This is a genomic window from Shewanella sp. SR44-3 (genome assembly GCF_014163735.1).
In the GTDB taxonomy this organism is placed as follows: Bacteria; Pseudomonadota; Gammaproteobacteria; order Enterobacterales; family Shewanellaceae; genus Shewanella.
Genome location: NZ_JACJDV010000004.1, coordinates 1 through 57471 on the forward strand (window position 1 = coordinate 1; position 57471 = coordinate 57471).

A 57471-nucleotide genomic window follows, 5' to 3' on the forward strand; every position below is an offset into this window, starting at 1 on the left:
AACAATTTAAGGCACTTCCCACATCCATGTGGGTCGTAGGGTGAAGTCCTTGCTATTATCAAACACAGTTTGATGCATGGGGTGAACGCGGAGGACTTGTCCGCAGCTGGCCATGACAGGCGCCATTCCTATGTGTACGTAGGTTTCAACCTTTACTCTTTTCGCTATTCATTTTATTCAATATGCAGCTCTATTTGTGGTACGCGTATGCATATTTGGCAAGGATCTCTAGCTTTGGCTATGCTGGGTTGTCGTTTTCTTTTCGTCTCATCAAACCGACTTAAGTTTAGTGCTTTACTTAAGCTTAAGTTTCCCGCTAGCATAGGCTCATCATTGAGACATTATTGGGTATTTCTTGTTTAAAGTTCCGCGCTTATCTCTTATCGTTACCTTGCCAGTATCGCTAGTCATCCTTTTTGCCAGCCTTATTTTGGGAGAATACTGGTATGAAAGGAAAATGCTTGGTGAGCAGCTCACCAATACGATTTCTGCTCAGTTACAACAAGACTTATTCCGGATGCGTATTGTGGTTGATTCAGCTATCGCAACTCACGATATGCAGCGAATCGAGCAAGAAGTCAGCTTGGTGGCGACTGAACAAGATATGATGGTATATGTGCTGCTAGATGCCAGTAGTCAAATCCGATACGCTAACCATGTTATTTGGCGAAATAGTAATGCCGCTAATGTACTCGAAGCATATTCTGCGAAAACACACCATGAAGCGGTAACTCAAGATAAACCTATCACCCAAGTAGATTTTGAAAGCTTGTCTATACAAGTTTACTACCCTATTTACACTAGTAGTCGCTCCAGGTACTCCAACGCCATTGATGTAATTTACCTCGAATACAGTATTGCGACTCTGCTGTTTGAAGCGATAGACCAACTCCAGCAACGTTTAGAAACCGTTTGGGGCTTTGGTGTATTATTTATATTGCTGTTTTATTATGTGTTTTATCGCTTACATATTTCCCCTTTAAGACGCTTAAGCCGAGCCGCAAAGAAAGTCGGTGCAGCTGATTTTCAATCTGAATCTGCGTTTTGGTCTGCTGAATTAAGTGTTCTGCATCACTTTCTAACTGATGTTGATGCTCGTCTAAAACGTGCAACTCAGCGACTTAATGATGCGGAGCGTCGTTGGTTATTTAGTGTGGAAGGCTCGCGCAATGGTATCTGGGACTGGAATATTGCCACTGGCGCCATTTTTGTATCGGACAGATGGAAAGAGATTTTAGGCTTTGATGCTAATGATACCACCAATGATTATTCAGCTTGGGAAACTAGGTTACATCCCGATGAAAAATCACAGGTATTAAATACGCTGCAAAACTACATTAACCACCAGAAAGAAGATTATGAAAGTGTTCACCGGCTTAAACATAAGCAGGGTCATTATATTTGGGTGCTAGATAAGGGCAAGATTGTTGAATGGGATGAATTGGCTAGACCGATACGGATTATAGGTACCATTACTGATGTTTCCGGTGATGTTCAACATCATAGGATAGCCATTGATAAGCAAAGTCATAATGGCTTAACAGATCTTATTAATCGAGACGCGTTGGCTAATGCATTGTTCGATCAACAAGTCGAGTGTCGTCAAAATGAGACTTCGGCGGCGTTATTATTGATTAGATTAGATAATTTTAGTGTGATCAATGATGCTTTGGGTCGCCAGCTAGGTGACAGATTATTGATGCAAATTGCTGCTCGGTTAACCAGTACCTTTAATGCTGCGGGCTTGATTGCTCGTCTAGGTGCTGAGGAGTTCGTTATCTTAGCCAATGCTTTGGGGAAGGATTCTGAGCAGGCTAATCGTCGAGCTTTGGCGCTTGCAAGTGAAGTGAGGCATCTGATTGGCAAAGGCTTTACGGTATCAGATCAGCATTTATCTATTTCTGCCAAAGTCGGCTTAGTGGTGTTCGATGGTCTGGGTTCTGTAGAGCCGCATAGGTTGCTCACTCGTGCTGATACTGCGTTAAGCCATGCGGCTGACGCTGGAGGTTGCGTCCTGTATCAAGCATCAATGGATAAAAACCAAACACAACCTGCTAAATTGCAGCAAGCATTAAGCTCGGCCATTGAAAATGAACATTTATCGTTAGCATTTCAGCCTGTTGTTGATGGTGAGGGTAATGTTGGCAGTATTGAAGTGTTAATTCGTTGGTACCATATCGACTATGGTTTTATCAATCCTAGTAAAATTATAGCCATAGCTGAATTGAGTGATGACATTGTTAAGCTTGAGCTTTGGGTATTTGAGCAGGTGCGTGCTTTGATGCTAACTCTTGAACATCAGCAGATAGCCTTGCCGGTATTTTCTATTAATATCAGTGCCCGCTCTTTCCATCATGATGATTTTATTCCTCAGCTTAAACAAAAGATGCATCAATATCCGCTCAATGCTGGCTTGATCCAACTTGAATTGGAGGAAGAGGTTTTTAATGTTAACCCTCAAGATGCTAGAAACGCTGTACTCGAACTACAAGAATTAGGATTTTTAATTGCCTTAGATAATTTCGGCCTGAGTATGGGGACTTTGCAGTACTTGCAGGGCGTGACTTTTTCGCAAGTTAAGCTTGCTCAGCGTTACTTGGATGGGATCAGTGAAAGTGAGGAGAATATCAGACTATTAGATGCTTTAGTGCACATGGCTAGGTGTTTAGATTATCCAGTAGTGGCAAAATATTTAGAAAATAAGGAGCTATTAAAGATAGTGACCGATATGCAATGTGCTTGGTTTCAGGGCTATATTATAAGCCGTCCCTTAGTGGAGAAAGACATAGTACAGCTAATTAAGTCGAAATTATCTTTGAGTGTTGGTTAATAAAGCTAAACATCGACGTTAGCGCTTGATCTCTTAGCTTATCGATTTCGATAAAGACTTCATGGTATGCACCTTTAATAACAATCCGCTGACATAAGCCTGAAATTGCTTGGTTTTGGGCACGGTTGCAGACAATTTTATCTTTACTCGCTTGCAAGATAAGTATAGGGATCTGACTTTCTCTGGCCATCGAGATACTTGCCTTAGCGGCATCTATTGCCTCAGACAACCATTGATTTGTGGGAGAACCCAGCTGACATTGAGACTGCTGTTGATACAAGTCCCGATACTGCTGATAACGCACTGAACTATGTGTAAGTTGATTTAGTTTAAAGCTAATGGCTTGATAGTCTTTACCACTGATGACGTAATTTGCAGTGACTAAATTACTGTCTATTATAGGTGTCGTTTTGTTTAGTTTGTTGGCTAATCGCTTAATTATAGCAGTAGGAAGGGGGAGCATAATGCCATACATAGGCGCTGAAAAAACCGCTGCGGTAAAGATCCCTGGATGTTGATGTATATAGTGGGTGGCTATAGCTGCGCCCATGGAGTGAGCGATGATAAAGAGTTCATTATGAAGTTCTGGCTGTACCACACGATTAATGAACAGATCCAAATCATCGACATAATCAGAAAATTTTTCTACATGGCCTTGATGAGGATTTGACGTTAAGCGACTCGATAAGCCTTGGCCTCTATGATCAATGGCATACACACTGAAGCCCTGTTGGTAGCAATCATAAATTAACTCCTGATACTTAAGATATGACTCAACTCGGCCATTGCTGATGACAATGGCGCGACGGTTATCTTCATGCTTAATAAATCCATAGGCTAGATTAATACCTGATATAAGGCTTAGGCTTTCATGTTGCACCTGCGCCCAAAATTGCGTTAAGTGTGCCGCGTTAGTATTCAACTCCGATGAATAACCTTGTGTGCTCTTTATCATGCTTATGGGTCACCTTAAGGCTTAGCCTAGTTGTCCTGCAATCATTAATTCTTTAGTTTCAGGAACTTCATTGTAGGACAATACATGTAATCCACGGGCAAAAGCTAGTGCATATCGAGCTAAAAGTGGCCTGAGCTGAGGAGAGACTAATAAAATTGGGCTATGACCTTTTTCTTTAGTATCGGCCAATAGCTGTGGCATTCGCTGCTGAAGTTGTGCCAATAAATTGGGTTCAACAGGGAAACTATCTAAGGAGACTTTACCTTGCTGCTGAGACTGATTTAATGCCGTCATTAGGGTTTGTTCTAGTTCTGCTGTTAGCGTGAGTACCTGTAACTTAGAGACGTTCCCCACTATCTGTTGAAGAATGTTGTTACGCAGGGCGCAGCGAACATCTGCCGCTAAAAGCACTGGATCTTTAGTTTGCTCGCTGCATTCAAGCAAGGTCGTCGCTATAGTGCGTATATCTTTGAGTGGTACTTGTTCTTTCAGTAGTAAACGAAACACCTTAAGCAATTGGATTGGTGTTAATGCGCTTGTAAGTGACTCAGCCAATTTAGGTGCTTGCTTACTGAGTCTGTCTGTGAGCAACATTATGTCATCATGTTGCAGCAATTCAGATAAAGACTCTCGCAGTATTTTACTGACGTGCGTGGCAATAACGGTAGCATTATCCACCACTGAATAACCTAGATTAAGGGCCTTAGCTTTTACCTCTTGCTCAATCCAAATGGCATCCATTTGGTAAGCTGGCTCCTTAGTGATAATCCCATCAATTTCACCATACAGCGGGCCGCTCTTAATCGCCAGTAAATGATCGGGCTCCAACACCGCATGGGCAACTTGATTACCCATGAAGTTTATTTGATAAGCATTGGGTGCTAAGGCTAAATTATCTCTGACTCTGACCTCTGATAACAAGAATCCAGCCTGTTCAGACAGGGTGCGCCTGATCCCCGTTAGGCGTTTTTGCAGCTCAGCCCCCTTGGTTCTCTCGACTAAATGAACTAAACGATAACCAAGCCTGACTTCAATCACGTCGGTAAAGGGCAGTGCTTCCCAAGATGGCGCAGCAGGCTCACTTAGGCTTCTTTCAACGGGTGCTGGCAATTCATCACTAGCCAGCAATGGCAGATTTTTATGTTGCTTCCAGGAAGAAAAACCCAGCAAGAGTGCAAAAGATAAAAATACCGTCGCAGGCATCCCTGGAGTCAAACCTAAAATGGCCATCACCAACGCAGCCGTTGCTAAGGTTTTTGGGTTCGCAAGTAATTGCCGACTAAGTTGGACTGGCATTTCTTCTGCATCAGAAACACGAGTAACTATGATAGCTGCCGCAGTGGCTAATAATAACGATGGAATTTGAGCGACTAAACCATCACCTATGGTCAATAAGGCATACGTCTTAAAGGCTTCACTGGCCGATAAGTCATGCATAAAGATACCGATACTAATACCACCAATGATATTAATACCTAAGATCAGCAGACCAGCGATGGCATCACCACGGACAAACTTAGAAGCACCATCCATAGAGCCATAGAAGTCAGCCTCACGGGCCACATCTTGACGCCGAATACTGGCTTGTTCATGGGTTAAGGTGCCGGCATTTAAGTCGGCATCAATCGCCATTTGTTTCCCGGGTAAAGCATCTAAGGTAAAGCGCGCTGATACTTCTGAGATCCGCTCACCACCTTTAGTGATAACCACAAAGTTAATGATCATCAAAATAAGGAAAATTACCGCACCGACGACATAATTACCGCCGATAACCACTTCACCAAAGGCCTGAATTACTCGCCCAGCGGCATCGCCTCCTTGATGACCTTCAATTAATACCACACGGGTTGATGCAACGTTCAATGTGAGACGCATCAAGGTGGCTAATAATAGCAATGTGGGAAATACCGAAAACTCTAATGGTCTTTTAATCGAGACGCTAACTAATAGCACCATTACAGCGAGCACTATGTTAAAGGTAAATAAGATGTCCAGTAGCCAAGGTGGCAAAGGTAAAATCACCATAGCCAAAATGGCTAATAGCATGATGGGAATGCCAATATAGCTAGCGTTGCCAGCAAAAATACGTGAAAGCTTATTCATTATATTAGCAATCCTTTAATCGTGTCTTAAATGGGGGGGGATAAAAAACTGAGGTAAAGGCTCAGGTTTTTGCTGCTTACCTTGGCGAGAAGCCTTGATTTGCATCACGTAGCTTAAAACATGGGCAATAGCCATAAATAGAGCGCCTGGGATCTGCTGATCGACCTGAGTCGAGTAGTAAATGGCCCTCGCTAAGGCAGGTATTTCAATGATTTCTACATCGTGCTTTTTAGCAATTTGACGCATATACAGGGCTAACTCTTCTTTGCCCTTGGTGAGCACATAAGGGGCATCGGCAAGCTCGGGATCATATTTGAGGGCTATTGCATAATGAGTTGGGTTAACCAGTAATACATCCGCTTTTGGAATGCTAGTCTCGGCGCGAGAACGGCCCATTCTGTGCTGAAGTTGACGAATTTTAGCTTTAACTTCAGGCTTACCTTCTTGCTGCTTATGCTCATCTTTTATTTCTTGCTTAGACATCTTAAGTTCTTGCAAATGATGCCAATATTGATATGGAACATCGATAAAAGCGATCACGATTAGCCCAAAGCCTAAATACATCATGCCCTTAGATAGCATGTCTATACCACGGGTGACGGCTTCGTCTATGGGCAGCTGACTGTAGCTTAAAAAATCAATCAGATGAGTATCTAAAAAGCTCAACATGATACCGATTAACAAGGTGATTTTGAGTACAGATTTAAGGAGTTCAATCAGTGAGCGACTGGAAAAAATGCGTCCGATACCCGCAATCGGATCAATACGGCTGTATTTGAAGTTCGCATTTTCCATACTGAAAATAGGGCCGCCAGGTAAAGCCCCCGCAATTGCCGCCAATAGGGCAACGATCAGAAACAATGGTCCCAGTAATTCAAGCATTTTCAACAGGCTAGTGCCCGTATGAATGAGCATAACATCGTCTTGGAGTAAATCTTGATGGCTAACCAGCATATTATAACGAGTCAATTGACTCATTTTAGTCGCGAACCAATCTGCACTGTTGGTGAGCATGAGTGAGCAGCCTAAGATCAGTGCTGCAGAGGCTAAATCTTTTGAGCGAGGTACTTGGCCTTGATCGCGGGCTTTACGAATTCGCTGGGGAGTCGCATCTTCTGTTTTATCATGCTTTGGAGTTTCGCTCATACAACGCCGCCAATAAACTGATACATAAATGCTAGCGCTTCTAAGCACAAATCGCTGTAACGCTCAGGTACACCACTAAGAGATAACAGTACACATAACAGGCCCATTAGCATTGTCATAGGAAAACCAAGGGAGAAAATATTCAGAGATGGCGCGGAGCGACTTAGTACTCCAAATGTGAAGTTCACCATAAGCATGGCTAGCACTGCAGGCAGTGCCAACATCAAAGCCGCAGCAAATAACCAGCCGACTCTATGAATAAAGCCCATTAAAGGTAGTGAGAATAGATCACTGCCAATCGGCCACAGTCTGAAACTATCGACTATCACGCCAATGGCAACTAAGTGACCATCTAAAGATAAGAAAATTAACGTGCCGAACAGTAAAAACCATTGGCTTAAAATTGGGTTGGCATCACCGGTAGCGGGATCATTCATAATTGCCATGGCAAGACCCATTTGCATCGACATTATGGTGCCAAGTAAGGTCATAACATGGAGTAATAGATATAAGATAAAGCCCAGCATCACCCCAATCAGCAACTGCTCAATGGCAAGATAAACCGCAGAAAATGACAATGCATCCACTGGGGGGACGCTAGGAATCATGTGCGCAATTAGCACGGAAATACTCAGGGATAATAAGATCCTCACTGTCACGGGCACATAAGCATTACCCAGTAAGGGCATGATCATGAAGGCGCCCATAATACGGCAAAACGGCCACCAAAGGCTGCCGATTAACATGCTGATTTGAGTTGAAGTGAGTGAGAGCATATCAGCCGATGATGTGTGGGATATTGAGAAATAACTGCTGGAATAAATCGGACAACTTTTGGATAAGCCAAGATCCGCTGAAAAGCACCATCAACAAGGTAAGAATCAATTTTGGTAAAAAGCTCAAGGTTTGTTCATTGACTTGGGTCGCCGCTTGAAACACCGCAATAATTACACCTAGCAATAATCCTGGGGTGATCAGCACCCCCACCATAATGATAACTAAATACATGGCATCGGCGAATATGACTGTCAGTTCATTGGTATCCATAATGGCTATCCAAAACTGGCTGTAAGTGTACTTACTGTCATGGCCCAACCATCCACTAAGACAAAAATCATCAACTTAAATGGCAAGGAAATAATCAAGGGTGACAGCATCATCATACCCATAGACATCAAAACGCTAGCAACCACCAAGTCTATGACTAAAAATGGTAAAAATAATAAGAAACCGATTTGGAATGCGGTTTTTAGTTCGCTTAATACAAACGCAGGCATCAAGACTAAAAATGGGATGTCTGCAGGCTTTAGGTCGATAGGTTCATTGGCAATTTTTAACATCTGCTCTAAATCCGTCTCTCGAGTTTGGGCCAGCATAAACTCGCTCAAAGGGACTTTAGCTATATCTATCGCAGCCATAAGTTCTATCTGGCCTTGATCGTAAGGTAGGTAGGCTTCTTTATAGATGTTGTCACCCACAGGGCGCATGATAAACAGTGTCAACACTAAGGCGATACCAATCAAGACTTTATTGGGCGGGCTCTGCTGTAATCCTAATGCTTGACGCAAAATAGCTAATACCACCACGATACGAGTGAAGCTGGTTAGCATCATTAGCATAGCAGGGAGAAAACTCAATGCTGTCATCAAGGCTAGGATTTCTAGCTTAATATTTACCGCTTGGCTCTCTTGTCCAGAATCCAATGTCAGTAGTGTTAAACCGTCAGCCCCTAGTACTTGAGGTGACAACAGTAACAGAGCAAGAATAAGGGCTCTTAACATCATTAGTTGCTAGCTTCGCCTAAATTAATGTCTTCTACTTCAAGTAAGCGAACCCCGTAGCGGCCACCGACTTCAACGACTTCGCCGCGGCCCAGTAAAGCACCGTTTACTCGAATGTCTAAGGCTTCGCCCACCATTCTGTCTAAAGCAATAACATCACCTTCCCCCATACGGGTTAAATCACCCAGTGGCATCTCAACACTGGCGAGTTCAAGACTCACTTTGACAGGAAGTTGTTGGAAAAAAGACAAGTGTTTCAATGGCTTTTTACTGGCGACCGTGTCAGCGAAACTGTCATCTTTAAATATGTCATCATCGAGCAGGAAATCATCCGCTAAGGTGTGTTGTTCTGCCAACTTTGTTGTCCTCATAGTGGTTAGTATCTTGGGTCAATTTAGCCAACATCTGGCCATCATGACTGTGAACCGTGGCACTGAATAATGCCTTGGTTCCGACAGTAAATATGCTCTTGGGGTAAAGATTAATAGGTAATATGTCACCGGCTTTCATCTGATCAAGAGAGTCTACAGGTATATTTTGATGCCCTAAGGTCAGTTGCAGCTTGACGGGCACCTGGGTGAGCCAATTAGCTAACTTAGCTGGTAAATCAGTGCTTACTGGCTTTTGGCTGGGAGTATCCTTAATGAGGCTGAGTAATGATGATGCCATGTAAATTTGCATGGCTGGAGCCGCGGCACCAGTGGCGAAATCCAAGGACCACATGGCATCAGCTTCAATGGGGGAGTGACTTTTAACTAACTCAACCTCTAGCTCGTCCACGTCTAAGCCTTCAAGGGGTAAGGCCTCAAATACATTGCTAAATAAGCGCTTTATTAGGCGAAACTCAGATTGCGTTGGTTGCCTTAAAGGAGAGCTTAATGGGGTTTTCTGACTACCGTAATAGCTGCTGGCTAGTTGCTCTAAAGTACATCTGTCTATACGCCACCAAGCTAAGGTTTTTTGCTGATAACGGCAGGAAAACCAGCCAAAATGAGCTTCTGCAATAGTGGGGCTCAAACTATCGTTGAGCGATACAGACCATAGGCTGGGATAACCTTGACGAGTAATCGGCATAAATATTCGGTTGATAGCATCTAAGACAGGGCGTTTAAATTTTGTTAATTGTTTTAGAATACGAGATCGCGCCAGCGTTTCCTGCACTAAACGCACGGATTTTATTTTATGATGGGTATCTGATTTTAATAAAAACGCTCTTGCTGTGACTTTCATCCCATCCCCGAATAAAAAGTAATAAATCTATTGTGTATAAATAAGCAGCAATTTTTTCCTGCGCTTTGTTATATTGAATTCTAACCGCAGGTTTTTAATTGTAAATAACTATAGGTTGATAAAGTTAACAATAATCGCCTGTCAATTTAATGTCACGCCAATAAGTCGTCACCATGACTATAGTTTTATTCAGCGCCATTTAAACGTCACTGTCAAAATAAAGTCTCGGATAGCGCTGTAAACAAAGGGTTTTTATTTATTGTGCCAAACATACCAGTCTGATGCCTGCGTGACAACAAAATAAACATGAAGAATAATTATATTTTTCGATTATCTATTTTAAAAAAAAGTTATCTAGCATATTATCTTCGACTTCTTGTTAAAGTTACATCTTGATCTACTAAGTTTTGAGCGAGTTAAAATGCTAACAGTTATTAAGGTTGTTTTTTCAGCAGTGTTATTTTTAGTTGGATTTTCTTCATTAGCTGCCGATAACTTAAAAATGTTTGAAACTCCCCTTGAGCAAGTCAGTTGGAAATATAGCGGTAATGTATTTTCTTGTGAAATTAGTCACAAAGTAAAAAACTTTGGCAAAGTTGCGCTGTTGGCATTGCCAGGACAAAATTTAACATTGAATGTTTATGCAGATAATGTGCAATTTAATGATCTTATTGTTGAGGCTAGCGTTGTGGTGCCCTCCTGGGCCGCTGCGCAAACAGGGCGGGTAAGCAGATTTGCTGGTAACAGTCATCATGCTGAAACATCAAACAATAGCGATATGTTCTTAAGAGCCTTAAGCCAGGGACACAAGTGGCTGATAAAAGTGTTTGATGCCGATGAAACACCTTTATACCAAGTAAGAGCCGCTGCAGTGTTGACTCAGGCTCTAGCGGGGAAATTTAAACAATGTCAGCAGCAGTTGTTACCTCAGCCTTTCGAGTATGTCAGGAAGCTTGATTTTTTCTTTCCTGTAGGCAGTGATTATCTTGACCCATTGCAGCTGGAAGATATTAGAGCGGTTGCCGCTTACGTCGCCGCTGATCGTCGCATTGCGCAAGTGCTGGTAGATGGACACAGTGATGCTCAGGGTGAGCACTTAAATAATTTACGCCTAAGCAGAGATAGAGCTGATGAAGTCGTAGCACGTTTGCTCGAGTTCGGTGTTGAGCGTCGCAAGATTGAAGTTCGTCATCATGGTGAAAGGTACCCTCAAGCAACTAATAATTCGCCGCTTGGAAAAGAAGCAAATAGAAGGGTGCAACTTCGCTTAGTGATGGCGATATAAACTAGATAGTTCAATTGGTTAAAGTAGGGATTATGGATAACCTAAAGATACGTCTGGTTGATTTTACGGTTTCAGAATCAACCATAGAACGGCTAAAAGCTCAAGGTTTCATGCTATGGCAGCAGGGGCAAACTGTGCCTTGGCTGACCATAATAAATCTGTCACAGCTAAAGCCGTCTCAGTTGGCGGAGCATTTAAGCGGTTTCTCCAGTAAGAATTTTTTGGCTTTACTTGCACCAGAGCAAGGTGAGCTGGCTGCTGCTGCCATGCAGTCAGGAGTTCAAGATTATTTATTGCTCCCAGTTGAAGACGAGCAACTCATCGCTTCCATTTCACGCTTACACCGTTTGGAGCAGCCAGATCCTAAACTTATTGTTGCAGCGCCCGTGAGTCGTCAATTACTCATGCTTGCTCATAGAGCTGCTACCACAGAAGCAACAGTATTGCTAACAGGTGAAAGTGGCACAGGTAAAGAGCCGCTAGCCAGTTATATTCATCGTCATTCCAGTCGAGCCCATAAACCTTTCGTCGCGATAAATTGTGCCGCCATCCCCGAAACCATGCTCGAATCCATTCTTTTTGGCCATACCAAGGGCGCGTTTACCGGTGCCAGTTGTGATAAGGCTGGTAAATTTGAACAGGCCAATGGCGGGACATTACTGCTCGATGAAATTGCCGAAATGCCCCTTGCTTTACAAGCTAAATTACTCAGAGTGCTGCAAGAGAGAGAAGTCGAGCGTTTAGGTGGTAGTCATACAATTCCATTGGATATCAGAGTTATAGCTGCAACCAATAAAGATTTACGTCAGGCGGTTGAAAATGGCAGCTTTAGAGAAGACTTGTTCTATCGTTTGGATGTATTGCCGCTGAAAATTTTTCCCTTAAGAGACCGAAAGGCCGACATTCTTCCCTTAGCTGAGCATTTTTTACAGAGCTTTAATACCCAAGGTGTGGAATGTTATTTCAGCCGTCAGGCTCGGGAAGCGTTACTGGGTCACGATTGGCCGGGAAATGTCCGAGAACTGGAAAATTGCATTCAAAGAGCCTTAGTTATGCGCCGTGGCCAAGCTATTCAGGCTGCTGAACTCGGCTTATCTGTGAGTTGTGATATTCAAGTTCCCGAAACCCCAAATCCAGCCTCTGGATTAAAAGAATCTAAGCGTCAGGCAGAGTTTCAATTTATTGTCGATATTTTAAGGCGTGTGCAAGGTAGTCGTAGCCAAACCGCAGCTGAGCTCGGCATGACCACAAGAGCATTGAGGTACAAGCTAGCTCAAATGCGGGATGCCGGAATAGACGTAGATCAACTACTACAGCGCGCAGGAAATGCGGCTTAACTTAATAGTTTGCTTAATAAGCAGCATAACCAGTAGAAAGGATTAACTATGGTAAATGGCACAGCGATAAGCTCAACGTCATTGATGGAAACTTTAAACCTACACCGTGAAATGGCAAAGGGGGCGATTAGCATCAAGCCTAATTTTTCCGATAACGAGATGGCGGTAGGTTCATTTGCAGACTTGATGAAGCAGAAAGTGGCATCGGTAAACGAAGCTCAGAATCATTCATCAAATTTAATGAAAGCAGTGGATTCAGGTAAAAGCGATGATCTTGTCGGCGCTATGGTGGCGTCACAAAAGGCCAGTTTGTCGTTTTCTGCCATGATCCAAATCCGCAATCGCTTAGTGCAAGCGTTTGATGATGTTATAAAAATGCCGGTGTAAGGAAACGTTTTAATGTCGACTAATGTGATCCAGTCTGAGCAAGAAATCCAAGGTGAAATACAATCACCTAACCTGCTTGCCAGTGCAGTTCAAAGCTGGCGTAGATTCACCCAAGGTGACAAGCAAGTCATGGTGTTGGCGCTATTAGCCACTGTGGTTGCCAGCGTCATTGTGCTTATGTTGTGGACAGCAAGCCAAGGGTATCGTCCACTTTATGGTAGCCAAGAAAATGTCGAGACCTCACAGGTTATCGAAGTGCTTGAAGCTGAAGGCATTTATTATCGAATTGAGTCTAATACTGGCCTAGTCTTGGTGGCTGACGATCAACTGGGTAAGGCGCGTATGTTACTTGCTGCTCGCGGTGTAAAGGCTAAGGTTCCCTCGGGAATGGATGAGCTTGATAGCTCAAGCCTAGGCACTAGCCAGTTTATGGAGCAGGCCAAGTATCGCCACGGTTTAGAGGGCGAGCTTGCTAGAAGCATAATGTCGCTTAAGCATGTACGCTCAGCTCGGGTGCATTTGGCGATACCTAAACGCAGTTTGTTTATTCGTCAAAAGCCAGAGTTACCCACGGCTTCGGTGATGCTACAGCTAAGCCCAGGGACTGAGTTAACCCAATCTCAAGTAGAAGCCGTGGTTAACTTGGTTGCTGGTAGTGTCACTGGGATGGAGACGACAGGGGTTAAAATAGTCGATCAAGACGGGCGCTTCCTCAGTGCAAGCATTAATGAAAACCAAGACATCACTCAAGCAAGGGATAAGCAAATAAGCTACACCCGTGAGCTTGAGCAAAACTTGATGCACAACGCTAGCTCAATGCTTGAAGCCATCTTGGGGCCAAATAACTTCCAAGTGAAAATTGCCGCTAAGGTTAATTTTAATCAAATAGAAGAAACCAAAGAAGCGTTAGATCCACAAGCTGTGATGGTGCAAGAACGCACTAGCTCTGATGATAAAAATGCCGCTCTAGCTCAAGGCATCCCAGGTGCTTTGAGCAACCAAGCACCACAAGCCGCGGGTGACAAAAAAGATAACAATCGCAATCTACGCCAAGAAGCTAATCGTCAGTTTGACGTCGGCCGCAGTGTACGTCACATTCGCTATCAACAGATGCAATTAGAAAATTTATCTGTATCAGTGTTGGTTAACAATACGGTATCCACAGGATTAACCACAGATGACGCCGAGCTTACCAAGTTAGGTTCAATGGTGAAGGATGCTATAGGATTTTCTAGCGAACGTGGTGACAGCTTCAGCATTAATGCTTTTGCCTTTAGCGTGCCAACGATTGCAGAGTTTGAGCCATTACCTTGGTGGCAAGTTGAAGATTATCAAGCGTATTTACGTTATTTCATCGGCGGGCTGCTAGGACTTGGGTTGATTTTGTTTGTGCTACGCCCACTGGTATCACACCTTACGTTCACCGCTAAACATGTCGACAATGAAACCCGCGAGCCTGAAGTTATTAATTTAGCCAAAAGTGCTGAATCAACGGCTGTTACTGAGGCTAATGCCGTGACTCGCACGGCAGTTAACCAAAAGCATGGTGACGAAAAAGACACCGCCGAATGGCTCGGTGGTTTGAATTTACCAGAACCTGGTTCGCCGCTGACCGTGAAGATGGAGCATCTAGGAATGCTTGCAAATCAAGAACCCGCACGAGTTGCCGAAGTACTTGCTCATTGGATTGGTGATAAAGATGCAGACTAAAAACGAATTGGATATCAAGATGGATAACTACTCCCAAGCAGCTATGTTATTGCTGAGCATGGGAGAAGAAGGCGCGGCGCGAGTCATGTCTTATCTAGATAAGAGTGATGTGCAGTTACTTAGCCATAAAATGGCGCGCTTATCTAGCATCACCCAGCAAGAAGCTGAAGCTGTGTTGAGTCGCTTTTTTGAGCGCTACAAAGAGCAGTCCGGTATTGCAAGAGCATCGCGCTCTTACTTGCAAAAAACCTTAGATATCGCCTTGGGCGACAGGGTCGCTAAGAGCTTAATTGATAGCATCTATGGCGATGAAATCAAAATTTTAGTTAAGCGATTAGAGTGGGTGGAGCCGCAATTACTGGCCAGAGAAATAGCGTTTGAGCATTGTCAGTTGCAGGCGGTACTGCTTGGCTTGCTGCCTGCAGATAGCGCGGCACAAATCCTTAAAATGCTGCCTCAAGCCAGCCAAGATGATGTGCTGGTACGTATTGCGCAGTTGGGTGATCTTGATCGTCATGTGGTTGAGGAGCTCAGACTGTTAGTTGAGCGCTGTATGTTGATGGCAATGGAGAAAAGCCATACCCAAGTCGCAGGTGTCAAACAAGTGGCCGACATACTGAATCGCTTCGAAGGGGATCGTGAGCAGTTAATGGAAATGATTAAACTCTACGACAACAAGCTGGCAGAAGACGTGACAGACAATATGTTCGATTTCATTATTTTGGGTCGTCAGAAGCAAGAAACCCTGCAAACACTGATGGGTATGGTACCTGCAGAGACTTTAGCCATAGCGCTAAAGGGTATCGATTCAGAGCTTAAGGCAAGCTTACTTAAGGCGCTGCCTAAGCGGATGTCATCAGCAATTGAAACCCAGATAGAAGCCTTAGGCGGGGTACCATTAAGCCGTGCTCAAGGAGCACGTAAAGACATAATGACGCTGGCTAAGCAGATGATGCAGGACGGGGATATTGAGCTGCAATTATTTGAAGAGCAGGTTGTAGTCTAATGAATAAACACAATCCATGGCGTTTAGAGCCAAAGCTTGCTCGTCGTTACCGCTTTCCTGCATTGATAGGGGAACCTGCGAGCACTAATGACAGTGGCGACTGGCAAAATTACCAACAAGCTTTTGAGCAAGGTTACGAAGAAGGATGCCGTCAAGGGCAAGAACAAGGCTTGGCAGCAGGGACAGAAGAAGGGCTGAAACTCGGTCATGCCGAAGGCGTTAAGCAGGGCTTACTTGAAGGTCAGCTGCAAGGCAAACAAAGTATTGATGAGCAATTCAATCAGCTTATTGTGCCATTGGCGGCGCTTAAATCTTTGCTTGAAGATGGTCACGCTGAACAAGTGCGCAATCAACAAGACTTGATCTTAGATTTAGTGCGCCGGGTCTCCCAGCAAGTGATCCGCTGTGAGCTCACCTTACAACCGCAGCAAATCCTTAAATTAGTCGAAGAAACCTTAAGTGCTTTACCTAACGATAAAGGTGAGATCAAAATCCATCTTGAGCCAAGCGCGGTCACTAAACTAAAAGAGCTGGGTGAAGATAAGCTACGTGGTTGGCAACTGGTGTCTGATGCCAGTATTTCTTCTGGGAGCTGCCGTATTGTCAGTGATAAGTCTGATGCTGATGCCTCTATCGAGACACGTCTCGATGCTTGTATGGAGCAAGTTGAAGCTAAATTGAATGAGGTAGAACTTGAGGGCTGAGCTGTTACAGGCTGATTGGCCTACAGTGCCGGTTGCTCGGGTTTATGGGCGATTGACTCGGGTTAATGGCTTAGTGCTTGAGGCGGTAGGTTGCCAGTTAGGCATGGGTGACCGTTGCCAAATTGAAGGCCGAGAAGGGCGACTCATAGAGGCCGAAGTGGTGGGCTTTAATAAAGACGTATTGTGCTTAATGCCCATAGAGTCAACCCATGGGGTGATGCCTGGCGCTAGAGTTATTCCCATAACAGAACCTCACAAGCTGCAGGTGGGTGATGGCTTGCTAGGCCGTGTGCTTGATGGCTTAGGACAGCCTTTGGATTTACTCGGTAAGCTGACAGGAGTTCACCAACAAACACCCAGTAACAGCAGTTATAACCCTCTATTGAGACAACCCATCACTCAGCCTTTAGACGTGGGCATTCGTGCCATCAATAGCTTATTACCCATAGGTCGAGGCCAAAGACTCGGTTTGTTTGCAGGCTCTGGCGTGGGCAAGAGTATGTTGCTTGGGATGATGACCCGCTTTACCGAAGCCGATGTGGTGGTCGTGGGTTTGATTGGTGAGCGTGGCCGTGAAGTGCGCGAGTTTATCGAGCAAACCTTAGGTGAAGAAGGTCGAAAACGTGCGGTAGTCATTGCAGCGCCAGCGGATACCACTCCTTTAATGCGACTGCGGGCCATGGTATTGAGCCATGAAATAGCCTGCGCCTTTCGCGATCAAGGTAAGCAAGTATTGCTGCTGGTGGACTCATTAACGCGTTATGCTCAAGCACAGCGAGAAATCGCCCTCAGTTTAGGTGAACCGCCAGCAACCAAAGGTTATCCACCTTCAGCGTTTGCCAAGTTACCGTATCTGGTTGAAATGGCGGGTAACGGCCAGCATCCACAAGGGACACTAACCGCATTTTATACCGTGTTAACTGAAGGCGATGATCAGCAAGATCCGGTCGCCGACGCTGCCAGAGCCATCTTAGATGGTCATGTGGTGCTCAGTCGTAAACTCGCCGAGCAAGGGCACTTTCCCGCCATAGACATTAATGCATCAGTCAGTCGTCTAGCTACCCATATCGCCAGTCAAGACAGTTTAAGTCAAAGTCATGTGGTGCGACATTTATTAAGCCGCTACAACGAAGTACGTGAGCTTCTGCCCCTAGGTGGCTATCAAGCGGGACATGATCAAGAGATGGATCTAGCGGTGCGCCACTATGGTGATATAGCTGCATTTTTACGTCAGCACATGAATGAGAATATTAGCCGTGAGGCTAGCTTAGCTCAGCTAACACAATTGATGGAGGTGATGGGCTATGAGCCACAAGCGTCTAATTAACCTGTGTAATATGGAACAAAAAAAACTGGCTAAACTCGGTGAGCAAAAACAAGCGGCTTATCAAAGAGTCACTACCAACCAAATTCAGAACCAACAACTAACCCAGATGATAACCCAGTATCGCAGTTGTGATGCCCATGGTCACAATCCACTATTGTGGCAAAATGCCAATAATATGGCTCAAGTCTTAGTGCCAATGACGGCTAAATTACAACAAACACATGCCTTGCTGCAGCAAGAACAACTGCGTTTAGAGCAGCTTTGGCGGCGCCAACTTGGACGGCAACAAGGTATGAAGTGGTATAAAGAACAGCTGCAAAATCAAGCTATGATAGTGGCGGATAAATTGGAACAGAAAACTGCCGATGATTTGGCTGGATTTTATAGTGTTAGCAAATAATGACAGAGAGCTTTATTAAATAAGTATTTAAAATAATAAGATAGCTTGTCTATACAAGAGTTTTAATTTGATTTTCAACATTTAATGAGGGGGATAGTTCATTAGTTTAATAGAATATGAAGCTCGATTTACATAGGTTAATACTTATGATGAGCTTAATTAACTCCATAGTGGTTGGCGGTATTTGCACCATAATCGATAGCTTCCTGGCTATCTTGTCCGAGTATTCGTTTGATGCTAGTTTGCTGCATCACCAACAATTTTCCATTCGCTTCGTTTTGCTGTTGGCTATCTTGCACTATAGCTTGCAGATTTTGCCACAGCAGCTTAATTTGTGGCCTGATATGTTCAGGTAGCTTGGAAATCAGCTTGGTCATTCCCCCTGGATTATTATCAAACCCCAACTGGCTTAAATGCTGACTGCGAACGCTGGCGCGCTTGGCAAGTTTGTCGCAAAGTAAAGTTTGCTGAGTATTGTGAGTCAGCAAAGATTCATTATCTCGGCGCTGCATCAATTGTCGTTGCTGCTCAAGCATGTTTTTTAGTTGCGCGTAATCTTCAAGATCGTTACGTACGTCTCGGATCAATTGCTGCACCAGCTCACGCTTAATGGTCAAAGACTTATCCATGTTGGTTTAGCATTTTCTCGGCAATCTGCTCAAGATCAAGCTTGAAGGCGCCACTCTTTAATGATTCGCGTAGTGCGTTAACTTTGTCTGTGTCGACATCGTCTAGGGCTTGTAATGCATCATGTGACTTTTCAAGTAATTGCCAATCTTTACTGATTGTCGCTTGTTTAGGCGCAGCAGTAACAACAGACGATTGGGCTTGAGCTGGTGCTTGCTTACCTTTATTACTACCAATTTCAGCGCTAAGTGCACTGTGTATTTTTTGAATTTCCATAATAACCTACAAGAACAATTGGGCTGATTAATATGCTAAGGCGGCAATATTCACTAAAACTTAAACGGGTTTTGAAGTTTTAGTGCAGTTTTTACCAAAATATTTCCGCTAGTGCTAAAACTGGGTCTGTACTCTGCCTTTAGATATCGGGTAGGCCGTGATGACCTTGCCTGAGCTGCTATTTTTTACCCTAATCGGCTCACCCTGCTTACCTGAATCCATAGCGACACCTGTCATTTTTGCATGAAACCCCTGGCTATTGGCCTCGATAATTACCGGCTCACCGAGTTTTACCAGTAAAGGAGCATCAAGGTAACTGGCTTTTATTATACTGTTTTTTCTGAGTTTTCTAACTACTTGTTGACCAATGATGTCGACCTCTCGAGTGAGAATATCCTTATCTGCCGGCTTCAATGTTAACCTGCGCCAGTTTAAATCGGTAGCATTCACTGTCTCGCTGCGCATTAAGGTGCGATTCACAACAGGCAAGCGCGCGGTCACTGTCACTATGGCTCGGACATACAAACTCCAACTTGGGCTGCTACAGGTTAATTTTCGCTGCACTCGGCCGTAAGGCAGGCCTTTACTGGGCTCAATGCCAAAACCTTGCACGCAAGGAGGCAATGATTTAGCTGATGACGGAATTCTTAATTCAATCTTGTGGTTAAGCTCATTGATATCTTGTTGTTTTTGCCAGGCTTTAAGATCTGCTGCAATTTCAGCCGTTAGCTTATGGCTGATTTGTTGCTGAGTACTGGCAGTGGTTAATGACAGCGCCATCATACTGAGTTGTCCTGAAGGACTCGCCTGTAAGGTAAGCGGAAGTAAAATAAAGGTAAGGAGAATAATATGGGAAATTCGTGTTCCGACTGACAATGGGCTTACCTTCTAAGGTGTTGTTTATATTTGAGTTACTCTATTGGCATGACTATTGAATAGTCAGGTTCCATTAAGGCGCCCGCTGGGGCATACATTACTAGGAGTTTGCATGGCTATCAACCTCGATACCGCATTAGGTGTACATCCACTGGCTTTAGATTTTAGGGTGGAACGCAGTAAGATTTTAGCGGGAAACTTGGTGAATGCTGAAACTCCGGGTTATCAGGCTAAAGATCTCGATTTTGGTGTCTTAATGGCGCAGCTCGATGCCGGCATTAAACCAAGCAATGGTTATGAGCAGTCTTACCGTATTCCTTATCAAAATACCGCCGATGGCAATACGGTTGAGATGGGTAAAGAGCAGGCAAGGTATTCTGAGAATGCCATGGACTATCAAACCAGCTTAACTTTTTTAAACATGAAAATAGCCGGGCTTAAGTCTGCTATTGAAGGTCGCTAGGAGCGCTTATGTCATTCGGTGAAATCTATCAAATTGCGGGTGCAGGCATGAATGCGCAAACCATTCGCCTCAATACTGTTGCCAGTAACATAGCTAACGCAGGCACAGCGGCAGAAACCCCTGAAGAGGCTTATCGCGCCTTAAAGCCTGTGTTTGCCACTGTCTATGAGCAGTTTCAACAGAATTCGAATTCAGGCGCCTCAGTTGAGGTGATGGATATAGTGCAGACCAGCGCACCGCTGGATTTACGTTATGAGCCTAACCATCCCTACGCTGATGAGCAAGGTTATGTGGCTTACTCAAACGTCAACACAGTGGATGAGATGGCCGACATGATGGCCGCCAGCCGCTCCTTTGAAACCAGTGTAGAAATTATGAACCGTGCCCGCTCTATGCAGCAAGGTTTGTTGCAACTAGGTGGTAATTAATCATGCAAGTGACTAATTCCAGAGAAACCCAAGGAAGCAATGCTGCCAATGTATTGCAGTCTCCAGGTAATGATGCGGCGTCGTTAAAAAATGAATTTATGACCTTGATGATTGCCCAAATTAAGAATCAAGATCCGACCAAGCCGATTGAAAGTGCTGAGTATGTGTCGCAACTTGCTCAATTCTCTCAGGTTGAAAGTTTGGAATACATGCGTAAGAACCAATCATCGCAAATGGTGATGATGGAAAACTTAGGCATAGTGCAGTCGGCCTCATTGATTGGTAAAAGCGCCACTGTGCCAGCGTCCAATCTACAGCTTGGCACTGAGCCTATAGAGGGCAAGGTATTTTTAGACAATGCCGTTGAAGACTTAACCATTGAAGTGGTTAATCAGCAGGGGCAAGTGGTGCATAGTCTCAAGATGGGCGCTCAAGGCAAAGGGGATATCCAATTCGCCTTCGATCCTACTGCAGTGGGCTTGGCAGAAGGTAAATACGAGCTTAAAGCCAAAGCAACCTTGGGGGAGTCAGTATTAGTGGCTCCCACGTATGTGAAAGCTGAGATAGAGAAAATCCATTTTTCTAGTGCTTCAGGAATGATGATGGCCGAGATGAGTAACGGCTTAGGCATAGTTCCTGTACTCAACATTTCTGAAGTTTCTTAACCATTTTAATAGGATATAAAAATGTCATTCAATATTGCTTTAAGTGGCCTGCAATCTACCACCCAAGATTTAAATACCATAAGTAACAACATAGCCAACTCATCAACCGTAGGTTTTCGCGGCGGTCGTAGTGAATTCGCCGCCATCTATAATGGCGGCCAAGCGGGTGGTGTGAGCGTGATGTCTACCACGCAAAACTTCACCAAGGGCGGCAGCTTAACCTACACAGGTCGTCAATTAGACATGGGTATTCAAGGGGATGGCTTCTTTGTGCTAAAAGGCACAGATGGCGCCAACATGTATGCCCGCGCAGGTATGTTTCATCAAGACTCTCAAGGTTTTGTGGTTGACCCTGTGGGTAACCGCTTACAAGGTTATGGCGCTAGCGCCACCGGTCGCATTCAAACCGGTAATGCTATCGACTTGCAAATTCAAACCGCGTCATTAGCGGCTAAAGCCACTACCGATGTGGCGCTAGTGTCTAACCTAGATGCTCGTGTTGCAGCTATACCAGTTGCTACTCCTTCAACGTTCGATCCAGCAAAATCAGACACTTTCCACTCATCAAATACCGTTAGCGTGTATGACTCCTTAGGCACTGAACACGCCTTAACCCAATATTATGTCAAGACTGGATCAAACACCTGGGATGTACATTTTATGATGGATGGCAAGAATGTGAACCCAATTGTCGGAACTCCTCCAGCTAAAGGTCCACATAAAATGACTTTCGACCCTAATGGTGTGCTAACAGCTGGACAGTCAGTGAGTTTAACGATTGATGCAAGCATGTTAAATGGCGCGTCAGCATTGAGTTTTGATATCGGTTACGACAAGAGCACTCAGTACGCGGCTAACTATAACAACTCTAGCCTGCGTCAGGATGGTTTCACCTCAGGAGAGCTAAAAGGTGTGCGTTTAGATGACAATGGCTTGGTTTATGGTACTTACACCAACGGCCAAGAGCTACTGCAAGGCCAAGTGGCGCTTGCTAACTTTAGCAACCCCAATGGGCTTAAGCCTGTGAGCAACAATGCGTGGATTGCTTCAAATGAAGCGGGTCAGGCGATTATGGGCGCACCATCAACGGGTACCATGGGGACAGTGACTGGCGGTTATTTGGAAGGTTCAAACGTAGATACCACAGCTGAAATGGTGAACTTGATGTCGGCGCAACGCAATTATCAATCCAATGCCAAGGTATTAGATGTTAATTCGACCATGCAGCAAGCGCTACTGAACTCCATCTAAGGGATTAACTCATGGATAAGATGCTGTACACGGCGGCCAGCGGTGCGAGTCGCATTATGGAAGCGCAAAGCATACGGGCTAACAACTTAGCCAATGCAGAAACCACAGGTTTTAAGGCTGACTTAGAGCGGGTCAAATCCATGGCTCTGCCCAGTGTTGAAGCTTCGCTTAGCACCCGAGTCCTAGTGCAAAACCAGAGCAATGGCTTTAGCCAGCAAAGCGGTGAGAGAAATCACACTGGCCGTAATTTAGATATGGCCATCCGCGATCGCGGTTTATTCACTGTGATGGTGGATGGCGGTGAGGCTTACACCCGAGCAGGCGCCATGGTGGCTGATGCCGAAGGGCAGCTTACCGTTAATGGTCGTCCGGTTCTGGGTATCGATGGCCCTATGGTGTTGCCTGAGCACAAAGATTTGTTCGTCGGTGAAGATGGCACTATCAGTGTGCTGCCAGCTGAGGGCGGGGTTATTCAAGAAGTGGGCCGCCTGAAAATGGTCAACCCTGAACTTAATGAGTTAACTAAAGGCGCCGATGGCCTGCTTTATCCTATTGTTGCAGGCGCGTTAGCTGCCGCTGATGGCGTACAGGTCGATAGTGGTTATTTAGAAGCCAGTAATGTGCAGGCGGTATCAGAGCTTATTGCATCCATGGATTTGAGCCGTCAATTTGAAATCCAAGTGAAACTGATGAAAAGCGCCGAGAAACTCGCTGAAGCGGGTAATCGCTTAATAAGAAATGCTTAAGGAATAGACTCATGCAATCAGCTTTATGGGTAAGTAAAACCGGCCTAGCCGCGCAAGATACCAAGATGACCACCATTGCCAACAACTTGGCAAACGTGAACACCACAGGCTTTAAGCGTGACCGCGTGGCCTTTAACGATTTGTTTTATCAAGTCCAGCGCCAGCCTGGCGGCCAAGTCGATGAGTTAAACCAGTTACCTTCAGGGTTACAGCTGGGTACCGGAACACGAGTGGCAGGGACGCAAAAAGTCTTTACCACAGGGGATGTGCACAACACTAGCCAACAACTGGATCTTGCCATTGAAGGTAATGGTTTTTTCCAAGTGGAAGAGCCAAATGGTGATTTAGCTTACACTCGCGATGGCCAATTTTATCGTAGTAGTGAAGGCATGATGGTGACCTCACAAGGCCTGCCGTTAGTGCCCAATATCGTTATCCCAGAAGATGCTACCAATATCACCATCGCCACAGACGGCGTAGTGATGGCCACCATTGCAGGCGACGCAGAGCCACAAGAGTTAGGCCAAATTACCTTGATTAACTTTACTAACCCAGCAGGCCTAGAAGCGCGTGGTAATAACTTATACCGTGAAACCGCAGCCTCTGGCGTGGCGGTGGAAGGTGTGGCTGGCGATCAAGCGCTTGGCGGCTTGCGTCAAGGGGCGCTGGAAGGGGCCAATGTTAATGTGGTGGAAGAAATGGTCGAGATGATTTCCACTCAGCGCGCTTACGAAATGAACGCTAAGGTCGTTTCTGCTTCCGATGACATGCTTAAGTTTCTTAATCAGTCGGTATAAGGGGTTATTTAATGCGTTGGTTATTGCTGTTAGTTTTCTTATTGTCTGGTTGTGCGGCACATCTTCCCGAGGCTGAAACTAAGCCAGGTAGTAAAGATTGGGCGCCACCAGAAGTGGATTACAGCCTACCGGACGCTAAAGATGGCAGTTTATATCGCCCAGGCTATATGTTGACCCTGTTTAAAGATAAGCGTGCTTACCGTGAGGGCGACATACTCACGGTGGCCTTGGATGAAAAAACCTATTCCAGTAAAAAAGCCGATACCAAGACCAATAAACAGCAAGGCATGTCTTTGGGATTAAGTGGCTCAGCGGGCAGTGAAGATGTCAAAACCAATGGCAATGCATCCTTAAATCGCGGCTTTACAGGTACGGGGTCAAGTACTCAGCAAAACCAGTTGTCGGGTTCAATAACTGTGACTGTCTCTAAAGTGTTGCCTAACGGCACCTTGCTTATTCGCGGAGAAAAATGGTTACGGCTCAATCAAGGGGATGAATACCTGCGCTTGTTAGGACTTATTCGCGCCGACGACATTGATAATACCAATACCATTTCTTCCCAGCGTATTGCCGATGCACGGATTATTTATGGTGGCCAAGGCGCCATCGCCGACAGCAATGCTATGGGCTGGGCCTCTCGTTATTTTAATAGCCCTTGGTTCCCGCTTTAATGAAGGATTTTACTATGTTGCGCCTGCTTCTTATTCTGCCTTTGCTGGTGGCTCTGCCCTTAAAAGCGGCCGAACAAACTCGGGTGTTGATGGATATTGTCGATATTCAGGGTTTACGTGAAAACCAGTTAGTTGGCTACGGCTTAGTGGTGGGCTTAAGTGGCTCAGGGGATCGCTCTCAAGTGCGCTTTACCAGCCAATCTGTGGTCAACATGTTGAAACAGTTTGGGGTGCAGGTGGATGATAAAACCGACCCTAAACTGAAAAACGTCGCCGCGGTTGCCGTTCATGCCATAGTGCCTTCAATGGCAAGTCCGGGGCAGAGTATCGACGTTACCGTGTCATCCATAGGCGATGCGAAAAGCTTACAGGGCGGCACGCTATTAATGACGCCAATGCGCGCCATTGATGGCGAAGTTTATGCTATAGCCCAAGGTAACTTGGTGGTGGGCGGCGTATCAGCTTCCGGCCGCAATGGCTCTTCAATTACAGTAAACGTGCCAACCGTTGGCACTATTCCTAATGGCGCTTTACTGGAAGCCTCTATCAGCAGTAATTTTAATGACAACCCTGACATCATTTTAAATTTACGCAGCCCAAGTTTTAAAACCGCACGCAATATTGAGCGCAGCATTAATGAGGTGTTTGGCCCAGGTGTGGCTCGTGCCGATAGTCACGCTAAAGTATTGGTTCATGCACCAAAAACCCCCAGTGAGCGAGTGACATTCGTGTCCATGCTTGAGGAGCTTGAAGTTATTCAAGGTCGCAAGGTACCGCGTATTGTATTTAATAGCCGCACTGGCACTGTGGTGATGGGGGGCAATGTGGTGGTACGTAAAGCAGCAGTAAGCCATGGCAACCTGACGGTAACCATAGTTGAAAGCGAAAATGTCAGTCAGCCCAATGGCGCTTATTTAGGCAATGCGGCGGGTGAAACAGTGGTGACTAACGACAGCCAAGTTACGGTCGAACAAGGCAACAAGCGCATGTTTGTCTGGGAAGAAGGCATTGCATTGGAAGAAATTGTAAAAGCGGTGAATAGCCTTGGCGCAGCGCCCATGGATCTGATGGCGATACTCGAAGCCTTAAGTGAAGCAGGCGCTTTAGAAGCTGAATTGGTGGTGATCTAATGAAACTTGAAAATACCGGCGGCTATTTAGCAGGCCTTAATGCTGGCGACTTGATTAAAACCAATGGTGAGCAAGGCGCATTAAGGGTGGTAAGCCAACAGTTTGAAGCCCAGTTTTTGCAAACCGTGCTTAAGCAGATGCGTTCAGCGTCAGATGCTATGGCAGATGAAGACAGCCCGTTCTCGTCTAAAAATGATGGGCTATATCGTGATCTTCATGATGCGGAGTTGGCGATGCAGTTGAGCAAATTACAGACCATGGGTTTATCTGAGGTGATGACTAAACAATTATCTGGTGCACTTAAGTCAAACCATGAAGCGGTCGCCTTGGATCTAGATAAGCAACACAATCAACCAGCCATGACGACAACCGCAATGCAGCCTGCGTTAATCATGCCTAAGTTCAGCAAGGACACCCCATAATGAACATGCTAAATATTGGTAAATCTGGACTGCTCGCCAGTGCAGCATCACTGAATGCCACTTCGAACAACGTCGCCAATGCTATGGTGGCGGGTTATTCTCGTCAGCAAGTGATGACAAGCTCAGTAGGCGGTGGGGCTTATGGCGGCGGAGCTGGCGTCTATGTGGATGGTGTGCGCCGAATATCCGATCAATACGAAGTGGCGCAGCTGTGGAAAACCAATAGTGATGTGGGCTTCTCTAAGATTCAAACCAGTTATTTAGGTCAAGCTGAACAAGTGTTTGGCGCTGATGGTAATGATATCTCTAAAGGCTTAGGTCTGGTTTTCGCGGCGATGAATTCCGCCATGGAGCAACCAAACCTGATTGCTCACCGTCAAGGTATCATTAATGAAACCAAAGCCTTGGTGCAAAGAGTTCATTCTATTAATGAAAGCCTAAGCTCGCAACGTGAACAAATTAATGGTCAGTTAGGCTCATCGGTTAAGCTGGTGAACACTCAGCTGGACATTATCAGCAAGTTCAATAAAGACATACGGGCGGCAAGTGCCGTTGGCACAGTACCAGCAGCACTACAAGATGGCCGTGATGCTGCTATTAATGAACTGGCATCATTAATTGATATTCGAGTGGTTGAAGATGCTCAAGGGTTAGTAAATATTTCCTTGGAAAAAGGCGAACCCCTGATTGCGGGTAACACCAAAGCCACATTAAGCACTGTGCCGGATCCATTAAACCCAGCCAACAGTAATATCAGTATTCAATTTGGTCAGAGTCAGTTTGTGTTTGAAAATTCAGTGGGCGGTAGCATGGGGTCGTTAATGACCTACAGAGACACTCAGTTGGCCAATTCTCAGTCCTATATTGATGAGTTAGCCCAGCATGTGGCTAATGAATTTAATAATACCTTAGCATTGGGCACAGACTTATCTGGCGCAGCGCCGAGTAAAACTTTTTTAAGCTTTAATAGTGTCAATCCTGCAGGCAGTTTAGCTATCACAAGTGGTTTTTCTCCAGAAGATCTCGCCCTCGGCTTAGACGGTACTCAAGGTGATAACAGTAACTTAAAGGCCTTGGCGGCACTCTCGAGTAAAACATTGAATTTTACTAGCCTTGGCGGCTCAGTGAGCTTAGGCGAATCCTTCTCCAGCATAGTCGGTGCCCTAGGCTCAGCCTCAAGGCAGGCAAAAGCCGATGCAAAAACCAATACTAATTTGCACGTAGAAGCTAAATCTCAGTGGGCCAGCACCAGTGGCGTCAATCCTGATGAAGAAGGGATTAATCTTATTGTTTACCAGCAGGCTTACCAAGCTAATGCCAAGGTGATCACCACCGCAGAGCGTCTATTTCAGACGGTACTCACCAGCTTTTAAGGCTAAATTGCAGCGAAGGAATCACTCATGCGCGTAACCATGCAAAATTTGTATACTAACAATCTAAACAGCCTGCAAAATACCACCGCAGATGTGGCCCGTCTTAACCAAATGACATCTCAAGGTTTGTCTATTCTTGCGCCTTCTGACGATCCCATTGGCGCAGTGCGTGTGATGGCAAGTGAGCGTGATTTAGCCGCAGTCGGGCAATACATTAAGAATATCGATGCCGTAAGCACCAGCTTAGGCCGCGCTGAAACACATTTAAGTAGCATGGTTGAAGTGCAACTGCGGATGCGTGAAATTGGCGTATTAGCAAGTAACGGCACGCTTTCGGTGAGTGACCGCAGTGCTTATGCGGCGGAATTAGATGAGTTACTCAAGTCTCTTGTGAGTAGTATTAATGCCAAAGATGATGGTGGAAATTCGATTTTTGCCGGTAATCTGGTCGATAAGGCGACGGTAGTGTTAGATGCAAGCGGCAAATATGTTTATCAAGGCGATAATAATACACGCCAAGTACAGACTTCGCCTTCGTCTTGGATTGAATCTAATGCCACAGCACAGGAAGTATTATTCGGCAATGGCAGCCAAGACATACTTAATGCCACTGTTGATTTTGTCAAAGCCTTAAAAGACCCCAGTTTAAGCCCTGGTTTACCCGGCTTTACCGCGGCAACAGCAAGTTTTCAAAGCTCATTAGATGATACCTTGAACAGTATCAATGCGGTGATCACAGACTTTGGTGGTAAGCAAAATAGCTTATCTTTGATGAAAGCATCCCACGAGGAAATGACCTTGTTTAATAAGCAGGTCATTGGTGAAACTCAAGAGTTAGATTATGCCGCCGCTACCGCTGAATTTAATGTTAAATTAACTGCACTTAAGGTCACTCAGCAAACATTTGTACAGGTAAGTAGTTTGAGCTTGTTTGATCACATGCGATGATGAATAGAATTAGCAGTGTTAATCAGTATTAAGGGTAGGGTGAGATGATCAAAGGTGTTGGGGAATCGCTGAATGTGATGCGGCAAAGCCAAAGCTTGGCTCCCGCTGCAGCAGCGACAGGGGTGGTGAGCTCACAATTTGATACTCCAGCGCAGCATGCTATTCCTAAGCACAGGCTCGACAGTTATCAACGCTGGGCTAAAGCTACCGCAGAGCAGCACAGTATTAGCGCATCACAGGTGACCTTGCAGGCGTTAACCCAAGCAAAACAGCTGCTGCAACAGCTGGCTAAATTATTGCAAAGTGCGGTGCAAGATGAGCTGCAAGCCCGCCAAAATGAAAAGCTTTGGGATACCGCTGAAACCTTACGGCAGCAATTGCTAGGGCTAAAGCCGCAGTATCAAGGCATTCAATTATTAGATCATCACTTTAATCTACTCTCAACTCCTGCCAATGCTGCCATGCATGCCTTCGTGTTTAAGTCGGTAGACTTGTGTGCGCCTAAGGATCGTGATGAGAAAATCACCATACAACTGGGCAAAAAGACAGTGGTGCTGACCTTAGCCGCCGGCTTAAGCCGCCAGCAATTATTGCAACAGATGGCCCCCATATTCGAGCGTCTTGGGATAAGCCTAGAATTAGTGGCTGACGAGCTAGTGTGTAAGACCCATTCAGCGGTATGGCAGTTGGTGTGTGAGGGCGTGTTGATGATGGGCGAAGGCCAAAGATTACCTGCAGGTGAGCTCAGGCAAATCCGCATAGAAGCCAGATATCACTGGCAAGACCCAAGAGAGTGGGGCTTAAGCGCTGTGGAACAAGCCAGAGCAAGCTTAGCTAAAATTGCTAAAACACAGCAAAAAATTGCTGGCCAAGCCAATGAAATCAGCGCCATTCATCAAGTGCTATTGGCAAGAATAAAAGCCAGTAGCCAAGGTAAGGACACTCAAGTTGCGCTTAACTACCTTGATAAATACATGCGCCCACAACCTTTCAGCTATCAAATGACTTCTCTAATGGCCCAAAGCAATACCAACAGAGATCAAGTTGGCGCACTGTTGGGTTTACATTTTAATTGTGAATAAGCAATATTTATGAATCCCATAAATTCAGATATAAAAACCGCCTTTTGGCGGTTTTTTTGTATCTGCATTATTCAGGGAATTGATGTTATTGGTATCAGGGGAAGTGTGGTTTTTATCCATGAATGAATTTTTTTATAAATTTTTTCAGTTTCTCTTATCTGTGTCGTTTTATTAGTTTGGATAACAACAACAGCTTATTTTCTTGGAGTAACAATTATGCTTTCAGTTCACACTAACTATGCGTCGCTAGTTTCACAGGGTGCAGTTTCTAAAAGTAACAGCTTATTAACTAACGCTATGGAGCGTTTATCTACCGGTCTTCGTATCAACAGTTCAGCTGATGATGCCGCAGGTTTACAGATTGCTAACCGCATGAATGCCAACATCAAGGGCATGCAAGCCGCTAGCCGTAATATCTCTGATGCGACTTCTATGCTACAAACTGGTGATGGCGCACTAGAAGAATTAACTACGATAGCTAACCGTCAAAAAGAATTGGCCACACAAGCGGCTAACGGTGTGAATTCACAAGACGATTTAGATGCGTTGGATGCAGAGTTCCAAGCACTTATTCTTGAGTCTGCACGTATTACAGACAAAACCACTTATGCGGGTAATAACTTATTCACTAAATTAACCGGTAGTGTGACCTTTCAAATTGGTGCTGATAAAACTGAAACTTTGGATGTTGCCATTACCGCACCGACAGCTGTAGCTGGAGATTTGAAAAGCGCAGCTAATGCTCGTACTGCTATGGATGCGGTTGATACCAATATCAAAGAAGTGGGCACCGCTCGTTCAGTATTGGGTGCTAGCCTTAACCGTCTTGGCCACACAGCCTCAAACCTTGCCAGCGTACTTGAAAACACTCAAACTGCAGCTGGTCGCATCATGGATGCCGATTTCGCAGTGGAATCAGCCAATATGACCAGAAACCAGATGCTAGTTCAAGCGGGTACGACAGTATTGTCTTCTGCTAACCAGAACACTGGCTTAGTCATGGGCCTACTACGTTAATAGTAAAGTCGTGTTAATCAATACGCTTAATTAGCGTGTTAGATAACAAAAAAAGGACCTTAGGGTCCTTTTTTGTTGGCGATTATTTTAGTGCTTTTAAGCCAGTTTTTGGCCGCTGTCATCCATGACGCAGATTTATTTCAGTTATTGGCCCCATGGGTCGACTTTAGTTTTTACTCTTTGCTAGAACCTAGAACCTAGAACCTAGAACCTAGAACCTAGGGCGGAAGCAAGTTTTCCCACAGTATTGCTAAAGCGGAAGGGAATGTTGCGCTTTATCCTGAAAAATATGATTAAGTTTATAAAAAACAATTAGATAAATCTTGGTACAACACTTGCTCTAGCATTATGAATGCGGCTTAGGGCGCTTGAGTGACTAAGCCAAATTAAAGGAGTTTCTATGATAGGTAATATGAGTGCGGCGCAATTCTCCCAGCAGTTAATTTCTGCCGACCGTGCAGGTAAAGATAACCTCTATAAAGGCAAGTTATCGGCGCAGAAGACCCAGCTTGATGCTTATAAGCTACTGGAAACCAGCATGAAACAGCTGTCTACCAAGCTTAAGAGTATTGATACCGAAGCATTCAGTAATAAGAAAGCTAACATCAATAATGATTTTGCTAAGGTCACGGTAAAAGCGGGTGCGCCTAAGGGTAATTATGACTTAAATGTCACTCAGTTAGCTCAGTCCCATCAATTAACCAAGACCTATGCCAGCGAAGATACCTTATTGCCCGCCACGGGACTGTTTACTGTGCAATTGGGCAGTGACCCAACTAATAAACTCAGCATAGATTTAGCCACAGTCAATGGCGGCGCTGGCATTACTGTCACTCAGCTTAGAGATTTAATTAATAAAGATGCGGCTAACCCAGGCATGCAGGCATCCTTAGTGCGCACAGGCGGCCAGGTCGAGTTGATGTTGTCAGCTAATAATGGCGGCGCTAGTAATAACCTCAATGTAACCCTAGATGGTGGTGATTGGGGCATGACTGAAAGGCGCGCTGCCCAGGACGCGCAGTTAACCTTGAACGGCATTAGCATCAGCAGCAGTAATAATTACTTAGAAAACGTGATTGATGGCGTCAATTTAGATTTAATCAAGGTTCATGGTGCTGGCGAGTCTAGCCAAATCAAGGTCGAGGATGACAGCGAAGCCACCACCACGGCGGTTAAAGATTTTGTCAGTAACTTTAATACCTTACTCAGCCAGATTAATCAGTTAAGCCGCTCTATGGGGAGCACTGTGGTCGATGCTGCAAATACTGATGATAAAGATAAAGAGGCTGTAAAGGTATCTAGCACGCAAATTGGTGTGCTTAAAGGGGATTCTTCGGTGAGGTTAGTGCAGTCACGCCTGCGTGATGCGGTATTTGCCAGCGCCCCTAATGGCATGCGTTTATCGGACATAGGCATCGAGATTGGCAGAGACGGCTTATTGAAGATGGACGATAAAGAATTTGAGGCTGCGCTAAAAGCTGATGGCAGTAAAGTGCAAGCTATGTTCAGCGATAATGGCAGTTATATCGACAAGATTGAGGCTGTGCTTAAGCCTTACACTGAGTTTAATGGGCTATTGTCGATGAAGAAAAAAACCATCGACAGCCAAATCGATCGTATCGAAGACAGTGTGGAGCGCCATAACTACCAGATGACGCAAAAATACAATATTTACTTGGCTCAATTTACCGCCATGGAAGCCACAATCAATCAATTAAGCGCCGCTAGCAGCTTGTTTTCACCTAGAGGCTAGTCGCGAGTATACCAAGGATACTTTTCAATATGTTAAACGAGTATGACCCTTTTAGTGCCTATCAGCAGACGTCACTGGATGCCAAGTTAGCATCTGCCACCTCCCATGACATGGTGCGTATGTTGTTAGATGGCTTGCTGGAAGAGCTAGATAGGGTTACCGGGCACATGGAGCGTAAACAGTTTGAAGCTAAAGGCGTGAGCGTTAATAAGTGCCTCAATATTGTTTACGGTTTGGATTCTATGCTGGATTTAGATAATGGCGCCGAAGTGGCGACTAATCTGCACAATCTGTATGACTACTGCAGTCGTCAGTTAGTGACCGCCAGCGTTGAGAACGATCCTTTGGCTCTTACTCCTGTAGTGAAGGTTATTCAAGATATTCGTGCCGGCTGGGTGAACCTCAATTGATCAACTTATTTTGAGCCGCCCTGAGTTTCACTTAGTGACTCTATCGGCCTGTTTTTACTTATGAAGGCCTGCGTATGAAGACCGGTCATAGTGTGCAAATTACCATTGAGCAGTGGCAGCAGTTTTCTCTTGGGCTGCGCCATTACGGCGATGCTCAAGACTGGCCCAACTTGGTGAAACTGAATCAATTGTTGATCAAGGCTTTGCATCAAGTTGCCAGAGAAGATTTTAATGAAACCCCGCAACAGGCACTGGCTCGTGTTGAAGTGGAGAAAGTACACACACAAGTGCTTAGGGATCTTAAACGCGCTCGGGATCAGTTATCAAGCGAGTTATCTGGTTTTAAATCATCGCAGGCTGGGCTGCTAGCCTATCAATTTACGTGTATTAGTGGGGAAGTCGATGATATCTGATGTGTTAGTGAGTCGTTCATTAACGACAGAACAAGGACTGCAGTCAAGTAATAAGTCCCAAGGCCAGCAGCAAGCAGAGCAAGGCTCTTTTGCAAGCTTTGCTAATGATAGGGCTAATGAGGCTAAGCGTGCCTCTGCCTCAAAGCCGCAGACAGGCAGCGTAGAAGCACAAGAACCACAGTCAATGGAGCTTGAGCCATCAGTGCAGGCTCCTTTAACCGCTGAACCACAGGCGGCAGCTCAATTGAGCACGGCTCAGATGCCAGTTTGGCCTCAAGCAGCGATGGCTGCGGGCACCAACCTTGATGGTCAAACCCTAGCCACAGTGGCAGGCTTTGGTGCTAAAACCGCGACTGACTTTCAAACATTGGCTCAAAGTTCAGATGAAAGTACAGCTCAAGTCATGGCTCAAACAGTGGCTCAGAATCGGACTCAAAACAGTATCCAAGCAAGCGTGCTGGCTATGCCGATTAATGCTGACATCTTGACTCGTATGCCATCTCAAAAGAGCAATTCAATGCAGGCTCTTCAGCCTCAATCGGGATTAGCTGCTGTGATGAGTCATTCGATTTCTGCTGGGGCGCAGGCCGAGCGCGGTGGAATAACCTTTAGTGATGCCTTGATGCCAAGCACCGCCGTAGCAAGTGCAGGGGCAACGGCAAGTTTTACTCAAGGTAAGGCGTTTGCAGAGCAGTTATGGAGCAATGGCATAGGGGCGACAGCGAAAGAGTCCAACATGCTAACCCCAATGACACAAGGCTTAAGCCAACAAGCGATCGGTAGCACAGTTTTGGCCGACAGCAGTGAAAATCAAACTCAACTTTTTACCCAGATGCTAGCTAGAGGGGTGACTGGTCCGAGTGTTAGCCAATGGGGTCCTGTGCCTGTGAATATGGCGGGCAGCTTAACTCAACAAGCCCAAGATATGCTGACCCCGCTGCGGGACCAGTTAAGGTTTCAAATCGATCAGAAAATTAAGCATGCGGAAATTCGCTTAGATCCTCCTGAGCTTGGCAAGCTTGAACTCAATATTCGACTCGACGGCGATAAATTACAAATACAAATGCATGCTGCAAACCCTGCGGTTAGAGAAGCATTACTGAGTGGCTTAGATAGGCTCAGGGCGGATTTAGGCCAGGAATATGGCGGCAGTTTGGATGTGGATGTCGGTCAGGGTGAAACCTCAGATAAACAAAACCCACAACAGCAGCAAGCGAGTGCTATCGCAGTGAATTCCGAAGCACTTGTAACCCCAAGCGTGCAGAAAACTACTTCCTCAGATCAGCAGTTAAACTTATTGGCTTAAGCCAGGAGCAAGGCAATGGCATCAGCAAAGTCAAAATTATTCAAAGTATTAGGTTTTATTTTTTTGATAAGTGCATGGACAGGTGGGGTACTTTGGGCTGATTGGCAAAGCCCTAAATGGGTTGAAGAATTTTTAGCCGAAGAACCCGTTGTGCAAGTGGCAAGATTTTACCCCTTGGATAAATTTATTATTTCTATTCCCGGAGAGAAATACCCTCATTATTTACTGTTAGAACTGGCTCTAAAGAGTAAAAATCCAAACTTAAAGCCAGTACTTGATGAGGCGGACCCTTTAATTCGCAACTCACTAATGAAGATGTTTTCACGGAAAAAGTTTGAGCAGCTCAACAGCACTGAACAGTTAGATAGCCTACAAAATGAAGCATTAGTGCATATCGTAAAAGTGCTGTTAGAGCATGATTTCCCATCAGATATTGATGAAGTGCTCTTTACGCGTATGGTCATACAGTAAGGATGCGGTTATGAGTCTCGATGGTCAATTAGCTTACCAAACTGTCAGTGAAGAGCCTGCGCTACAGCGTTTATCTGAAGATCAGCTAATCGTACAGTATTTGCCGTTAGTGAAACGCGCGGTGTTGCAACTGCGCAGTCATTGCGGTGCCATGCTGTCCTTGGAGGACATGGAGCAAATCGGCATGATGGCGTTAATTGAATCTTCAAGGCGCTACCCTGGTGAGTTTGATAATGGTTTTATTTCTTTTGCCGGTCAGCGGATCCGAGGATCGATTCTAGATGAGTTACGCCGTCAGGATTGGCGCCCAAGGCCTGTGCGGCAACAGGCGCATATTTTGAATGATAAAGTCCGAGAATTGAGCCGCGCTTTAGGCCGAGAGCCCACCGACACAGAAGTTGCAACTGGGCTTGGACTCTCCCCCGAGGCCTATAGAGAAAGCTTGTACGCCACTCAGGCTGAGTCAATGAAAAGTTTGGATGAGATGCTGACGATTGGTGAGCAACCCGCAGATAAACACAATGAAGTTGAGCGTTTTATGCTCAAAAAAACCTTAGTTAAGGCTATGACAAAATTAAATGAGAGAGAACAGCTAATTCTGTCGCTTTACTATCATCATGAACTTAATTTAAAAGAGATTGCATTAACACTGGGACTGACAGAAACCCGCATTTGCCAGCTTCATAAGCAGGCCGTGGCAAAATTGCAAAGCCTTATATAAACGTCGACAGTGACAAGCAACGGATAACGAATAATGAGTAAATTGATTGGCTTAATCATCATTTTAGCGTCAGTTTTTGGCGGCTATATTTGGGCTGGCGGTACCTTGATGTCTTTATGGCAGCCTGCTGAAATATTAATTATTTTTGGTGCAGGTTTAGGGGCGTTAATCATAGCTAATCCTCGCTCAGTACTGGAAGAAATGCTAGTGCAAACCAAAGAGCTTTTAACTAAAGAAAAAGAAGATCCCGAGCTCTATCCTCAGCTCTTTGCCTTGATGAGTTTGCTGATGAGCCAAATTCAATCCCAAGGTCTTAAGGTGTTGGATGAGCATATAGAAAACCCAAGAGAAAGCTCGCTATTTCTTATGTATCCCAGCGTGCTTGAACACCCGGATGTATTACAGTTTTTGATTGATAATTTACGCATTCAATCCATAGGCAAGATGTCTCCTCATGACTTGGAACACATGTTTGAAGAAGAAATTCATCGCATAGAAGAAGACAGATTAAGGCCATCAGAGGCGTTAAATAAAGTGGGTGAAGCCATGCCTGGTTTTGGTATCTTGGCGGCTGTGATGGGGATTATTATCACTATGTCTAACATAGATGGCCCAATTACCATGATCGGCGTAAAAGTGGCTGCAGCTTTAGTGGGGACTTTTATTGGTATTTTTGCCTGTTACTGTTTCTTTGATCCTTTATCTAAAGCTTTAGAGCATCTGGTGGATAGGAAATCGGCTCAGCTTAGGTGTGTTGCCGCCGTACTGGCAGCCTTTGCTAAAGGTAAGCCACCAACCATGGCAATTGATGCTGGTCGTAAGCAAATTCAGAGTGAAAATCGTCCTTCGTTCGTGGAATTAGAGCGCTGGATGGAGGAGCAAAAAAGCTAATGCTCCATAAAAATGAACCTATCATCATTAAGCGTGGCAGGCGAAACAAGCGTTCTGCAAGCCACGGTGGAGCCTGGAAAGTCGCCTTTGCCGACTTTACCTTGGCCATGATGGCGCTCTTTATGGTGCTGTGGATAATGCAGATTGCCGATCAAGATGAGCGTAGTCAAATTGTGCAGTACTTACGCGGTGAAATGTACGCTTCAGGGGCGATGAATCCCTTTGATGTGGCGCAATCTTCATCAATTATTGATTTTGAAGGTAGCCCGGCGATTCAGCAGGCGATTGTGACTTCATCAGGCAGTGGCCCAGAGCGTGCAGGCCCTGCAATGCATAATAATATTCCTGCAGGAGAAGAGGAGCCTAATGCTGGGCAAGGACCAGAGCTTAATGCCATGGTGCCAGGTCAATATGATACTCAAGCTCAGCTTGTAGTATTGGCTCGAGAGCTTAATCGAGTGGTGCAGCAATCGAGTATGGCGGACAATATCGCGGTCACCTTAGTGCCTCAAGGGATCCGAATTTTAATTCACGACAATATAGACAGATTTATGTTCACTCGCGGCAGTGCGCAAATGCAGGCCTATTTTGAAGACTTACTTTTGGCCTTAGGGCCTGTACTTGGACAAGTAACGAATGCCATGGTTATCTCAGGGCACACGGATTCAACACCTTACGCGGGTACCGAGTTTACCAACTGGGAGCTATCCAGCAAGCGCGCCTTATTAGCAAGGCGAGTCTTAGAATTTGGTGGTGTAAAGCGCAATCAAGTTATTCAAGTGACAGGTATGGCGGATCAAGTGGCTTATATTCCACAAGAACCCGCTGCTGCGGCTAATCGTCGCATTGAAGTGTTAATTTTAACCTCGACAACAGAGCAACTTATTCGTGACATGGTGGGGGTGCCAGCAGAGCATTTAGATGCTGGAGTTAATTTGCAGGATGCCAAATTACAAGCCGAATTAAACCAGCCTAGGGTTAGATATCAATAGTGAAAAAGGATGACGCTATGATCGTATATGAGGAGTTTTGGCACAGTGATGGTCGCTCACTCCCAGAAGGTGCCCTTGAGGAAATTAACCTCAATGAGTATGACAGTCGCCGTAAGTCGCAGCGTATCAATCTTAGAAAAAACAATGAGATCCCTTTGCAGCTAGCTTGTGATGGTGTGACTATTGAGTTGTATAAAATGGGGTGGCTAAAACTGCAGCTTTTAGGCAGCGCCAATGTTAAAGATATTAGTTTGACTGGAATTGGTTTTTTATCTAGTCAGGTTTTAGCTATTGATGATGAGGTGGTGGTTCAATTTCAAGGGATTAAGTTGAGCTGTCAAATCTGTCGCCATCAAAAGGTGCAAGGTAAATTGGCTTTTTACGGCGCCAATTGGCTGGAACAAGGGCTTGAGCATCAGCGCATTGCATTTATTAATCACATTAGGCTGCATGCAAAACGATAAAGGGAGGGACTATGGTTGCAACATTTCACCGTCGAGGCCCAGATCGTCTGCAGAAGTTTTTCCTTTATTTGATCTTAGTTGATTGGCTGTTGCTGCTAGTCACGGCCTTTAAAATGCAGTCTCTAAGCTTTTTCTATGGCTCTGTGATCGCCTTTATGTTGTTTATATATAATTTATTCTTAGCAAATTTATGCCGTATTCGAGCTAGAAGAGCCAAAGACACCTATCTGATTTATCCTGTGGTGCTAGGTGCCTTTATCTCATTCTTATTGGTGAGTTATTTTTTCATCTTGGCTTGAGTCGTTTGGATTAGCTCATCAATTTGTTGCTCTAGCACAGACATAGGCACTGAGCCTTGCGCTAACACCGCATCATGAAACTGCCTAATATCAAATTGCTCTCCTAGGGCTTGTTCTGCTTTTGCTCGTAGACGCTTAATGGTGAGCTCGCCTATCTTGTATGACAAGGCTTGTCCTGGCCAAGAAATATAGCGATCAATTTCTGTGGTGACATTATGCAAAGATAACGCTGTGTTACTGGCCATAAAATCTATCGCTTGTTGACGACTCCAACCTTTGACGTGCATGCCGGTATCGACAACTAAGCGGGCAGCACGCCACATTTCATAGGTTAACCGCCCAAATTGGCTGTAAGGGTCTTGGTAGTAACCGGCTTCTATTCCTAAGTACTCACTGTAAAGCCCCCACCCTTCACCGAAGGCTGAAATATAGCTGTAACGCCTAAAATTCGGTAGATCTGAAATCTCTTTATTTAATGAAATCTGTAAGTGGTGTCCTGGCACGGCTTCGTGCAAGGTTAGTGCCGGCAATTCATATAGCGGGCGCGTCTCTAGCGCATAAGTATTGACCCAGTAATAACCAGGCTCATAGTCACTATTGGCGCCAGAATAACGACCTGTAGTGTATTTAGGGGCTATTTCAGCTGGAACTGCCTGTACACCGTAGGGGCTTCTAGGCAGTTTGCCAAAATATTTAGGTAAGATGGCATCAGCTTGCTTAGCTAAATATGCCGCCTCTTTTAATAGCGCTTTCGGAGTCTTGGCGTAAAACTGTGGGTCGGTGCGTAAAAAGTGCAAAAAATCGGCAAAATTGCCTTTAAATTCGAGTTGTTTAACGATTTGCTGCATCTGACTCCGAATGCGCTTAACTTCACTTAAGCCTAAGGCGTGAACTTCATCGGCACTCATGTCCACAGTGGTGTAATGCTTGAGGCGGTTATTGTAAAAGGCGTTGCCAAAGGGGAGCGATGAGGCGGCAATATCACGCCTTGCTTGAGGGATATAACTCTCAGTCATAAAGCGATAAAAGTCTTGGTAGAGTGGCAATACTTTGGTTGAAATAGTCTGGCTAGCTTCAGTTATTAAGGTGTTTTTTTCGGCTTGGGTAAAGTGGGCCGGGAAGTCCTTAAAAGGCTGGTAATAAACGCTTTGCTCCACGGGCACAATAAAGGCGCTAATGCTGTGTTCAAACCCTTCAAGCACCACTTTGGGTTGAGTTATCCCTGATTTGATGCCTTTTTTAAGCCAGTAAGTTTGTTGAGCGAAATACTTAGGCAAGGCATTTAAGCGGGATAAATAGTCGCGATAATCTTGCATCGAATCAAAGCGACCTCTGGTAATGGCGCTGATATCAGCATGAAAGCCACTTTCTGCGGTGAGCGGTTGATAGTGGTCATGAAAATGATATAAATCAATATCATTATCTAGTTGATATTTAAGGATCAGCGCATTGGTTCTGTTGGTTTTCGATAGAAGACTGGTGTCTAACAGTGCCAGTTGCTGTGCTAGGGCTTGGGTACGTTGATTATGGCTTGCTAATGTTGCTGGTGACAGGTCTGCTAATTTTCCTGCTTGACTGTTATCGCCAAAAGCGGCGGCGAGTTGCGGATCTTTTTCTAATTGCAACTGCCAGGCATTAGCGATAATGTTTTGTAATTTATTGTCTTGGCTAGATTTTATGACGTTATCTGCTTGGGCTTTGTCCATTGCCACTGGTGTTGAAGCCCCTTGGCAACCCCAGAGTGCGATGAAAAATAGCGGCGTGAGTCGTTTTAACATGCTAAGTCAGTCCTATGACAAGATAATGATGCTGGCTATTCTAACGGTTTTGGTGATGGTCGTCCTGTTAAGACAATAAGTTGAGCTGCATCGGCAAAAAATTATAACAATACGTGTTAGACTCATTTAGCTAACTTTGAAGCTAAAATATAAGTATTGGCAAGGCGATTTTATAGGGGTTAAATATGATTGATAAGTCTATTCCGTTAGTTGATTTGCATAGACATCTAGACGGAAACGTAAGAGTGCAGACGATTTGGGAGCTTGGCCACCAACATGGTATAGCGTTACCGGCCCAATCTTTGGCTGAGCTTGCACCTTTTGTGCAAATTCAGGGTAAAGAAAATAGCCTAGTCGCATTCTTGAAGAAGTTAGACTGGATGGTAGCAGTACTTGCGGATCTGGATGCTGTAAAGCGTGTGGCTTATGAAAACGTTGTCGATGCTGCGGTGTCTGGCCTAGATTACGCTGAACTGCGCTTTAGCCCTTATTACATGGCGATGAACCATAACTTACCTATCCAAGGTGTGGTTGAAGCTGTAATTGACGGCGTTAGTGCTGGCATGAAAGATCATGCGGTTAAGATTAACCTGATTGGCATCATGTCGCGTTCATTCGGCCAAGAAAAATGCCGTTTAGAGTTAGAAGGTTTGTTGGCTCATAAAGATAAACTGGTGGGAATGGACTTAGCGGGCGATGAATTAGGGTTCCCTGGTGATTTGTTTACTGAACACTTTAAACGTGTCCGTGATGCAGGCCTTGCGATTACCGCTCATGCGGGTGAAGCTGCAGGCTCTGAGAGTATGTGGCAAGCTATTCAAACCTTAGGTGCGACTCGTATCGGTCATGGCGTCAATGCGGTGCACGATCCTAAGCTGATGGAATACTTGGCGAAGCACAAGATAGGCATTGAATCTTGCCCAACCAGTAACTTGCACACTTCAACTGTGGCAAATTACGATGTTCATCCATTGCGTACTTTCTTAGATGCCGGTGTATTAATTGGTTTAAATACTGATGATCCGGGGGTGAGTAATATCGATATTGCTCACGAGTATCGCGTTGTGAAGTCAGAGATGGGCTTTAGCGATGCGCAGTTAGCTCAATTGCAGCGTAATGGTGTCGAGATGGCATTTATGTCAGACAGCGACCGTAAGGCCTTGTATGCTGCTAAAGCGTAACGATATAGAAGTGTTTTAAAACTATCTTAAAGCAATCTTAAAATAATCACGCCGACGAAAGTCGGCGTTATTATTTACAGCGATAAAATAGGGGTTAAATCACCCGTGAAAATTGCTGTTGGCGGGCTTTTTGGCGGAAATAAATATCAAAGCACATGCAAATATTACGAATTAGCAGCCGCCCTGTGGCGCTAATGGTAATCTTTCTGTCCTGCACGCTTACTAGCTTATCATCAATAAAGGTCTGCAATAGCTGCATATCTTCACTGAAGTAAGTCTCAAAATCTATTCCAAGCTCGGCTTCAATACTGGCTATATCTAATTCAAAATGACAAATAAGCTGCTTTATCACCACGCGGCGAATTTCATCGTCGCGAGTTAGGCTACAGCCCTTCCATAATGCATGCTCTTTAGCATCGATAGATTGATAATACACCTGTAACTCTTTTTGGTTTTGCGCATAACAATCGCCGATTTGGCTGATGGATGACACGCCGAGCCCCAGCAAATCACACTCTTCTTGAGTAGTGTAGCCTTGGAAGTTGCGGTGTAATTTACCGGCATTTTGCAGTTTGGCTAACTCATCATCGGGTTTGGCAAAGTGATCCATTCCGATAAATTGATAGCCCGCAGCCGTTAATGATTCGATAGTCTGATGCAAAATATCTAACCTTTGTTGAGCACTAGGCAGTTGATCATCTTTGATTTTACGCTGAGCGGCAAAACGTGATGGCAAGTGAGCATAGTTAAACACTGACAAGCGATCCGGAGACAGCTCAATGATGCGGGTTATGGTCTTGGCAAAGCTTGCCGGTGTTTGCAGTGGCAAACCATAAATCAAATCCACATTGGTGGACACAAAGCCTAGGGCTTTAGCCCGAGCGATAAGGTCGAAGATAAACTGCTCATCTTGTTCGCGGTTAACGGCTATTTGCACTTCTTTATTAAAATCCTGCACTCCAACAGAAATACGATTGAAACCGGCTTCTTTTAAGGTATCGAGCATGGTGAGCTCGATTTCTCTTGGATCAATTTCAATGGAGAACTCGCCCTGCTCGGCAAAATTGAAGTGCTGCTTTAATAATGCCGTAAGTGCTAAAATTTGCGCCGGGGTTAAGAAGGTCGGCGTGCCGCCGCCCCAATGCATTTGGGTGACTTGGTAATGTTTGAATAATGGCGCCCGCTTAATGATTTCGCTGGCTAAGTATTCTAAGTATTGATCTGCCTTGTGTGCATGGCGAGTAATGACCTTATTGCAGCCGCAGTAATAGCACAGCTTGGCACAGAAAGGGATATGTATATACAAGGATAAGGTTTTGCTTTTACTGGTCTTTATGGCTTCAAGCAGATTATCTTCTGTGAATGAGTCATCAAACTCCAGTGCTGTGGGATAGGAGGTATATCGTGGACCGCTGTAATTGTATTTTTCGATCATCGACTGATCCCAAGCAATCTGAGTGGGCTGCATCAAGGCATATTCTCCGGTAAATTAGCAATAGGCGAAGTATGCAGGCTTGAGGACGAAATAAACTTGATCTAGGTTGTAAAATTAAGATTTATTGTGAGAAAGGTGCCGATGTCGTAGAGAGGTCGCGTGCTTAATTGAGTCTAGTGCTCGGTATGAAACCTCTTTGTTAGCCTGGGATTTTGAGGCGGATGCTCAATTTAGTGGGATGCGGGCCAACTCAGTGTTTTAAGCTTGTCAGCTTCGGCTAAGATTGCATCTTCAAGTTCAACTTCTGATTTCATTCGCTGCAAATCGAGTTTCATTCTTGCTTGCTTCTCTAAGGCCTTACGGGCGTCCATGATCGGGTGTGAACTTATGCGTTGGTAATGTAAGAATAATGCGGGGTAGTCACTGCTGACGCGCTCTGAGAGGGATAGAATCTCCAATAACTTACCAATGCGCATTACGCCTTCCGATAGCTCACATCTGTCTTCTAACATGGCTGCAGCAATATAACGAATGTCTTCGATAACCTGTTGGCGTTTTGCTTGGGCATCAGCTTGGCGTACCTGTTCAGTTTGTAATTTAGCTTGGTTTTGCTGCTTGAGTTTAAGCAGTAAATATACGGCATAAGCCGTAAGGGGGATGAGAATGGCTGCTGCAAGAATAAGCAAATACACAGGCACAGAAGATCCTTTTAGTTACTAGGAGAGAATGTTAAGGCATTAAGAATCATGCCTTAACATATAAGTCGCTTAAGACTAGTCTTTGGTTAGGTAGTCTTTTAACAGGCTTTCACCAGACTCAAAGCGAGACAGTAAGTCTTCATCAGAAGAAGATTTATTTTGCTTAACTGGCATTTCATCAGCATCGGTGATGCCTAGGTTTTTTAATAGCTGTTCAATTTTGGTTAATTGACCATCTAACCATTTTTGATCGGCATCAGACAGATCGCGACCTTCTTCTAGCATGTCTAATAAGCTGTTTAATCTTGGATCTTCTTCAAGTTTAAGCAGTTTCTGTTCATCGGTTAGTTTTGGCTGAGGCGTTTTAGCCTTAATCGGCTCAGCAATACTGCTTGGCAAGTCTAAAGAAACTGGCTTTTTACTGCCGTGACGTGGGTCTTTTTTCTTAGCTTGAGCGCCGTTAGGAGACTGTTGCATCAGCAAAGCCTCATTATGGCGGCCGCCTGATTTACGGCCTGTCTCTGCCCGTTTGCCATCAACCGCTTTGCGGTCTTGCTTCTTGACTCTAGGGGCTAGTTTGGGGGCGTTTTCGCCGCCTTTGCGTGTTTTCTTGCTGCGAGCCATGTGATTCTCGATTAATAACTAAAATGGCCACAATAGACACTGTATCTACTGGACACTAAATAAGGATGGGCTTTATACCAGAGTTTGCTGCTTTTTGCATCAAAACTAACTCTTTCGCGGCAAATAATAGCTTAAATTGCCCCTGGGTGGCTAGGTATTCGAAGGTTTTGTGTTGATAGAAGCTTACATGAGCAGGATTATTCTTGTGATGCCACTTGGCAAAGTGAGACTTATCTGTAAGCAGTGCGGTACCAATCGCTAGCCAGCCGTGAGGTTTTACCAAGCTTGAGAGTAAATTCCACTGGGTTAATGGTCGCTTAAAGCGCTCAAATACTTTGTAGCTACACACAAAATCATATTCTTGTTCTAAGGCGGTTTGCTCTGTCGCGTTAAATGGGTCGAACTGCATCAACTGGTGGCCGCTGGCTTGGACTCTATCTAGGGTGTGGCTATCTAAGTGACTGCCGAAATTTAAGCCGACCAAGTTTGCTCCGGTTAAGTCACTAAGCTGAGCTAGCAGGGGCAGTACAAATTGCGAGGCTTGTCGCTGCTGGGTCATTTTTTGTTGACGGCCATAGCTTTTACTTGATGTGATTTGCTGTGGATTAATGGCCATCCTATGGTCAGTGGGATCGGCGAAGACAAATGCACATTGCTGGCAGTCATAGAAAGTCCGCTTCTTATCTTGAAGAAATAGCATCGCAGGGTGCTTACACAGTGGGCATCGGGTCATATAGGGGTTAGCTTGGGAAGATTAATACTGATTCTACTGATTTTTGAGCATAAAAAAAGGTGGCAGTAAACTGCCACCTCGTAAACAGTGCTTATCGCACTCTATTCTGATTCCAAGTATCCATACTTGCTATGCGACTTTCCCGGTCAGTATCCTTCTTTTTTTTAGTGCTATCCCTGCAGATTATTTTTATTGGTCTTCATGACACTTTATTACTTTTTAGTCGTCATCCTGACAACTGTTCCGTAGATGGTCCAAGGGACACATCGAGTCTAGCGTTTTGTCGTCAATGACAATATCCAACCATCCATGTTGCTATGTGACTTCCAACAAAATCATGGTTGACAGTACATTAAAAAATAATACTTTTTCAATGTAGATTAGCGGAATCATTCTACTAATCATGTCTAAAGATTTCATTGTGATGTAAGGCAGTGCTAAACAGCAAAATGACCAAATTGGGTCGAGTCCTTACAATCCATATGACTAGGATTTCAAGATGAAATCACGGCTCTGTTATTTTTATTTGTGAGCTGTCAGTAACTATTATTGTTATTGGTTTATTTTATTCTTATATCTTTACTTTTAATGTGACCAAGATCTGTAAGTTGTTATTGATATTCTTATACAAACAGTTGGGTTTAACTTGGTACGGGGGCTATTTAACCCTAAAAGCGTGATCCCTGTCAAGCTAAACGTCGGTAAGTTGACGTTAACGTTAACTTCCTAGTGTAAAAAATGAGCTAAAAAGCTCATTTTTTACACTAAATAAGCAACTTAAGTCTTACTTAATGCTTGAAATGTATTTAGATAATGCTTCAATGTCGGCATCAGTTAATTTTTTAGCTACATCTTGCATCATGCCGTTCAAATCATTGTTACGGCTACCATCACGGAACTTATTTAGCTGGATCTTGATATAATTTGTATGTTGTCCAGCTAAGGTTGGGAAGCCAGCTGCGGCAGCACCTTTACCATCAGGGCCGTGACAAGCGATACAACCGGTAATTCCACGGGCGGTATCACCACCTTTATATAGGCTTTCACCTAATGCTGGAACATCGGTAACAGCAACAGCTTGAATGGGGTTGCTAGCAAAATATGCTGCCAAATCAGCAATGTCTTGATCGCTTAACGCCATGGTCATGCCGCCCATGATAGGGTCCATACGACCTTCTTTACCACCTGACATAGCGGCAGAGCGGAAATCATGTATTTGTTTTTCTAGGTAAGATGCGTGCTGACCTGAAATTTTCGGGTACATGTCGATCATACTGTTACCGTCTATACCGTGACAGGCAGAACAGATGAGGGCTTTGGTTTTGCCCGCTTCAGCATTACCTTCGGCGTTTGCAGGTGATGACATAGCGGCAACTACAGACAGCGCAAGAGCTAACTTTTTCATGGCGTTCCAACTTATTGTTAAATTATTGTCCTGGGCTTACTAGGAGGACCTGCAAGCGTGGTAAAATACATATAATATGCTCGGAATAATATTTTACACGAAAACGTGGAAAAGTAAGCAATTGTTCAATAATTATGGTATTGCATAATCAGAGTTGTGACACCATAAGTGTTCTTATACCTATTACTATGAATCGACTTCTTGTGATCAAGACTTCTCTTAATAGGTATTATTATTTAATCGGAGTTAACAGTGTCAGAATCTAGTATGGATTTCCGCAGGGCCAAGTTTTTAATCAGTGCGCCAGATATTGCTCACCTTAATGAGTACCTTCCTGGTGATGCCGGCGTCGAAATCGCCTTTGCTGGTCGCTCTAATGCCGGTAAGTCTAGTGCATTAAATGCACTAACAGAGCAAAAAGGTCTAGCCAGAACCAGTAAAACACCAGGTCGTACTCAGCTAATTAACGTGTTTGCTCTAGATGCTGATCGTCGTTTGGTGGATTTACCAGGTTATGGATTTGCGCAAGTTCCCTTGGCGCTAAAGAACAAATGGCAGCAAGCTTTAGGTGAGTATCTGCAAAAAAGAGCCTGCTTAAGTGGCGTAGTTGTGTTGATGGATATTCGTCATCCATTAAAAGATCTCGATATGCAAATGATTGAGTGGGCGGTTGCCAGTGAAATTCCGGTATTGGCGTTACTGACTAAGTCGGACAAGCTTGCTCAAAGCGTAAAAATGAAGACAGTTAATGAAGTGCGCAGTGCGTTAGCTGATTTTGGTGATTGGGTGAAGGTTGAGCCTTTCTCATCATTGAAGGGAACAGGCAAGCCTAAGGTGTTGAGTATTCTTAATGAGTGGTGCAATCCACAGTGGTTACTGGATGCGATAGCGCAAGAATCGCCAGAAGATTAATCAGCGCTTTTTCATCTGATTAATACAACCGTCATAGGCCAGCATAGTTGCTGGCTTTTTTTATGGCTGCAGACATAAAAAAGCAAAAAAAAACCGACGACATAAAGTCATCGGCAAAAAATATAGCTCTTTTGGGGAAAGCTAAATTCAACAAGACTCAAGTGCTATCAATTCATTCGACAACCCTCAATGACCAGAGAGTAACCTGTTTCGAGCTAAAATAAAACACTTTTTAAAGTAAATGCTCTAAATTTTTTTCAAGGCAAAAAAAAGCCCCAGTAATCATTACTGAGGCGCCATATTTGGCTGTCACTATCGCTAGTGATTTAAAAAAGGTTTGAAAGATTGAACATCTTAACCTCTGTACCCTACGCCAAGAATAATACTGTATTTACCGTTAAATGAAAAACAGTTTTTCAAATAAAGAGCCAATAGTGTGGTGAAGGTCATATTTTTCTGCCAGTTTGTGCTGATTATTACTTAACTTCAACTCGGACTAATTCAACGATAGATAACATAAAAAAGCCTGCCATATCCAATGGGAAAGTGGCAGGCTTGAGTGCGGTAAATAACGCTATTTAAAACAAATTTTTTCTAGTGGGCTTCATCCCAGTTATTGCCTAAGCCAGCCTCAGCAAGTAAGGTCACATCGAGATCGGCGGCTTGCGCCATCAGTAAGCAAATCTTGGCTTTTAGTGTTTCAGCTTGAGCTTCATCCACTTCAAATACCAGTTCATCATGTACCTGCATGATCATGGTAATTTCACCTTGGGTCTCGGTTTTTATCCAGTTGGCTATCTTGATCATGGCTTTTTTGATGATATCAGCGGCAGTGCCTTGCATGGGAGCATTAATCGCGGCTCTTTCCGCTGCTTGACGACGCATGGCGTTACGGTCACGGATCTCTGGCAAATACAGGCGACGGCCAAATAGGGTCGATACGTAGCCTAATTCAGCAGCGTTGGCGCGAGTTTCTTCCATATAGGTCAGCACTCCTGGATAGCGAGCAAAATAAGTGTCGATATAGGTTTGCGCTTCGTTGCGAGGAATATCCAGCTGCTTAGCTAATCCAAAGGCTGACATACCATAAATTAAGCCAAAGTTAACCGCTTTTGCTCGGCGGCGTTGTTCCGTGGTGACTTCCTCAAAATGTGTACCAAAGACTTCTGCAGCAGTGGCTCTATGAATATCTTTACCTTCAGCAAAGGCGGTAAGTAAGCCTTTATCTTGGGATAAATGCGCCATGATCCGCAGTTCAATTTGTGAATAATCCGCCGCTAAAATTTTACGCCCCGCAGGGGCAATGAAAGCCTGACGAATACGTCTGCCTTCTTCGGTGCGAATAGGGATGTTCTGCAGGTTTGGATCGCTCGATGATAAGCGCCCCGTTGCGGCATTCGCCTGATGGTAGCTGGTGTGTACTCGACCTGTGGTGCCATTAACCATTAACGGCAACTTATCTGTGTAGGTACTTTTAAGTTTGGCTAGGCTGCGGTGGGCCAAGATAATTTTGGGCAGCGGGTAATCTAAGGCAAGCTCGATCAAGACTTCTTCCGCAGTGGATGGCGCTCCTTTAGGGGTTTTCTTTCTGATTGGGTAGCCCAATTTTTCGAAGAACAGCACTTGTAACTGCTTTGGCGATGCTAGGTTAAATTTTTCACCAGCAATCTCATAGGCCTCAAGCTCTAACTTATCTATCTTCTGCGCCAGTTCATCACTTTGTTGGCTTAATAGCATAGGGTCGATAAGCACCCCTTGGCGCTCGATATCAGATAAAACTTGAATGAGGGGAAGCTCTAATTCGCTAAATACTTGGGCCAGTTCTGGCTCTTTTTCAAGCCTTGGCCATAAGTGCTGGTGCAGGCGTAGAGTAATATCGGCATCTTCTGCGGCATAAGGCGCTGCTGTGTCTAAATCGATCTGGTTAAAAGTCAGCTGTTTAGTGCCTTTACCGGCAACATCCTCAAAGCTGATGTTTTTATGACCTAAGTATTTTAAGGCCAGCCCATCCATATCATGGCGTGAGGCGACCGAATTAAACACATAAGACTCAAGCATGGTATCGAAGCGCACCCCTTTTAGCTTGATACCGACATTGGCGAAGATGCTGATATCGTACTTTAAGTTTTGACCTACTTTAGCCGGGCTGTCGCTCTCAAGTATTGGGCGCAGCTTTTCGAGGGCTATTGCCATGTCGATTTGGCTCGGGGCATCTAAATAATCATGTGCCAGTGGTAAGTAAGCGGCTTCACCTGCCTGGACGGCGAATGAAATCCCCACGAGCTTAGCATCCATGTAATTTAAACTGGTGGTCTCAGTGTCAATGGCAATAAGCGGGGCTTGGCTTAGCTTGGCAATCCAAGTGTCTAAGTCATCGAGAGTTAAGATAGTATGGTAGTTTGCAGTGATAGTTTCAGCAGGAGGCGTGACTTCAGCCGTCTCAACATGGGATGCCACTTTACCTTGGGCTGGCGCTTTGTTATCTAGCACCTCTGCAAGCCAGCGCTTAAACTCCATTTCACCGTAACAGGCAATAAGCTCATCTTTATTATGAGGTTTTACCGCGAGAAGTTCCCAGCTTGGGTCGAGCTCTACATCTGTCTTAATAGTGGCAAGCTGGTAAGAAAGTTTAAGCATGTCAGCGTTGTCGATGATTTTTGCTGGCATGGTTTTTGAGCCTCTAAAACCCACTTCAACCACACTTTGGGGATCGGCTAATAATTTTTCAACGCTGCCAACTCCATTTAGCATTGCCAGTGCGGTTTTCTCACCCACGCCAGGCAGACCTGGGATGTTGTCGGACTTATCGCCCATCAGTGCTAAAAAGTCGATAATAAGCTCAGGGCCGACACCAAATTTAGTGGCCACTTCAGCAGGCCCCATTATGGTGTCTGTCATGGTATTAATCAGGGTGACATGCTCATTCACCAGTTGCGCCATGTCTTTATCGCCGGTGCTGATTAAGGTGGCGCGGCCTTCGGCGCTGGCACGCTTGGCTATGGTGCCAATAACGTCGTCGGCTTCAACCCCTTCAATACTGATAAGCGGCAAGCCTAGTGCATGGATTATTCTATGCAAAGGCGCGATTTGACTACGTAAGTCATCAGGCATGGGTGGGCGCTGCGCCTTGTACTCGCTGTACATATCATTTCTAAATGTTTTGCCTTTAGCATCAAATACCACAGCGATATGGCTTGGATTGTAACGACTCAACAAGCTGCGTAGCATATTGACTACACCGTAAACCGCCCCGGTGGCTTCACCCTTAGAATTGGTTAGATGTGGTGGCGCATAATAAGCGCGATAAAGGTAGGAAGAACCATCCACAAGGACGAGGGGGTTTTCTGGGATTGTTGGCATAATTTGAGTTCATTATCAGTCTGCTGAGATGGCGTTAGCATGCCACAGACAGAGCTTTTCAGCCATGGCAAAATATATCGCAGCCTGTGGATAAGTCTGTGAGTGAAATAATCAACATGCTGGAGTAGTTTTAAATACGGCTGGAAAGTAAAATTATAAGTTGTTGAATTTATTTGGTTAAAATGTTTTTTGTGAGTTTGATTATAATTTTGATAAAACATCCTTATTTGTGGATTTTTTTATTTTTGTGCTTAAAAATGTAAACTTCTTGGCTTTATTTTTAAGTCTTGATAAATTCGAGCAACTAAATTAGCACGAATTTTAATCAGATCAAGTGATTTGTTGGCTGGTTGTTAAAATAACTTGATATAACGAGGACCGTTTTAATGAAAAATGTTGCTGTTTTACTCAGTGGTGCCGGTGTCTTTGATGGTGCAGAAATCCATGAGTCAGTACTAACCTTACTCGCCTTATCTCGTGCTGGGGCCAATTATCAATGTTTTGCACCTGATATAGAGCAGATGCATGTGGTTAATCACCTCACCGGTGAGGTGGCAGTGAATGAGAGCCGTAATGTATTGGTGGAGTCGGCGCGTATCGCTCGCGGTGAGGTGCTCAATGCTAAGTCGCTGGATGTGAGTGAATATGATGCGCTGATTATTCCTGGTGGCTTTGGTGCGGCCAAAAACTTATCTAATTACGCCACTACTGGCAGTGATTGCACAGTTAACCCAATCGTGGCGGTATTTATCCGTGAGTTTGCCTTAGCAGCAAAGCCTGTGGGTTTTATTTGTATCTCGCCTATGATGATCCCAAAAATCTACGGACATGGCGCTAAGGCGACCATAGGTACTGACAGTGCTAGTGCCCAAGCATTTTCAGAAATGGGTGGAAAGCACATAGAGGCCAAGGTGGATGAAATTGTAGTGGATGAAATTAACAAGATAGTGAGCACGCCAGCTTATATGTTGGCAGGCTCAATTGCTGAGGCACATATAGGTATCGAAAAGTTGGTGACGCGGGTATTAGAAATGAGTGAACCCCACGCCGTTTAGTGAACTTGTTTAATTGGAATACTTAATTTTGCGGCTGTCAAAGGCCGCTTGTGTTAGCCCTATGAGTAAACCACCAAGATGAGCACCATTGGCAATGGGCATGCCGAGCAGATCGGTAAAGCCTAGTACTAACCACAGCATCATAAAACCCATGTAGGAATCGGGCAGTTGTAGCCCAGATTGTGGTCGCCTCTTGCCCATTAACCAAGTGTAACCCACTAGGGCATAGACGACTCCTGAGAGGCCGCCAAAGTTGGGGCCACTAATAAAATACTGCAATATGTTTGGCAGAGTACCGGCAACCAGCAATAACACCAGCAGTTTTGGCGCCCCGAGCCTGAGCTCAATTTTCCCGCCCAAGTACCACCACCAAAGTAAATTAAACATTATGTGCATGAGAGAAAAGTGTAATAGTGTGGGGGTGAATACTCGCCATACTTGAATTAAATCAGACTCTTGTGTTGCACCAAAAAATGACAAGCTTGTATATACCAGTTCAAGTAAGCCAAGGTTCATCATGGCAAACAGCAGCAGGCTGATGGCAAATATCCCTAGGGTTAGCGGCCCAGATTGAGTGATAAAATGCTGCGCCAATCCAAGGCCCGCGGCGCCGTAGTCAAAATGTGCTTTAGTGTCGCCAGAAGCCCATGAAGCTTGTAAATAGCGTTCAGCATAGGGCTCAGCTAAAAAACGTTCGAATTCAGCTTTTGCTTGAGTTTCTTGCTCGACTTGATGAATAACCAGCATGACACCTTGCTCGTTGAGTACAGGTTCACAATCAATCCCAATTCCTCTGAGATAATCGATAAATGCCTGAGCTGCACGGGCATTGTCAAGCTGACCTATAGGTATCATGAGTTAGCAAGGCTCCAAGCGCTGTAACCGCCATCTAAACTATAAACAGCATCGAATCCTTGCTCGCACATATAGCTGGCAGCGCCTTGGCTGCTCATACCGTGATAACACACTACGATAAGGGGCTTATCCATATCAGCATCGGCAATAAAATTGGCGAGATTTTCATTATTCAAATTCACTGAATTGGCAATGTGTCCCGCTTGAAAGCTTGCTGCATCGCGAATATCGACGATGGCGAGCTCAGGATCTGCAGCTTGCATATGAATAAGTTGATTGATAGATAAGTGAGTAAAAGCAGACATGTGAACCCTAAAAAAATTAAAGAGGCTGTAAGTATGAAATAAGGGCTTGTATAAATACAAGCCCTTATTGTGTCGGTGGTGCACAGGTATCACTTTTAAAGTTTAATCCCAGTTTAAGATCACTTTACCCGACTGACCTGAGCCCATGGCTTCAAAGCCTTGCTGGAAATCATCGATAGCAAAATGGTGGGTGATGATAGGCGATAAATCTAAGCCTGACTGGATCAAGCTGGCCATCTTGTACCAAGTCTCAAACATTTCTCGGCCATAGATGCCTTTAATGATAAGCCCTTTGAAAATAACCTTGCTCCAGTCGATAGCCATGTCACCGCCAGGAATACCTAGCATAGCAATCTTGCCGCCGTGATTCATGGTATCTAGCATGCCATGAAACGCAGATGGGACACCGGACATTTCAAGGCCCACGTCAAAACCTTCAGTCATGCCTAAATCGCTCATCACATCTTTTAAGCTTTCTTTAGAGACGTTTACCGCACGAGTGGCACCCATTTTACGAGCAAGCTCTAAGCGATATTCGTTCACATCAGTGATCACTACGTGACGAGCACCTACGTGCTTACAGACTGCAGCGGCCATAATGCCTATAGGGCCAGCGCCAGTGATTAAGACATCTTCACCGACTAAATCGAACGATAAAGCTGTATGCACGGCATTGCCAAAAGGATCAAAAATAGCCGCTAGGTCGTCAGAGATATCAGCAGGAATTTTAAAGGCGTTAAATGCAGGGATAACTAAATATTCAGCAAATGAGCCTTCACGGTTCACGCCTACACCTGTGGTGTTACGGCATAGGTGGGTACGACCACCACGGCAGTTACGGCAATGTCCACAGGTGATATGACCTTCGCCAGAGACGCGATCGCCCACACTAAATCCGCGTACTTCAACGCCCATGTCGACCACTTCGCCAACATATTCATGACCAACAACCATAGGCACGGGGATTGTTTTTTGTGCCCATTCGTCCCAGTGGTAAATGTGCATATCTGTGCCGCAGATGGCGGTTTTACGAATTTTAATTAATAGGTCGTTGTGACCCATTTCAGGCTTGGGCGCATCGACCATCCAAATGCCTTTTTCAGCTTTTAACTTACTTAATGCTTTCATAATTTTTCCTAAGAAATAACTGCCTAAGCAACTGCCTATTAGATAATGCCCATGTCTTTACCAATACGAGTAAAGGCATCAATGGCTTTGTCTAGTTGAGCCCGTGTATGGGCGGCTGACATCTGGGTGCGAATACGGGCTTGGCCTTTAGGCACAACAGGGAAAGAGAAGCCAACCACGTAAATTTGTTCGGCTAATAAGCGGTTAGCAAAGTCACTGGCAAGTTTAGCATCACCTATCATTACGGGTATGATGGCGTGATCGGCGCCGCCTAAGGTAAAGCCTGCAGTAGTCATCTGCTCGCGGAAATAACGGCTGTTCTCCCATACGGCTTCACGCAGGTCATGACCTGTTTTTAGCATTTCAAGTACATGAATTGAGGCGCTGACAATAGAGGGAGCTAAAGAGTTTGAGAATAAATACGGGCGTGAGCGTTGACGTAACCATTCAACCACTTCTTTTTTCGCCGCAGTAAAGCCACCCGATGCGCCGCCTAAGGCCTTGCCTAAGGTACCTGTGATGATGTCCACTCTGTCCATCACGTCGCAGTATTCATGGGTGCCACGGCCATTTTGACCGATAAAGCCAACGGCATGGGAGTCATCGACCATAACCAGTGCACCGTATTTATCGGCTAAATCGCAGACACCTTTTAGGTTAGCAATAACGCCATCCATAGAGAATACGCCATCGGTGGCGATAAGAATATTGCGTGCACCCGCGGCTTGCGCGGCTTTTAGCTGCACTTCAAGATCGCTCATGTCATTGTTGGCGTAACGGAAGCGTTTAGCTTTACATAAACGCACACCATCGATAATTGAAGCATGGTTTAGGGCGTCTGACACTATGGCATCTTCGGCATCTAACAAGGTTTCAAATAAACCGGCGTTAGCATCGAAACAAGAAGAATAAAGAATGGTGTCTTCCATGCCTAAGAATTCACTTAAACTTTTTTCAAGCTGTTTGTGGATATCTTGGGTACCACAGATAAAACGCACCGACGCCATACCAAATCCATGGCTGTTTAAGCCAGTTTGGGCGGCTTTAATCAGTTCTGGGTGGTTAGCTAATCCCAAGTAGTTGTTCGCACAGAAGTTGATCACTTCATTGTGATTTACTTGGATTGAGGTTTGCTGGGCCGAAGCAATAACGCGTTCGCTTTTGTATAAACCATCTGCTTTAACATCGGTTATTTGTTGATTGATACGTGCGTAAAATGAGGTAGATGCCACCAGATTTCTCCTAGGTATTTTTATAGGGAATTGTTGGCATTCTAACCTGTATTGAGACTGCTCCACAGTATTTTTTAAACAGGACAGAGCAGCTGAAGACGTCAGCAGGAACGCTTGGTTTACAGATTAGAAATTCTAATAAAAATTGTGGCTAGCTGATGAGGGGGCAGCCAGATTTAAGCTGGACTGCCGTTCAACTATAGGGCCGGTATTAAAATTTATGAGTTATCTTCCAAGGCTAATGCTCGGTAGTGTTGCTCTAAGTGTTTGAAGGTCTCGATAGCGTCGCTGGTGGAGTAAGCTTTAAACAGCATTAACACTCTAAGTAGGCCTTCATAGAGAGACGACTTAGTAATATTGGCAGCTCCAGAATAAGTGAGTTGGTTACTTATCCAAAAGCCTGCAATCATACGTATGGTGTCTGCCAGAGGGGTGATTTCATCATCGGCGATATTCAGAACCTTATCTTTTTTCAGCTGAGTTAAAATATTACTGCTGCGTGCCAGTACTTGCTGCTGAATGCTCAGGTATTTGCGTTTAAGCTCTTCATCGCGGCCTAAAATGGTCACTAAATTGGCGTACATAAAGCGGAATTTCCATAAGGTGTAAAACAGGGCATCGAAGTAGCCCATCAATAGCGCCATATCTACTTCTTTGTTCTCGTAGGGCTGAAATCCTTTCTCTAAATGCTGCTGATATAAATCAAAAATAGAGCGAATAATGTCTTCTTTATTACGAAAATGATAATACAAATTACCAGGGCTCATACCCAAATGGGCGGCAATATGGTTGGTGGTGATGCCTGGCTCACCATTTAAATTAAACAGCTCTAAGCTGGCATGCACTATGCGGTCACGGGTCTTCATCTCATTCCTATTTATTATTAAGTTATTCTCATTCCATTGAGATTGAGGCGCGCTATATCCAATCAGGGTAAGCAAGAAAGGGTAAAGTTAAAGTATTTACACTTATTCAAGTGTATGGCGCTAAAAGGATTTTGACTATAGTAGAAATAGGGTATTTAGGCATATACCCTCAAGGTCAGACCACTAGCGTGAGTGGTTCTGGCATGCAGCTGCAGGGCTTGGCATCACTATTTTTAGTTGTTTGTCCTGCAGCTAGGCGCTGATAATGGTGCTCTAGTTGAGTAAAAACTTGTTTGGAATCTTGAGTTGCATGAGCTTTAAAAATCATGATCACTCTTAGTAAACCTTCGTACAGTGATGCTTGGCAAATGGTGCCATAGATAGAGTGTGTTTGTTTATAATCAACCCAAAAGCAGGCAATCATACGCATAGTATCGGCTAGAGGGGTGACTTTTTCGGGATCGATATCGAGCATATTGTCATGTTTTAATTTGGCTAAAATGTTGCTCGATCTCTGCAGTGCTTTCTGTTGTACGATTTGGTAGCGTTTCAGCAAGCTTTGATCTCGATTAAGGATATCGGTCAAGTTGGCATAGAGAAAACGAAATTTCCACAGAGTGTCGAACATGGTGTCGAAATAGCCAATTAACAGGGGAACATCAACATTATCCGTTTTATATAGCTGAAACCCAGAATCAAGGTGTGATTCATACAAGCTGAAAATAGAGCTGATGATGTCCTCTTTATTGCGAAAGTGGTAATAAAGATTGCCTGGGCTTATGTTAAGGAAAGCGGCTATATGGTTGGTGGTGATGTTACGTTCTCCTTGTTCGTTAAACAGGTTTAGGCTGGTGTGCACAATTTTGTCACGGGTTTTCATGGGCGTATGCGCTTATATGCTGAGATATTAATATAACAAAGAATATAGCCATGAAGCGCAACCAAGATTGTGAGTCAGGTGGCAAAACGAGTGTATGAGTAGATTTTAGCGCTTTTTAGTGGGTTATTTTGTTGGCTGTGCTGGGTCATGTTAATATCTGCGGATTAATTCTATGCTGCTGTAATCCATTTGATGAATCGCCATTTATATTCAATTCTACTTTATCTTCTGTCTCCCTTATTACTGGCTTATTTAAGCTTGCGAGCCTTCAAAAGCCCAGATTATCGTGGCCGCTGGGGTGAGCGTTTTGGTTTCAGCAAGTTAAAGCCAA

General features: G+C 44.7%; 60 protein-coding genes (1 of these 60 only partly in view). 36 read left to right on the top strand and 24 right to left on the bottom strand.

Annotation, left to right across the window (positions count from 1 at the left end):
- Window positions 1–355 precede the first annotated feature (355 nt).
- Complete coding sequence (locus H5073_RS03210; protein ID WP_259394804.1) at window positions 356–2830, top strand: bifunctional diguanylate cyclase/phosphodiesterase; 2475 nt, start codon at window positions 356–358, stop codon at window positions 2828–2830.
- Here the strand turns inward: H5073_RS03210 and H5073_RS03215 are convergent.
- From H5073_RS03215 to H5073_RS03250, 8 genes are read right to left on the bottom strand one after another with little or no spacing between them, the layout of a single operon-like run.
- Window positions 2799–3785, bottom strand: coding sequence for an alpha/beta fold hydrolase (locus H5073_RS03215; RefSeq protein ID WP_182676920.1), 987 nt, complete (start codon window positions 3783–3785; stop codon window positions 2799–2801). The genes H5073_RS03210 and H5073_RS03215 overlap by 32 nt on opposite strands.
- Window positions 3786–3806: 21 nt before the next feature.
- Window positions 3807–5888 carry a flagellar biosynthesis protein FlhA gene (flhA, locus tag H5073_RS03220; protein ID WP_182676922.1) on the bottom strand — a complete coding sequence of 694 codons (2082 nt, stop codon included), beginning with the start codon at window positions 5886–5888 and terminating at the stop codon, window positions 3807–3809.
- Window positions 5889–5903: 15 nt separating this feature from the next.
- The gene (flhB, locus tag H5073_RS03225; RefSeq protein ID WP_182676924.1) at window positions 5904–7034 is read right to left on the bottom strand and encodes a flagellar biosynthesis protein FlhB; all 1131 of its coding nucleotides are present in this window, start codon (window positions 7032–7034) and stop codon (window positions 5904–5906) included.
- Entirely contained in the window at window positions 7031–7810 is a 780-nt protein-coding gene (gene fliR / locus H5073_RS03230) for a flagellar biosynthetic protein FliR (RefSeq protein WP_182676925.1), read from the bottom strand. Before fliR ends, flhB begins: the two co-directional genes overlap by 4 nt.
- A 1-nt stretch (window position 7811) precedes the next feature.
- Window positions 7812–8081: a flagellar biosynthetic protein FliQ gene (locus H5073_RS03235; RefSeq protein ID WP_182676927.1), complete on the bottom strand. Its 270-nt coding sequence runs from the start codon at window positions 8079–8081 to the stop codon at window positions 7812–7814.
- Between the two features lie 5 nt (window positions 8082–8086).
- A complete protein-coding gene (gene fliP, locus H5073_RS03240) occupies window positions 8087–8818 on the bottom strand; it encodes a flagellar type III secretion system pore protein FliP (RefSeq protein WP_182676929.1) in 732 nt (243 codons plus the stop codon).
- Window positions 8818–9171 carry a FliM/FliN family flagellar motor switch protein gene (locus H5073_RS03245; protein ID WP_310734222.1) on the bottom strand — a complete coding sequence of 118 codons (354 nt, stop codon included), beginning with the start codon at window positions 9169–9171 and terminating at the stop codon, window positions 8818–8820. The genes fliP and H5073_RS03245 overlap by 1 nt, the downstream gene beginning before the upstream one ends.
- Window positions 9143–10045: a FliM/FliN family flagellar motor switch protein gene (locus H5073_RS03250; protein WP_182676933.1), complete on the bottom strand. Its 903-nt coding sequence runs from the start codon at window positions 10043–10045 to the stop codon at window positions 9143–9145. The genes H5073_RS03245 and H5073_RS03250 overlap by 29 nt, the downstream gene beginning before the upstream one ends.
- Before the next feature lie 421 nt (window positions 10046–10466).
- Between H5073_RS03250 and H5073_RS03255 the strand changes: the two genes are divergently transcribed.
- Genes H5073_RS03255 through H5073_RS03290 form a run of 8 tightly spaced genes read left to right on the top strand, consistent with a single transcriptional unit; the run spans window position 10467 to window position 18201 of the window.
- Entirely contained in the window at window positions 10467–11330 is an 864-nt protein-coding gene (locus H5073_RS03255; protein WP_182676935.1) for an OmpA family protein, read from the top strand.
- Window positions 11331–11362: 32 nt separating this feature from the next.
- Entirely contained in the window at window positions 11363–12667 is a 1305-nt protein-coding gene (locus tag H5073_RS03260) for a sigma-54 dependent transcriptional regulator (protein ID WP_182676937.1), read from the top strand.
- 48 nt (window positions 12668–12715) lie between these two features.
- Window positions 12716–13054 (top strand): flagellar hook-basal body complex protein FliE, encoded by a 339-nt coding sequence (fliE, locus tag H5073_RS03265; protein ID WP_182676939.1) that lies wholly within the window; start codon window positions 12716–12718, stop codon window positions 13052–13054.
- 12 nt (window positions 13055–13066) lie between these two features.
- Window positions 13067–14764, top strand: a complete 1698-nt coding sequence (gene fliF / locus H5073_RS03270; RefSeq protein ID WP_182676941.1) for a flagellar basal-body MS-ring/collar protein FliF — start codon at window positions 13067–13069, stop codon at window positions 14762–14764.
- 19 nt (window positions 14765–14783) lie between these two features.
- Window positions 14784–15770 carry a flagellar motor switch protein FliG gene (locus H5073_RS03275; protein WP_259394813.1) on the top strand — a complete coding sequence of 329 codons (987 nt, stop codon included), beginning with the start codon at window positions 14784–14786 and terminating at the stop codon, window positions 15768–15770.
- Window positions 15770–16474: a flagellar assembly protein FliH gene (fliH, locus tag H5073_RS03280; RefSeq protein ID WP_182676945.1), complete on the top strand. Its 705-nt coding sequence runs from the start codon at window positions 15770–15772 to the stop codon at window positions 16472–16474. The genes H5073_RS03275 and fliH overlap by 1 nt, the downstream gene beginning before the upstream one ends.
- Window positions 16464–17801: a FliI/YscN family ATPase gene (locus H5073_RS03285; protein ID WP_182676947.1), complete on the top strand. Its 1338-nt coding sequence runs from the start codon at window positions 16464–16466 to the stop codon at window positions 17799–17801. The genes fliH and H5073_RS03285 overlap by 11 nt, the downstream gene beginning before the upstream one ends.
- Window positions 17779–18201, top strand: a complete 423-nt coding sequence (locus H5073_RS03290; RefSeq protein ID WP_182676949.1) for a hypothetical protein — start codon at window positions 17779–17781, stop codon at window positions 18199–18201. Before H5073_RS03285 ends, H5073_RS03290 begins: the two co-directional genes overlap by 23 nt.
- Before the next feature lie 155 nt (window positions 18202–18356).
- Here H5073_RS03290 and H5073_RS03295 read toward each other — a convergent pair whose 3' ends face one another.
- The 3 genes from H5073_RS03295 to flgA form a co-directional block, all read right to left on the bottom strand.
- The gene (locus H5073_RS03295; protein WP_182676951.1) at window positions 18357–18830 is read right to left on the bottom strand and encodes a flagellar protein FlgN; all 474 of its coding nucleotides are present in this window, start codon (window positions 18828–18830) and stop codon (window positions 18357–18359) included.
- Window positions 18823–19104 carry a flagellar biosynthesis anti-sigma factor FlgM gene (flgM, locus tag H5073_RS03300; protein WP_182676953.1) on the bottom strand — a complete coding sequence of 94 codons (282 nt, stop codon included), beginning with the start codon at window positions 19102–19104 and terminating at the stop codon, window positions 18823–18825. The genes H5073_RS03295 and flgM overlap by 8 nt, the downstream gene beginning before the upstream one ends.
- Window positions 19105–19218: 114 nt before the next feature.
- Window positions 19219–19980 (bottom strand): flagellar basal body P-ring formation chaperone FlgA, encoded by a 762-nt coding sequence (gene flgA, locus H5073_RS03305; RefSeq protein ID WP_259394805.1) that lies wholly within the window; start codon window positions 19978–19980, stop codon window positions 19219–19221.
- A 112-nt stretch (window positions 19981–20092) separates the two neighbouring features.
- Here flgA and H5073_RS03310 point away from each other — a divergent pair, with 112 nt between their 5' ends.
- From H5073_RS03310 to H5073_RS03420, 23 genes are all read left to right on the top strand, one after another.
- On the top strand, window positions 20093–20443 hold the full coding sequence (locus H5073_RS03310) for a flagellar basal body rod protein FlgB (protein ID WP_182676955.1): 351 nt from the start codon (window positions 20093–20095) through the stop codon (window positions 20441–20443).
- An 8-nt stretch (window positions 20444–20451) separates the two neighbouring features.
- Window positions 20452–20871: a flagellar basal body rod protein FlgC gene (flgC, locus tag H5073_RS03315; protein WP_182676957.1), complete on the top strand. Its 420-nt coding sequence runs from the start codon at window positions 20452–20454 to the stop codon at window positions 20869–20871.
- Between the two features lie 2 nt (window positions 20872–20873).
- Complete coding sequence (locus H5073_RS03320; RefSeq protein ID WP_182676959.1) at window positions 20874–21536, top strand: flagellar hook capping FlgD N-terminal domain-containing protein; 663 nt, start codon at window positions 20874–20876, stop codon at window positions 21534–21536.
- Window positions 21537–21557: 21 nt separating this feature from the next.
- Window positions 21558–22787, top strand: coding sequence for a flagellar hook protein FlgE (gene flgE, locus H5073_RS03325; RefSeq protein WP_182676961.1), 1230 nt, complete (start codon window positions 21558–21560; stop codon window positions 22785–22787).
- An 11-nt stretch (window positions 22788–22798) separates the two neighbouring features.
- On the top strand, window positions 22799–23533 hold the full coding sequence (locus tag H5073_RS03330) for a flagellar basal body rod protein FlgF (RefSeq protein ID WP_182676963.1): 735 nt from the start codon (window positions 22799–22801) through the stop codon (window positions 23531–23533).
- Between the two features lie 11 nt (window positions 23534–23544).
- A complete protein-coding gene (gene flgG / locus H5073_RS03335; RefSeq protein WP_182676966.1) occupies window positions 23545–24330 on the top strand; it encodes a flagellar basal-body rod protein FlgG in 786 nt (261 codons plus the stop codon).
- A gap of 11 nt (window positions 24331–24341) precedes the next feature.
- Window positions 24342–25001: a flagellar basal body L-ring protein FlgH gene (gene flgH, locus H5073_RS03340; RefSeq protein ID WP_182676968.1), complete on the top strand. Its 660-nt coding sequence runs from the start codon at window positions 24342–24344 to the stop codon at window positions 24999–25001.
- A gap of 14 nt (window positions 25002–25015) precedes the next feature.
- The gene (locus H5073_RS03345; protein ID WP_310734223.1) at window positions 25016–26131 is read left to right on the top strand and encodes a flagellar basal body P-ring protein FlgI; all 1116 of its coding nucleotides are present in this window, start codon (window positions 25016–25018) and stop codon (window positions 26129–26131) included.
- Window positions 26131–26553: a rod-binding protein gene (locus tag H5073_RS03350; protein WP_182676972.1), complete on the top strand. Its 423-nt coding sequence runs from the start codon at window positions 26131–26133 to the stop codon at window positions 26551–26553. The genes H5073_RS03345 and H5073_RS03350 overlap by 1 nt, the downstream gene beginning before the upstream one ends.
- Window positions 26553–27926 (top strand): flagellar hook-associated protein FlgK, encoded by a 1374-nt coding sequence (flgK, locus tag H5073_RS03355; protein ID WP_182676974.1) that lies wholly within the window; start codon window positions 26553–26555, stop codon window positions 27924–27926. Before H5073_RS03350 ends, flgK begins: the two co-directional genes overlap by 1 nt.
- A 27-nt stretch (window positions 27927–27953) precedes the next feature.
- A complete protein-coding gene (flgL, locus tag H5073_RS03360; RefSeq protein WP_182676977.1) occupies window positions 27954–28874 on the top strand; it encodes a flagellar hook-associated protein FlgL in 921 nt (306 codons plus the stop codon).
- 44 nt (window positions 28875–28918) lie between these two features.
- The gene (locus H5073_RS03365) at window positions 28919–29956 is read left to right on the top strand and encodes a hypothetical protein (RefSeq protein WP_182676979.1); all 1038 of its coding nucleotides are present in this window, start codon (window positions 28919–28921) and stop codon (window positions 29954–29956) included.
- A 216-nt stretch (window positions 29957–30172) separates the two neighbouring features.
- The gene (locus H5073_RS03370; protein WP_011498053.1) at window positions 30173–30973 is read left to right on the top strand and encodes a flagellin; all 801 of its coding nucleotides are present in this window, start codon (window positions 30173–30175) and stop codon (window positions 30971–30973) included.
- 400 nt (window positions 30974–31373) lie between these two features.
- Window positions 31374–32726 carry a flagellar filament capping protein FliD gene (fliD, locus tag H5073_RS03375; RefSeq protein ID WP_182676981.1) on the top strand — a complete coding sequence of 451 codons (1353 nt, stop codon included), beginning with the start codon at window positions 31374–31376 and terminating at the stop codon, window positions 32724–32726.
- A 29-nt stretch (window positions 32727–32755) separates the two neighbouring features.
- Window positions 32756–33136, top strand: coding sequence for a flagellar export chaperone FliS (gene fliS / locus H5073_RS03380; RefSeq protein WP_182676983.1), 381 nt, complete (start codon window positions 32756–32758; stop codon window positions 33134–33136).
- A gap of 74 nt (window positions 33137–33210) precedes the next feature.
- Entirely contained in the window at window positions 33211–33549 is a 339-nt protein-coding gene (locus H5073_RS03385; RefSeq protein ID WP_182676985.1) for a hypothetical protein, read from the top strand.
- Window positions 33539–34855 (top strand): flagellar hook-length control protein FliK, encoded by a 1317-nt coding sequence (locus tag H5073_RS03390; RefSeq protein WP_259394806.1) that lies wholly within the window; start codon window positions 33539–33541, stop codon window positions 34853–34855. Before H5073_RS03385 ends, H5073_RS03390 begins: the two co-directional genes overlap by 11 nt.
- Window positions 34856–34870: 15 nt before the next feature.
- Window positions 34871–35326, top strand: coding sequence for a flagellar basal body-associated protein FliL (gene fliL, locus H5073_RS03395; protein ID WP_182676987.1), 456 nt, complete (start codon window positions 34871–34873; stop codon window positions 35324–35326).
- A gap of 10 nt (window positions 35327–35336) precedes the next feature.
- Entirely contained in the window at window positions 35337–36047 is a 711-nt protein-coding gene (locus H5073_RS03400; RefSeq protein ID WP_182676989.1) for an RNA polymerase sigma factor FliA, read from the top strand.
- A 33-nt stretch (window positions 36048–36080) separates the two neighbouring features.
- Window positions 36081–36938 (top strand): flagellar motor stator protein MotA, encoded by an 858-nt coding sequence (gene motA, locus H5073_RS03405; protein ID WP_182676991.1) that lies wholly within the window; start codon window positions 36081–36083, stop codon window positions 36936–36938.
- Window positions 36938–37930, top strand: coding sequence for a flagellar motor protein MotB (locus tag H5073_RS03410; protein ID WP_182676994.1), 993 nt, complete (start codon window positions 36938–36940; stop codon window positions 37928–37930). The genes motA and H5073_RS03410 overlap by 1 nt, the downstream gene beginning before the upstream one ends.
- A gap of 17 nt (window positions 37931–37947) precedes the next feature.
- Window positions 37948–38394: a PilZ domain-containing protein gene (locus tag H5073_RS03415; protein ID WP_182676996.1), complete on the top strand. Its 447-nt coding sequence runs from the start codon at window positions 37948–37950 to the stop codon at window positions 38392–38394.
- An 11-nt stretch (window positions 38395–38405) separates the two neighbouring features.
- Complete coding sequence (locus H5073_RS03420) at window positions 38406–38693, top strand: hypothetical protein (RefSeq protein WP_182676998.1); 288 nt, start codon at window positions 38406–38408, stop codon at window positions 38691–38693.
- Here H5073_RS03420 and H5073_RS03425 read toward each other — a convergent pair.
- Complete coding sequence (locus tag H5073_RS03425) at window positions 38672–40471, bottom strand: DUF885 family protein (protein ID WP_182677000.1); 1800 nt, start codon at window positions 40469–40471, stop codon at window positions 38672–38674. The two genes, H5073_RS03420 and H5073_RS03425, sit on opposite strands and share 22 nt — an antisense overlap.
- A gap of 185 nt (window positions 40472–40656) precedes the next feature.
- Here H5073_RS03425 and add point away from each other — a divergent pair, with 185 nt between their 5' ends.
- Window positions 40657–41652 (top strand): adenosine deaminase, encoded by a 996-nt coding sequence (gene add / locus H5073_RS03430; RefSeq protein WP_182677002.1) that lies wholly within the window; start codon window positions 40657–40659, stop codon window positions 41650–41652.
- A gap of 94 nt (window positions 41653–41746) precedes the next feature.
- On the opposite strand, the gene hemN is transcribed toward add, so the two are convergent.
- The 5 genes from hemN to H5073_RS03455 all read right to left on the bottom strand — a co-directional run bounded on the left by hemN (window position 41747) and on the right by H5073_RS03455 (window position 46547).
- Window positions 41747–43120 (bottom strand): oxygen-independent coproporphyrinogen III oxidase, encoded by a 1374-nt coding sequence (gene hemN / locus H5073_RS03435; RefSeq protein WP_182677005.1) that lies wholly within the window; start codon window positions 43118–43120, stop codon window positions 41747–41749.
- Between the two features lie 197 nt (window positions 43121–43317).
- Window positions 43318–43785: a DUF2489 domain-containing protein gene (locus tag H5073_RS03440; RefSeq protein WP_182677006.1), complete on the bottom strand. Its 468-nt coding sequence runs from the start codon at window positions 43783–43785 to the stop codon at window positions 43318–43320.
- A 75-nt stretch (window positions 43786–43860) separates the two neighbouring features.
- Entirely contained in the window at window positions 43861–44409 is a 549-nt protein-coding gene (yihI, locus tag H5073_RS03445; protein ID WP_182677008.1) for a Der GTPase-activating protein YihI, read from the bottom strand.
- Between the two features lie 55 nt (window positions 44410–44464).
- The gene (locus H5073_RS03450; RefSeq protein WP_404948371.1) at window positions 44465–45109 is read right to left on the bottom strand and encodes a methyltransferase domain-containing protein; all 645 of its coding nucleotides are present in this window, start codon (window positions 45107–45109) and stop codon (window positions 44465–44467) included.
- 817 nt (window positions 45110–45926) lie between these two features.
- A complete protein-coding gene (locus H5073_RS03455) occupies window positions 45927–46547 on the bottom strand; it encodes a cytochrome c (protein ID WP_182677012.1) in 621 nt (206 codons plus the stop codon).
- A gap of 252 nt (window positions 46548–46799) precedes the next feature.
- On the opposite strand from H5073_RS03455, the gene yihA reads away from it, so the two are divergent.
- Complete coding sequence (gene yihA / locus H5073_RS03460; protein WP_182677014.1) at window positions 46800–47459, top strand: ribosome biogenesis GTP-binding protein YihA/YsxC; 660 nt, start codon at window positions 46800–46802, stop codon at window positions 47457–47459.
- Between the two features lie 594 nt (window positions 47460–48053).
- On the opposite strand, the gene polA is transcribed toward yihA, so the two are convergent.
- Entirely contained in the window at window positions 48054–50819 is a 2766-nt protein-coding gene (gene polA, locus H5073_RS03465; protein WP_182677016.1) for a DNA polymerase I, read from the bottom strand.
- A gap of 386 nt (window positions 50820–51205) precedes the next feature.
- On the opposite strand from polA, the gene elbB reads away from it, so the two are divergent.
- A complete protein-coding gene (gene elbB / locus H5073_RS03470) occupies window positions 51206–51874 on the top strand; it encodes an isoprenoid biosynthesis glyoxalase ElbB (protein ID WP_182677018.1) in 669 nt (222 codons plus the stop codon).
- A gap of 9 nt (window positions 51875–51883) precedes the next feature.
- On the opposite strand, the gene glpG is transcribed toward elbB, so the two are convergent.
- The 6 genes from glpG to H5073_RS03500 form a co-directional block, all read right to left on the bottom strand.
- Window positions 51884–52729, bottom strand: coding sequence for a rhomboid family intramembrane serine protease GlpG (gene glpG / locus H5073_RS03475; RefSeq protein WP_182677020.1), 846 nt, complete (start codon window positions 52727–52729; stop codon window positions 51884–51886).
- The gene (glpE, locus tag H5073_RS03480; RefSeq protein ID WP_182677022.1) at window positions 52726–53034 is read right to left on the bottom strand and encodes a thiosulfate sulfurtransferase GlpE; all 309 of its coding nucleotides are present in this window, start codon (window positions 53032–53034) and stop codon (window positions 52726–52728) included. Before glpE ends, glpG begins: the two co-directional genes overlap by 4 nt.
- Window positions 53035–53136: 102 nt before the next feature.
- Entirely contained in the window at window positions 53137–54162 is a 1026-nt protein-coding gene (gene tdh, locus H5073_RS03485; protein ID WP_182677024.1) for an L-threonine 3-dehydrogenase, read from the bottom strand.
- A 38-nt stretch (window positions 54163–54200) separates the two neighbouring features.
- Complete coding sequence (locus H5073_RS03490) at window positions 54201–55394, bottom strand: glycine C-acetyltransferase (protein ID WP_182677026.1); 1194 nt, start codon at window positions 55392–55394, stop codon at window positions 54201–54203.
- A gap of 218 nt (window positions 55395–55612) precedes the next feature.
- Window positions 55613–56260, bottom strand: a complete 648-nt coding sequence (locus tag H5073_RS03495; protein WP_182677028.1) for a TetR/AcrR family transcriptional regulator — start codon at window positions 56258–56260, stop codon at window positions 55613–55615.
- A 175-nt stretch (window positions 56261–56435) separates the two neighbouring features.
- On the bottom strand, window positions 56436–57140 hold the full coding sequence (locus H5073_RS03500; RefSeq protein ID WP_182677030.1) for a TetR/AcrR family transcriptional regulator: 705 nt from the start codon (window positions 57138–57140) through the stop codon (window positions 56436–56438).
- Window positions 57141–57332: 192 nt separating this feature from the next.
- Here H5073_RS03500 and waaA point away from each other — a divergent pair, with 192 nt between their 5' ends.
- On the top strand, window positions 57333–57471 hold the 5' end (the start) of the coding sequence (waaA, locus tag H5073_RS03505) for a lipid IV(A) 3-deoxy-D-manno-octulosonic acid transferase (protein WP_182677032.1). The gene runs 1130 nt beyond the window's last position; the window shows 139 of its 1269 coding nt (coding positions 1–139); its start codon is at window positions 57333–57335; its stop codon lies off the right edge, out of view.

What these genes read in the sequence shown, in the direction of transcription:
- H5073_RS03215 (WP_182676920.1), bottom strand. Translation starts at nt 3,785, where the DNA reads ATGATAAAGAGCACACAAGGTTATTCATCGGAGTTGAATACTAACGCG.
- flhA (WP_182676922.1), bottom strand. Translation starts at nt 5,888, where the DNA reads ATGAATAAGCTTTCACGTATTTTTGCTGGCAACGCTAGCTATATTGGC.
- flhB (WP_182676924.1), bottom strand. Translation starts at nt 7,034, where the DNA reads ATGAGCGAAACTCCAAAGCATGATAAAACAGAAGATGCGACTCCCCAG.
- fliR (WP_182676925.1), bottom strand. Translation starts at nt 7,810, where the DNA reads ATGCTCTCACTCACTTCAACTCAAATCAGCATGTTAATCGGCAGCCTT.
- H5073_RS03235 (WP_182676927.1), bottom strand. Translation starts at nt 8,081, where the DNA reads ATGGATACCAATGAACTGACAGTCATATTCGCCGATGCCATGTATTTA.
- fliP (WP_182676929.1), bottom strand. Translation starts at nt 8,818, where the DNA reads ATGATGTTAAGAGCCCTTATTCTTGCTCTGTTACTGTTGTCACCTCAA.
- H5073_RS03250 (WP_182676933.1), bottom strand. Translation starts at nt 10,045, where the DNA reads ATGAAAGTCACAGCAAGAGCGTTTTTATTAAAATCAGATACCCATCAT.
- H5073_RS03255 (WP_182676935.1), top strand. Translation starts at nt 10,467, where the DNA reads ATGCTAACAGTTATTAAGGTTGTTTTTTCAGCAGTGTTATTTTTAGTT.
- H5073_RS03260 (WP_182676937.1), top strand. Translation starts at nt 11,363, where the DNA reads ATGGATAACCTAAAGATACGTCTGGTTGATTTTACGGTTTCAGAATCA.
- fliE (WP_182676939.1), top strand. Translation starts at nt 12,716, where the DNA reads ATGGTAAATGGCACAGCGATAAGCTCAACGTCATTGATGGAAACTTTA.
- fliF (WP_182676941.1), top strand. Translation starts at nt 13,067, where the DNA reads ATGTCGACTAATGTGATCCAGTCTGAGCAAGAAATCCAAGGTGAAATA.
- H5073_RS03275 (WP_259394813.1), top strand. Translation starts at nt 14,784, where the DNA reads ATGGATAACTACTCCCAAGCAGCTATGTTATTGCTGAGCATGGGAGAA.
- fliH (WP_182676945.1), top strand. Translation starts at nt 15,770, where the DNA reads ATGAATAAACACAATCCATGGCGTTTAGAGCCAAAGCTTGCTCGTCGT.
- H5073_RS03290 (WP_182676949.1), top strand. Translation starts at nt 17,779, where the DNA reads ATGAGCCACAAGCGTCTAATTAACCTGTGTAATATGGAACAAAAAAAA.
- H5073_RS03295 (WP_182676951.1), bottom strand. Translation starts at nt 18,830, where the DNA reads ATGGATAAGTCTTTGACCATTAAGCGTGAGCTGGTGCAGCAATTGATC.
- flgM (WP_182676953.1), bottom strand. Translation starts at nt 19,104, where the DNA reads ATGGAAATTCAAAAAATACACAGTGCACTTAGCGCTGAAATTGGTAGT.
- H5073_RS03310 (WP_182676955.1), top strand. Translation starts at nt 20,093, where the DNA reads ATGGCTATCAACCTCGATACCGCATTAGGTGTACATCCACTGGCTTTA.
- flgC (WP_182676957.1), top strand. Translation starts at nt 20,452, where the DNA reads ATGTCATTCGGTGAAATCTATCAAATTGCGGGTGCAGGCATGAATGCG.
- H5073_RS03320 (WP_182676959.1), top strand. Translation starts at nt 20,874, where the DNA reads ATGCAAGTGACTAATTCCAGAGAAACCCAAGGAAGCAATGCTGCCAAT.
- flgE (WP_182676961.1), top strand. Translation starts at nt 21,558, where the DNA reads ATGTCATTCAATATTGCTTTAAGTGGCCTGCAATCTACCACCCAAGAT.
- H5073_RS03330 (WP_182676963.1), top strand. Translation starts at nt 22,799, where the DNA reads ATGGATAAGATGCTGTACACGGCGGCCAGCGGTGCGAGTCGCATTATG.
- flgG (WP_182676966.1), top strand. Translation starts at nt 23,545, where the DNA reads ATGCAATCAGCTTTATGGGTAAGTAAAACCGGCCTAGCCGCGCAAGAT.
- flgH (WP_182676968.1), top strand. Translation starts at nt 24,342, where the DNA reads ATGCGTTGGTTATTGCTGTTAGTTTTCTTATTGTCTGGTTGTGCGGCA.
- H5073_RS03345 (WP_310734223.1), top strand. Translation starts at nt 25,016, where the DNA reads ATGTTGCGCCTGCTTCTTATTCTGCCTTTGCTGGTGGCTCTGCCCTTA.
- H5073_RS03350 (WP_182676972.1), top strand. Translation starts at nt 26,131, where the DNA reads ATGAAACTTGAAAATACCGGCGGCTATTTAGCAGGCCTTAATGCTGGC.
- flgK (WP_182676974.1), top strand. Translation starts at nt 26,553, where the DNA reads ATGAACATGCTAAATATTGGTAAATCTGGACTGCTCGCCAGTGCAGCA.
- flgL (WP_182676977.1), top strand. Translation starts at nt 27,954, where the DNA reads ATGCGCGTAACCATGCAAAATTTGTATACTAACAATCTAAACAGCCTG.
- H5073_RS03365 (WP_182676979.1), top strand. Translation starts at nt 28,919, where the DNA reads ATGATCAAAGGTGTTGGGGAATCGCTGAATGTGATGCGGCAAAGCCAA.
- H5073_RS03370 (WP_011498053.1), top strand. Translation starts at nt 30,173, where the DNA reads ATGCTTTCAGTTCACACTAACTATGCGTCGCTAGTTTCACAGGGTGCA.
- fliD (WP_182676981.1), top strand. Translation starts at nt 31,374, where the DNA reads ATGATAGGTAATATGAGTGCGGCGCAATTCTCCCAGCAGTTAATTTCT.
- fliS (WP_182676983.1), top strand. Translation starts at nt 32,756, where the DNA reads ATGTTAAACGAGTATGACCCTTTTAGTGCCTATCAGCAGACGTCACTG.
- H5073_RS03385 (WP_182676985.1), top strand. Translation starts at nt 33,211, where the DNA reads ATGAAGACCGGTCATAGTGTGCAAATTACCATTGAGCAGTGGCAGCAG.
- H5073_RS03390 (WP_259394806.1), top strand. Translation starts at nt 33,539, where the DNA reads ATGATATCTGATGTGTTAGTGAGTCGTTCATTAACGACAGAACAAGGA.
- fliL (WP_182676987.1), top strand. Translation starts at nt 34,871, where the DNA reads ATGGCATCAGCAAAGTCAAAATTATTCAAAGTATTAGGTTTTATTTTT.
- H5073_RS03400 (WP_182676989.1), top strand. Translation starts at nt 35,337, where the DNA reads ATGAGTCTCGATGGTCAATTAGCTTACCAAACTGTCAGTGAAGAGCCT.
- motA (WP_182676991.1), top strand. Translation starts at nt 36,081, where the DNA reads ATGAGTAAATTGATTGGCTTAATCATCATTTTAGCGTCAGTTTTTGGC.
- H5073_RS03410 (WP_182676994.1), top strand. Translation starts at nt 36,938, where the DNA reads ATGCTCCATAAAAATGAACCTATCATCATTAAGCGTGGCAGGCGAAAC.
- H5073_RS03415 (WP_182676996.1), top strand. Translation starts at nt 37,948, where the DNA reads ATGATCGTATATGAGGAGTTTTGGCACAGTGATGGTCGCTCACTCCCA.
- H5073_RS03420 (WP_182676998.1), top strand. Translation starts at nt 38,406, where the DNA reads ATGGTTGCAACATTTCACCGTCGAGGCCCAGATCGTCTGCAGAAGTTT.
- H5073_RS03425 (WP_182677000.1), bottom strand. Translation starts at nt 40,471, where the DNA reads ATGTTAAAACGACTCACGCCGCTATTTTTCATCGCACTCTGGGGTTGC.
- add (WP_182677002.1), top strand. Translation starts at nt 40,657, where the DNA reads ATGATTGATAAGTCTATTCCGTTAGTTGATTTGCATAGACATCTAGAC.
- hemN (WP_182677005.1), bottom strand. Translation starts at nt 43,120, where the DNA reads ATGCAGCCCACTCAGATTGCTTGGGATCAGTCGATGATCGAAAAATAC.
- yihI (WP_182677008.1), bottom strand. Translation starts at nt 44,409, where the DNA reads ATGGCTCGCAGCAAGAAAACACGCAAAGGCGGCGAAAACGCCCCCAAA.
- H5073_RS03450 (WP_404948371.1), bottom strand. Translation starts at nt 45,109, where the DNA reads ATGCTATTTCTTCAAGATAAGAAGCGGACTTTCTATGACTGCCAGCAA.
- H5073_RS03455 (WP_182677012.1), bottom strand. Translation starts at nt 46,547, where the DNA reads ATGAAAAAGTTAGCTCTTGCGCTGTCTGTAGTTGCCGCTATGTCATCA.
- polA (WP_182677016.1), bottom strand. Translation starts at nt 50,819, where the DNA reads ATGCCAACAATCCCAGAAAACCCCCTCGTCCTTGTGGATGGTTCTTCC.
- elbB (WP_182677018.1), top strand. Translation starts at nt 51,206, where the DNA reads ATGAAAAATGTTGCTGTTTTACTCAGTGGTGCCGGTGTCTTTGATGGT.
- glpG (WP_182677020.1), bottom strand. Translation starts at nt 52,729, where the DNA reads ATGATACCTATAGGTCAGCTTGACAATGCCCGTGCAGCTCAGGCATTT.
- glpE (WP_182677022.1), bottom strand. Translation starts at nt 53,034, where the DNA reads ATGTCTGCTTTTACTCACTTATCTATCAATCAACTTATTCATATGCAA.
- tdh (WP_182677024.1), bottom strand. Translation starts at nt 54,162, where the DNA reads ATGAAAGCATTAAGTAAGTTAAAAGCTGAAAAAGGCATTTGGATGGTC.
- H5073_RS03495 (WP_182677028.1), bottom strand. Translation starts at nt 56,260, where the DNA reads ATGAAGACCCGTGACCGCATAGTGCATGCCAGCTTAGAGCTGTTTAAT.
- H5073_RS03500 (WP_182677030.1), bottom strand. Translation starts at nt 57,140, where the DNA reads ATGAAAACCCGTGACAAAATTGTGCACACCAGCCTAAACCTGTTTAAC.